The sequence below is a fragment of the Spirosoma migulaei genome (genome assembly GCF_054776855.1).
In genome coordinates, this window is sequence record NZ_BAAHBG010000033.1 from 167,860 (window position 1) to 216,762 (window position 48,903).

Genomic DNA, 48,903 nt, shown 5'->3' on the forward strand with positions numbered 1-48,903 from the left:
TTCGTTCAGTTAATAGTTTGATTTTCTGGATAGTACGATTTAGTCGATCTGCTTCGATGGGCTTCAGCAGATAGTCGATGGAGTTTTCTTCAAACGCCCGAATAGCGTACTGGTTGAACGCGGTGGCAAACACAACCATCGGCATGGCTGTCAGTCGGGAGAGCATTTCGAAACCGTTGAGTAGGGGCATTTCGATGTCCAGGAAAATCAGATCCGGCCGTTCAGCTTCGATGAGTGTCAACCCTTCGGCCCCATTAGGAGCTTCACCTATAATGTCAACCGCATCGCGGTGTTTATCTAAAAGACGGCGCAGTCGACTAATGGCTAGTGATTCGTCGTCAACGAGGATCGTTCGTAAGGGGAGTACCATAAACTATAGAGATTAAGCTTCAGGCGTTAACGAAGCGTGACTACTTTGAATTTTGGTCATCAGGATGGATAGCAGAACCTGTTTGAGGGGCCAGTTCTGTAGTTCAACCCGAGCGTCGTCGCCATAAAGTAATTTAAGTTTATCCTGAATACTGCGCAGCCCATAGCCACCATCCATATCGTCGGGGAAAGCCGGGCCATTGTCGTGGACACAAAGGTTTAATTCACCGTTTTTCTCGTAGATCCGAACATCGATCCGACCCGAGTCGGCGCGTTTGGCAATCCCGTGTTTGATGGCGTTTTCAACAATGGGTTGCAATAGAAACTGGGGTAATTTCAGGTCGTTCAACGCCGGATCAGACACTTCTACGCTAAACGTAAGTCGGTTGCCAAAGCGTACCTGTTCTACTTTTAGATAGGTCCGAACCATCTCCAGTTCGTCGGCCAGTGTAGCGAAAAGTTCACCATCCCGCCCGGTCGAATACCGGAAGAGTTTCGATAGTAATAGCGTCATTTCTTCCGCTTTATCAGGATCATCGTGCACTAAACTGGCAATGCTGTTAAGGGCATTGTACAGGAAGTGGGGATTGATTTTAGCCTGCAATGCATCCAGTTCAGCGCGGGTTTTGAGCTTTTCCATATTGAGCAACTGGAACTCCTGCTCCGAAAGTTTACGGGTGAGTTGGCGGCCCTGCTGTAAGACATAGAGGAAAATATTGGCAATCAATAAGTCGCCCAGAGCGTAAATATACCAGGGAGCCGTTTCCTCAATAATTCCTGGCCGCTTCATTAATTCGTCGACATATGGCTTGAGTAATATAAAATATAAGCCCGTATTGACGGCGAAAATACTGACCAAAACCGCAAAACTAACCACCAGATGCCGTTGCCAGATGGCCGGGAATTGACGGCTAAGCCAACCTGACAATGCCCATGTTAAGAGAAATACAACGGCCCCATTGGTCATATTCTGAACGATCAGAAACCGATAGAGGCCCGCCATTGTGGGGTCTTTGGCGTTGATAATCAGGTTGGTGAAATAGATGATTGCGTTGCATCCATACACAAGCAGGGCGCCCAGAAACATGCCGATGAGCGTTCCCCAGCCTGATTTTTGCAGAATAGTCGTCAGCGTAATTTGCTCAGGGAGGGATTCTGCCGCTGGATTCCGGTATTTACTACGTCCGGCGAAATTGAACGTAGCTCCTTCCACATTGGCCCCGTTCAGATCGACATTTTCCAGTGAGCAGAAATTCAAGTTTGCTTCGTATAAATCAGCATTGGCAAACGTAGCGCCACTTAGGTTTGAAAAACTCAGATCGGCTCCCCGGAGAATGGCTCCGCTAAAATTAGCCTTGTCGAGGTTTGAAAAACGAAAATCAGCCTGGGTCAGATCAAGGCCACTGAAATCAAAGTGAGCTAGGTCTGAGCCCATCATATTGAGTCGTCGGCCATTTTTACCAATCGTACCGATGAGTTGTTCGCGGGTCATTTCATTAGTTGATAAGTTGATAAGTTGATAAGTTGGTAAGTCAGTAAATAGATGGCGCGTTAAGCGTATTCTCGCATCAGCCATTTACTGACTAGCCGACTTATTTCTAAAAGTAGTAAATTTTTCAACGGACTATTTCAACCCTGTTATGATTGATTAGTTGCGTTTTAAGGCCATGAGCAATCGCTGAAATAAGCCCGGTTTTTGAATACGACAATTGTGAAAAGCTCTAATTTTCCACTGTCCATTGATTTTAATCAAGACCATCGTTTGAATGGAAAGTCGGTCCAACGGCGGCTTTTTCTGGAAACGAAGTTGAATGGTGCCAGTAGAATGAGAAATGGCTATTGTATTGCTCAGGAAAGCTATCGAAGCCTGTTCAGGTCCTGTATGCATGGTTGAACCTTTTAGGGCCCATGAGGTAAATAGATCATAGTGTATCTGCTGATTTTCTTCTCTACCTTTTATGTGTTGTCCGGCAAACGTAACATAGTCACAGTCATCGGTTAGCAATTCGGCAAAGGCCTTGGCGTTTCCTGTATTCCAGGCAGTTGCCAGTTGTTCAAAGACCCAACGAATAGCGATCTCTTCCGAGTTAGCTGTAGTTGCTTTTGTTAGTTCTGTCGTTGATTTCATTTGCGTTTACCTGCTTTATTAACTCAGCTATTTACGGTTCATCTACATTCGCTTTGGCCTTTTTCGATCGCTTAATTATACAATCGGCAACGAAACTCCTGTGCAACAGCCTAGTGCGTCTGGCCTGCTCTGCGATTGGGTGGATCAAAACTATAGTTCCTAATAGGTGGTCGTATACATTTTCCGACGAATGCCAGTACGTATGGGGTGAAATAGGGTAGGGGAGAGATGAAGTAATTTCGTAGTATTGGAAAACCAAACGTAATTTCTGTACAAGAAACACCTGCGTTGGGCTAACATTTGGCTATACGCTTTGTTAGTAACCTATTAACTTGAGCTTCTTTGACTACTTCGTTGATCTGCTTTCCTCTTTCTATCGGCCAACTTCGTCCCTGGCGCGAGGGTGATGAAGAGTCGTTGGTTCGGCATGCCAGCAATCGGCATATCTGGAACAATGTTCGCGACTTTTTTCCGTATCCATACACGCCCCGCGATGCACATTCATGGGTACGCTCCAACAAATCCTATCAACAGCCTAACAACCTGGCGGTAGAAATAGATGGGCAAGCGGTTGGTAATATAGGCTTTACGGTAAAGGATGATATTTACCGATACAATGCCGAAATCGGGTATTGGATCAGCGAAGATTACTGGGGGAGGGGTGTTATGACCCAGGCTGTACCGATTATGACAAATTATATCTTTCAGAATTTCCAGGTTAATCGCATCTTTGCATGCGTGTTGGAGGGAAATATTGGCTCGATGCGTGTACTTGAAACTGCCGGATATACACATGAAGCAATTCATCGGAAAGCAGCGGTTAAAAACAATCAGTATTTAGACGAACATATTTTTTCTATCCTCCGCTCTGAACATCGAGAGTTAAATTCCTCAACCACTAAGCGTTAGTTAGCCATTGTTTCCGAGTTCAGTTTATTTTCATGATGTGCTGGCTAAAACTTACTTAACTATACGCCATTTTTTGTGGTTAACTTGTTGAACCTTACCGCTTCGGCGGACCCACTATTCATGCCGAAGATAGTGATTGCAATTGACGGATATTCCAGTTGTGGAAAAAGCACAACGGCTAAGGCGGTGGCCGCCCAGATGGGCTATGGATATATTGACACTGGAGCAATGTACCGCGCTGTTAGCCTGTATTTTATGCAGGAACATGTTGCACTTTCCAGTGAGAAAGAAGTAACAGAAGCCCTCGAAAAAATCCACATTACGTTTAAGCATAATACCCGTACGGGCAGGAACGAAACTTACCTGAATGGCCTGAACGTAGAGGAGGAAATTCGGAAAATGTACATCTCCAATATTGTAAGCGAGGTGAGTGCCATTCCTGAAGTGCGTTGGGCTATGGTGGCACAACAGCAGAAAATGGGCCGCCGTCGGGGACTGGTTATGGATGGCCGGGATATTGGAACAAAGGTGTTTCCGGACGCTGAAGTGAAGGTGTTTATGACTGCCGATACCTACACCCGGGCCAAACGCCGACAGCAGGAACTATTGGCGAAAGGAGAACTGGTTAATCTTCAGGATATAATCAATAATTTAGAGAAACGGGATCGTATTGATACAACCCGCGCCGAAAGCCCACTTGTACAGGCGCCTGATGCCGTGTTGTTAGATACATCGCATATGACCATCGAAGAACAGGTTGACTGGGTCATTGAACTCGCCGACCATCGTCTGGCCGAACTTCATCGTAAGCGGGAACGAAAGTTACTGATGAAGTAGTGGAGTCGGTAACGAAGTGAAATAGGTGGAGTAGGTGTGGTAAGTCAATAGAGTACATTGTCTCCAGCACCCATTTTACTTATTCCACTCACTTCACTACTTCCACTCACTCCACCCATTTCACTTACTCCACCAACTACGAATGAACGTTGATTTTTTGATTGTGGGTCAGGGTGTGGCCGGGTCGGTGCTGGCCTGGACGCTTGATCAGCGTGGTTGCTCGGTTATACTCGCCGACGATCCTGCCCTTCCCTCGGCGTCGTCGGTAGCCGCTGGCATCGTCAATCCGCTCACGGGCCGCAAACTCGTTCATACCTGGAAGGCCAACGAGTTATTTCCCTTTCTGCATCAGTTTTATTCGGGTATTGAACAGGAACTCAACGTCCGCTTCTTTCATCCAAAAAATATTTATCGCCCATTCCGCTCACTTGCTGAACAAACGAGCTATGTGGCAATAGCAAATGACCCTGATGTGCAACAATATGTTTCTAAAGCTGTTGATAACCAGGCGTATAGTAAGTTTATTGCTAATCCGTTTGGAGGGCTTGAAGTAACCCAGGCTGGCTGGTTGGATTTAACGGAGTTCATCAGAATTATAAAGGGTTATTTTATAAAAAAAAATCAATATTTTGAAGGGTATGTCCGTGTTGAAGATCTGAAAATCAGCGAGACTACTACCGACTATCAGGGGCTTACTATCGGGAAAGTTATATTTTGTGATGGGGTTCAAGCCCGCGAGAATTCATTATTTGACTGGCTTCCGTACAATCCTGTGAAAGGGCAGCTTCTGACAGCGGTTGCGGAGAATTACTCTATTAAGAACATAGTTAATCAGGGAATTTTTATTTTGCCTGTTCGGGATGGGTTGTTGAAGATTGGTGCTACCTATAGCTGGCATGACCTGGATTGGCAAACAACGGACGATGGTCGTGCGTTTTTAGAGTCGAAAGTACGCGAGCTTTTGAAAGTTCCGTACCAGGTGGTAGCGCAGCAGGCCGGTATCCGTCCGTCGACCAAAGATCGGCGACCGTTTATTGGCTTACATCCAACCCAACCGGCGGTTGGTATTTTTGGAGGTATGGGTACAAAAGGGGTATCACTGGCTCCGTATTTGGCTGAACAGTTTTCCCGTCATTTACTAGATGGCGAAGATTTGGAGCCGGAAGCGAATATTAGCCGCTATGTTTCGTTATAGTAACACGAATCAGAATAGTAGATGTAATGCATCGAAAGTTCATCTTTTTTAGGTAGTATTCAGTCTTTAAACGCTATTCTCTGTACGAGTAGGGGATAGTGTACTGGTTGTCTTGTTATGCGAAATCAATACATTCTGTTAGTGGTTCTGTGGCTGGGCGGATTGAGCCTGGCTTCGGCACAAAACTATCCGTCGCTGGAGCGATTCGGAAAAAATCGGATTCAATATCGAAACTTCGAGTGGAAAATAATCCGTACCTCGAATTTCGAGATTTACTATTATCAGGATGGCAGCCAGCTTGCTAACCTGACGGCACAATATGCCGAATCGGAATTCGATCGAATTACCGAGCTACTTGGTTATACGCCTTACAATCGGGTTAAGGTCTTCCTCTTTAACTCACCTGCCGAACTTGCCCAGAGCAACATTGGCCTTAATTCGCAGAGTGGACTGAGTAGTCGGGAACAGAACCTGTCTAAATCGCGGGTTGAACTGGCGTTCACCGGTGATCAGATCAGCTTCCGTCGGCAAGTTGTACACGACATCGCCATGCTGTTTGTGTATGATATGCTCTACGGAGGAAGCCTGAAAGATGCCCTTCAGAGTTCACTTCTACTTACTCTTCCAGACTGGTTCATGCCTGGTATTGCCTCGTACATAGCCGAAGGGAATAGCCTGGAACTGGATGATTATATGCGGGATGTCTCGCTAACGCGTCCTGTCAAAAAGCCGTCTCTATTGGCTGGCGCTGAGGCTGAACGGGTTGGCCATTCAATCTGGAATTATATTGTGCAGCGGTATGGTCGAGACAATGTGTCAAATATCCTGAACCTGACACGTATAATCCGCAATGAGCAAAGCAGCATTTCCAGTACGCTGGGTGTGCCCTACAGTCGGTTTTTGCGTGAATGGCGAGAATACTACGCAGGTATGGCCAGTAGTATAGCCCAATCGTATCAACAAGGCACGGACGATTTTCAGCTCAAAGTAGGCTCTGCCGACGATAAGTCATCATTAGTGAGTCTGAAATTAAGCCCCGATAAAGCGTTTATCGCCTATACGATTCTACGAGACGGCAAATTCCATGTTGAGGTTGTCAATACGGCCAATTATAAAAAGTCGACGATTTTATCAGGGGGCTATCGGCTCGATGGTCAGGCAACGCATACCAGTACACCATTAGTAGCCTGGCAAAAAGACAACAACCTACTGATCATTACCGATGAACTAGGTGAAACAAACCTCTATCAGTTTAGCGGGTTTGAGAAACGAGCCAAGCGGGAATTTAAACGTAAGGTGACGGGATTATCCCAGGTTATCTGGATGGATGCTTCGGAGGATGGGGGCAGCCTGATTCTGAGCGCTGAACGGAAAGGGCAGAATGACCTGTTTCTGTATAGCATTAATCGGGGCTCCTATCAGCAGTTAACCAACGATTTGTACGACGATTTATATCCGGCATTCATTGGTCGCACAGCCCGCCAGGTAGTCTTCAGCTCGAACCGTAGAGAAGATACATTGGGTGTCGATAAAGGATCATACAGAACGGTTCGTGATTACATGTCGCTGTTCACTCATGAGGGAAGCGCCCGGGATTTATCGGTCGTTCGGCTGACGGATTCTCTTTCCCACGCAACGCAACCTATCCCCGCAGGTGAAACAACAGTTTATTTCCTCAATGATGTATACGGCATTCGAAATCTGTACCGGTTAAATACAGAAAGCAAGTCGTTGTCCCAAATAACGGCTTTTCCCCAAAGTATTCATTTATATGACCTTACGCCATCGAATGGTGGCTTCGTGTATAGCAGTTTAAAAAACGGGGATGAATACATAGGATTTCGTTCACAACTGAATATAAACCAATCGGTGCAGGTGCCTCCCACCCAGCGAAGCCTAAGCACAGTTCGCGCGAATGCAGCCCGTACGGGAGAAGTTAAAAGCGACACTGCCCGCCAAGCTGGTCGTGTGACGGCTGATACGAGTGCCGCTAGCCGCAATCAAACCAAGGCTGGCCAACCTGATCTAACTAAAAGGCTGGCTTTGGAGCCCGGCGAGGTAGATACAGATAACTATCAGTTTGATCCCGAGGTCCTAAAATCTGCCGAATATCGTCAACGTCGTACAACTGCAGGCGTTTCGCCAGGCCTGACAACAACATTGCCCCGAAATCGTCGCCGGGAAAATATCACAATCCGGGGTCCATTTGACTATAAAGGTACGTTTGGTATTAACGAAGCTCCCTCAAACTGGCGTATTGATCCTATCAAGGGCTTTGGCTATGCACAGGAAGTGACGTTGACCGATTTGTTGGAAAATCATGTGCTTCGTGCCGGTGGGTTCATTAGCCTGACCAACACATTGCGTAATAGCGATCTGTTTGCTGAATACACAAACCTGACACATCGCATTGATTATGGCGCGCGAATTGACCGCCAAACGCTGTTTGTTGATGGTGCTGGACTGCTTCAGAAATACCGATACAACCGCTTTGCCGTATCGGCTTCCTATCCGATTTCCGTCAATAGTCGGTTTACGGCTTCTCCATTTTATGCCCTTACGCGCCTGATCGATCTGTCCTCGTTTGCTGAGCCCGATCATGTATCCGATTATGCTGGTCTACGAGCGGAATTTGTTTTCGATAATACACAGGTGAACGGCATGAATATGCTGGTGGGTACAAAAGCCAAACTTCGGTTTGAAGAATATGCAGGCTTACGGTCTTCTTCGGATGGGTTCCGGCGCCTGTCGCTCGATTTAAGGCATTACCAGAAAATCCATCGCGATCTGATTCTTGCTACCCGTTTCGCGTTTAGCCAGTCTGGTGGATCTGCTCCCAAGAAGAGCACACTGGGTGGTATGGAAAACTGGATTGGACCCAATCCTAAAGAACAGATTGCGTCGAATCCGCTGCTGGTTCCAAACACGATGCGCAACGAAATTCCCTATGATTATCGTGATGTATTCTTCCTGGATTTTGCGGCTCCATTACGCGGCTTCCGGCAGGGCAAACTGACAGGTAACAGTTATATGCTCTTTAACGCTGAGCTTCGCCTGCCGTTGGTGCGATACCTGTATCGGGGTAATATAACCTCGAATTTCCTGCGAAATCTTCAATTAGTTGCCTTTACCGACATTGGCACCGCCTGGACGGGGAGTGGGCCTTTTAGTCAGCAAAATAGCCTGAATACGGAGGTTGTTGGTGGAGGAAGCATACCATTCCGGGCAATCGTAACAAACTTTAAGAATCCATTCCTGATTGGATACGGAGCAGGCGTACGGACTATGATTTTTGGTTATTTTGTTAAGTTTGATTATGCCTGGGGCCTTGAAGATAAAACAGTTGGGAAACCAATTGCGTACCTGACACTTGGCTATGATTTCTAAATAAACGCTACTATAGAACGTTCGAAGCCACTCATAAAGAGTGGCTTTTTTTATGCACTAATAGTAGCCGAAAAGTAAATTACTACTAAATGTAAGGCACCAGGACAGTATATTCGCCCGCTTAGGTAGCTATTTAAGCTATAGGTCCCTCCATAAATTGATCTACTCTCCCTCTTTTTGATCGCCTAGCTAAGCCACCATGGCTGTTGTAACTGTCTCTTTGTAATGATTGCAACACAAATAAATAAACAGAGCAAGGCTGTATACAATGTAGTTGGCATAGTTTTCGCTAACCACTTGGCGCTTCAACTACTCCCTATTGGGTTAATGCTATCAAGTGCATTCATGGCTATAATAACACAGTGGCAAAATAGTTACTTAGCGGTAAGTGTCTAGTAAACAGCATTTTAATGCGTATTGCGCAGAAGATCCGAAAAGTGGCTGTGATTTGGCATAGTTTTAGTTAATTTTTAGAAAGCAAAATAGCCCTTTTACACTCGATTAGCTTACCGTGACTTATATGCGGTCAGCTGGTCAGAATATTTATATATTCTGTAGAGTACTGTTTTGCACTGTGAGATCGTCCCAAATTAAGTTGCAGATGGAAGAAATGTCTACACTACACACAGAACGTCTTGAGCCTGTGATTTGCCGCACCGCTTCAGAGCAGGTCCGCCAATCTATTGGCATGAGTAATCAACTAGTTCGCTTTGCCGGACGGATAATAAGCCACATCTGGGGACTGATTCATGGGGGAATTCTTCCATTTCAGGCAGCTGTAGAGGCTGATGAAGCCTCTACCTCCTCGTTGTTATTGGCTCAGCCCGGACGTATGAAGAGCAGTACCCAGGATTTGGTAGGATTTGATCCGGAACCGCCCGATATACCCGATTCTGGGCCACCCGGGTACCCTGTTTATATCGAGAAAAAAGCCTATCATTTTTTTGCACAACGACCAATGAATGAGCAATTTATACTAAACAAGTCACCTCACGAAACGGCTCTGCTCGCAGATACGGGCGGAGGATTAGGCGCTGTGAGGTCGAAACCGCCAATGAGAAGCAACTTTTATCAGTTGCTATCCTCATTTGTCGATTCGGCTTCTGGCACAAAGAGACCCGTCCTGAAAGGGGCGTTGTCTGTATTCTCTCTTCTGTTGCTTTGGTTAGTTGGTTCACCCGTATACGCACAGGCGCAGGGAACCATTAACCTAAGCCTTCATAAGAGTATCAGTACACAGGCTCCAGTCATTGGTGACATTGTTACCTATACTGTTGTAGTGGCTAATGCACCAGGCTCCGTCACGGCAACGAATGTATCTGTACAAGATAAATTGCCCGTTGGTGGTGTGGCGTTCGTACCAGGATCTGCTACTGTTACACGCGGAACGGGAACCTACACGCCAACGGGTTCGGCAACAGCTACTGTTGGTAACTGGACTATTCCTTCTATTGCTCCGGGCGATTCGGCAGTTGTCGTTTTAAAAGCGACTGTTTTAGAACGGGGCGTTTGGTTTAATACGGCTGAAGTCATTGCAGCTGATCAGACAGATTCGAATTCAATTCCGAATAATCAGAGTCTGGTAGAAGATGATTACGACGCTGTTTGTTTTTCGGTACCAATTCTCTGGTACGTGGGTGACGAATATACGGTAACGATCCCATCTGGCTACGACCAGATTGTTTGGTATCGTGACAACACGCCAATTAGTACATCGGCGGTATCGACTTCACTAGCTGAGGTCAACAGCGATTTTTCCCTGACGATCAAAAGCCCAGGCACCTATCGGTTCGTAACCTACCGTGGTGGTTGTCCGGCTACGAACTGCTGTGACATTCAGGTCATTCAGGGACCTTATGGTAGTTTAGGTGATTATGTATGGAAAGACCTTAATAAGGATGGTGCACAAACAACTGGTGAGCCAGGTATAGATGGCGTTAAAGTTTATCTGTACGATCAGACCGGTACAACTAAGTTAGACTCAACCGTTACTGCTGGTGGCGGTAAATACCTGTTTGATAGCTTGACAGATGGCAAGTATGTGGTGAAATTTATTTCGCCAACAGGCTATCAATCTACATCGGTAAATGCCGCAGGTGTGACTGATGACTTGGATAGTGATGCTGGATTAAATGGTTTTACGGGCGTATATATGATAGATACGAGCCAGCCCGAATCCAGTACTGCACGAAACAATCCAACAGTAGATGCTGGGTTCTACCTGCCATCGGCTGGCTTGGGTGACTACGTTTTCGCCGATAATAATAAGAACGGTATTCAGGATGGCGGAGACACCCCAATTGCGGGCGTCTTGGTTACCTTATATACCAATGGCGTAGCCTCAGCAACGACGGTGACCAACGCCACTGGCTTCTATAGCTTCACTGGTCTGACCCCAGGCAGTAGCCTGAGCTACTCGGTGGGCTTCACGACACCAAGCGGTTACACGGCCACGTTGGCTAACCAGGATTCGGATGATGCCCTGGACAGTGATGCCGATCTGATTACAGGTCGTACCCAGTCGGTGACGCTGGCTGCGGGTGAGTTCAACCCAACCCTGGACGCTGGCTTCTACATTCCTTCGGCTGGCTTGGGTGACTATGTATTCTTCGATGCCAACAAAGACGGTATTCAGAATACAGGAGATACCCCAATTGCGGGTGTTGTTGTTACCTTATATACAAACGGTGTAGCCTCAGCAACAACGGTGACGAATGCCACTGGCTTCTACAGCTTCACAGGTCTGACCCCAGGCAGCAGCCTGAGCTACTCGGTAGGCTTCACCGCCCCAAGTGGTTACACCGCTACGTTGGCTAACCAGGGTTCGGATGATGCCCTGGACAGTGATGCGGATCCAATCACGGGCCGCACTCAGTCCGTGACGTTAGCCCCAGGTGAGTTCAACCCAACCCTGGACGCTGGCTTCTACATTCCAGGTGCTGGTTTAGGCGATTACGTCTTTGCGGACAATAATAAGAACGGTATTCAGGATGGTGGAGACACCCCAATTGCGGGTGTTGTGGTTACGCTCTATGTAAACGGAGTAGCCTCGGCAACAACGGTGACCAACGCCACTGGCTTCTACAGCTTCACGGGTCTGACTCCAGGCAGTAGCCTGAGCTACTCGGTAGGCTTCACGACGCCATCGGGTTACACGGCTACGTTATCTCATCAGGGTGGCAACGGTTCTTTAGATAGTGATGCGGATCCAATCACGGGCCGCACTCAATCGGTAACCTTAGCCCCAGGCGAGTTCAATCCAAATCTGGATGCTGGCTACTATCCATCATGCCCAACCAACTATAATTTGGTGGTATCGAATGATGCAACGATTTGTAATGGCGACTCAATTAAGCTAGTTGCTACGACTCCGGTCCCACAAGCTAAAGTTTGCTGGTACTTGACGCCATATGACGGAACCGCCTTTGCCATTGTTGGCAGCGGTGAAGAAGTTTCGGTTAAACCGACAACAACGACCGTTTACTATGTTGAGGTGACTACACCAGATGGATGTAAGAGCGCTCGTAAACCGGTTGTCGTTGAGGTTACAACGGTACCAACGCCAATTTGCCTGGGTAATACGAAAAATACCTGCCCAGCAACAACGGTTGATCTGACTAAAATTCAGGTAGAAAACCACAGCACTGGTTTGATTTACGAGTGGTACACGAGCATTGATCGTTCGAACGCTACACGGGTAACGAACCTGACGGCTGTAGGTGCTGGTAAATACTATCTGTTCGCTAAATCGGGTAATTGCTACAGCAACCCAACGGTACTAACTGTTGAAATTGTTGATTGCAGCTGCCAGAGCGTAGCTGGTGTAAATGTTGGTCCAGGTGTATTGTCCTGCTCTAACGATGCTATCCCGCTCAAAGCGGTACTGTCTGGTTCAGCAACGAGTGTAACCTGGTCGTCAAATGGTACGGGTGTATTTAGTAACCCATCCAGCCTGACATCGACGTACATCCCATCTGCTGCCGATATTACAGCAGGCAGTGTCCTGATCACAGCAACGACCAATGATCCAGACGGACAAGGTGTTTGTCAGGCAGCAACTAGCTCACTGATTGCACAGATCAGTAAGCGGCCAGATGCTCCTGTAAATGTGGCCTGCGACGATACACTGGTTTGCCAGGGTAGCAGCACGAAACTGATTGGCTTTGCTCCGGGTGCCAGAATCAACTGGTATGATGAAGATGGTAAGCTGATTGGTACAACACAAAGCGGAGGTAAACTGGTGGTAACGCCATCGAAAGCCGGTTCTGTTGTCTACTACGCTGAAGCCTTCAATGAGGCAGGTTGCGTAAGCACTCGCTCATCCCTGACGATCACCGTTGGCAAATGCCTGGCTGATCTGGGTATTGTGAAAACCGTAGTAACGCCTGGTCCATATAGTGTAGGTCAGAAAATTACGTATGCTATCACGGTTAAAAATAATGGCCCGATCACGGCTACTAGTGTGACTGTAAGTGAACTACTGCCAGCATCGCTGACATACGTAAGCTCAACACCTGTTGGTCAGTTCAGTCCGGCTACTGGAATCTGGTCAATCGGTACAATGACCGCTAATTCAGATCGTAACCTCCTGGTTGAAGCAACCATCGTTGGTTCCGGTTCGATTAAGAATACGGCAATTGTTAAAAGCCCGGACAATGATCCGAATCACACAGAGAACGATACCTCATCGGTTACAATCCCGGTTAATCCGTGCGCTGTTAACCCACCATCTATCGTGTGTGCAATCACCGAGATTTGCAAGGGTGGAACAACTACGCTAAGTGCGAAAGGTTGTGCTGATGGTACCGTGATCTGGTCTGATGGTCATCGTGGTTCGACAATTTTTGCGAGCCCAACGGTAACAACGATCTATACGGCTAGTTGCGTAGTTGGTCAGTGCACAAGTGCTGCATCGAACCCAATCACAGTAACGATCGTAGAACCACAAGCACCAACGATTACGGCTAGTGCCGATAATGTTTGCCCAGGTACTTCTGTAACGCTCACGGCGTCGGGTTGTGCGGGTGGCATCATCGAATGGTCTGATAAGGCGCAAACGGGTACATCAATTGTGGTAACGCCTTATGGCAAAACGACCTACACGGCGCAGTGCCGGATGGCAAGCTGCCTAAGCAACCCAGCGGTGAAAACGATCAATGTGAATACGGATAGTCCAACACCAACGATCGTTTGTAGCTCAACCGTTGTCTGCCCAGGTGAAGCCTTGACGCTGACAGTTGAAAACTGTGTGGGTACGCCCGTATGGAATAGCACCACGGCTACAACAACCAGCATCGTTGTTACGCCAACACTTGGTAACAATAGCTACTCGGTGTACTGCAAGAGCGGGGCTTGTGTAAGCAAGTCGTCTGCGGTGTACACGATCAAGGTTGTGGCTCCGGTTATTCCGACTGTAACAGCCAGCGCCGATACAATCTGTGCCGGTGGTTCAATTACCCTGACGGCTGCTGATTGTAACGGAACTGTCTACTGGAACGTAGGAGGTAAAACTGGATCGACCATCACGGTGTCTCCAACGGCTAACATTAGCTACTTCGCGCAATGTAAGTTCCGGAACTGCCTGAGCGATCCATCGAATACGGTGAATGTCGCAGTGGTAACCCCACAATCACCGATTGTTAAGGTTAGTAAGACGCTCGTTTGCAGCGGAGACCTGCTCTCTCTAACAGCTACAGGTTGTAACGGTACAATTCAATGGCATGGTGTTGATAAAGTTGGTGCCAGCATCAACATTTACCCAACCGAGACCAAAGAATACTACGCTACCTGCAAACAGGGTTCTTGTGAAAGCGAACCATCAAACAAGGTTCGTGTAACGGTCAATACCTCTACGGCTCCGGCCCCAACGATCACTGCATCGACACAGGCTATCTGTGATGGTGGTATCGTCTCGCTGACAGCCACGGGTTGCGAGGGTACGGTGAAATGGTCGGATGGTCAGACCGGTTCCATTGTTTCTGTAACAGCAACAACTGGCAACCACGAGTTCTATGCGCTCTGCAAACCAACTAGTGGTACGCTGTGCGGCACCGGGAAGTCGAATGTGATCAATATCAACGTAACTCCAACGCCAACGCCGACTATTGTTCGCTGCCTATGCAGTGCCGATACGATCTGCCCAGGTGAGCAAGTGAAGTTCTCGGTGAAAAACTGCCAGGGTACTCCTCACTGGAGCACGGGCGAAACGACAACGAGCATCGTTGTATCGCCAACTGTAACGACCGCCTACACAGTGTACTGTCAGGATGGTGTTTGCAAAAGTGCAACAACAGAAGGGCATACCATCACGGTAATCCTAATGGCGGTTCCAACGATTACTGCATCGGCTACAGCTGTTGAGCCAGGTGGTACGGTTACGTTGACAGCTACAGGTTGTGCTGGTACCGTAATCTGGTCAGCTAATGACATCAATGGAAATAACAAAGGTGCGTCTATCGTCGTGCGACCAGAAGGTACGCAGACTTACTATGCACAGTGTCAGTTCCGCGAGTGTCTGAGCGATCCGTCGATTACGATCATCATCAACCCAGGTGATTGCATAGCGAAAGCTGGCTCACTGGTAGCGGTGAACGGAACGGTTTGTGGTGGTACAAGTGGCACAGTAACGATCGGAGCAACGCTTAATGGTGGACTCGTTCAGCCAAGTGGTTATTCGCTCGTGTATCTGCTGTCGAAAGGCGGTGTAATTCGGCAAACCAGCATCACGCCAAGCTTCACTATCAATACCATACCGTACTTAGACGGCAGGAGTGATGGTGGATTATATACCATCCAAACGCTGGTCTATAACGCTAACGCAGGTGATAAGAACTACTTTGATCTGTCTGCAGTACACACCGGCATCACGACAACGGCCGATGTACTGGCACTAATTGGTACGAAGTGTGCTGATCTGGATAAAACAGGCGCGAAAGTGAACGTAACTGTGGTGGCACCACCAACGCTGTCGGTTGGCTCATCGCTCACGGTTTGCTGGGGTGGCCCTGTGTCGATCACCGCTACCGGTTGTGAAAATGGTACGGTAATCTGGTCAGATGGCCCTTATGGTTCAGTCTATTCAACGTCGGTTTATACCGAACGGGTATTGACTGCAATCTGTCAGATTGATGGTTGCCCAAGCAAGCCATCGGCATCTGTACACATTGTCATCGCTGCACCAACTATCCCGATTATCGTAAGCAACAAGTCAGCTATCTGTGTGAGCGAAGTACTTTCACTGACGGCTACAGGCTGCGAAAGTGGTAATTATGTCTGGTCGGATGGAACAACAGGCAGCACGCTGACTGTAACCCCGACCTCAGATGTAAGCTACCGCGTGAAGTGTAAAGTAGGTACATGCGAAGGTGACTGGTCTGCTTATACGACCATCAAGGTAGGTGCACCGTCTGCTCCAACGGTTTCGATCATTGGCGCTACGGCCAGCACGACAACCTGCTTCGGCGCCCCAGTAACCCTGGTTGCTGAAGGATGTTCGCCAAACAGTTACGTAACCTGGTCGAACAATGAAGTGGGTAACTCGATCACGGTATCGCTGGCTAGCTCAGCAACCTTCACGGCTCGCTGCTGCAACTCGAACGCTTGTAAGAGCGTACCATCGCAACCCGTTACAGTAACGGTTCTGCCGAAAGTGCCTCAGCCAACGGTAGCGGATATAACCAATGTATGTCCGATTACAACTGCTGATCTGTCTAAGGCAATCACGGGTAGCCCAGCAACAACGGGTGGTGTGTTCGAATACTACACAGACGCATCGTTAAGTGGTGCGTCGAAAGTAGCTGATCCAGCACACGTTGGTACCGGAACGTACTACGTTGTTGAACGGACTGTTAATGGTTGTGTAGGTCTGCCGGTTGCCATTCATGTGCAGATTACGACATGCACGGAGCCAACGCCTTGCGATGGACAGAATCCGGCAACAGCCAGTGCTGGCCCTGACGCCAGTGTGTGTGCCGCGAAGAGTTATCAACTGAGTGGTGTCATGGGTGGTGCGGGTAAAACCGCCCACTGGACCACCAGTGGTAGTGGTACCTTCGATAATTCGTATGCATTGAATGCGATCTATACAGCAAGTGCCGAAGACGTACTGTCGGGTAAAGTAACCCTGACCTTATCGGTAAGCACAAACAACGCAGCCTGCCCAGTGGCAACGGATGCTATGCTGCTGACCATCGACGGTATCAAGTCGATACCTGTTGTGACAGTAGTTGGTGCCCTGAACCTCTGCTACGGTGATTCGGTAACCCTGAAAGCACCAGCTGGTGCTTCGGGTTACAAATGGAGCGATAACGAAACAACTCAGAGCATCGTCGTGAAGAAAAGCGGAGTCTACAGCGTTCAACTTTACGATGGTAAAGGCTGTAGCTCGGTTAAATCGGATGCTGTGGTTGTGAAGGTTAGTGAGCCTGTTCTACCTCCGCTGGTACACAATCTGCGCAATACCTGCCCGTCGAAAATAGTTGACCTGACAACGGCTCTTTCTTCGACAAACCCAGGTAGCACGTATACCTATCGGATTTGTGAGTGTAGCACGTCAAACATCGTGATTCGTCCAGATTCAGTTTGCGAAGGCAATTACTGGATTGTTGAGAAAAACGCGCTGGGCTGTGTGAGCAAGCCATCTAAAGTGGTCGTTAAGGTGTTCAACTGTGCTACAGATACACTCAATACCGATGTTAGTATCGCTAAAACGGTCAGCACAGCCTTCGTGAAAAACGGTGAGCCTGTTACCTACACCATTACGGTGAGTAACGCAGGACCCCACACCGCGAAGAACATCGATGTTCGTGACGTACTACCTAAAGGACTGGAGCTGGTGCCTGCATCATCACCATCCTATAAGGTATCGAACGGCGTGATTACCCAAACGATCGATAGCCTGAAAGCAGGTGCTTCTACACAGATTGTGTTTGCTGCTAAGCTGCTGGTAAAAGGTCAGGACGTTGTCAACAAGGCCGAGATTACTTATCTCGACAACCAAGACACCAACCTGGCTAACAACAGCTCGAGTGTAACGGTGAAAGACACATCGGCTCAAAAGCACAGTCTGATTGGTTTAGCTAAAGCCGTACTCGGAACACCGAAAGCAATAGGTGATTCGCTCATCAAAGTCTCGTACCAATTTGTAGTAACGAACTTTGGTGATGACACGCTGAAGCATGTGCAGGTGGCAGATGACCTGGCCTATGCATTCTCGCCAAACACGGTGATCGATGCGAAAGTGACGTTGCCAGGTGTTAGCTCCTCGTTGAAACTGAATCCGGCCTTTACCGGAACGGGTAGCAACAGTATCATGCTTGACTCTACTAGCTATATCACGCCAGGTCATTCAGAACGGATCGTATTGGATGTGACGGTGAAACGGACTGCGGGTGATTCGACTAAGTCGTTCAATAACTACGGTATTGTAACGGCCTTCAATAGCCTGACAACCGTATCCGACATCTCGACGAGCGGTGGTGATGCTGACCCGGATAACGATGGCGATCCGACAAACAACACCAGTGCTGCCAGCTTCACACTGAACGCTGCACAGCCACAAGGACCAAGTATTGGCCTGGCGCTGGCGGTTGTTAAAGTAGAGCAGCTACCAGATAGTTCGTACAACGTCACCTACAAAGCGACGATCAAGAACTTCGGTGATGTGGATCTGAAGAATGTAAGTGTGACGGATAGCCTGAGTAAGGTATTTGCCTCGCCTGCTTCGTACAGTGTAGTAGGAGCGCCGGTAGTAGGCGCTGGTAGTACCTTAGTTGCTAATGCAGGCTTCGATGGTAATACACAACCCAATATTCTCGGTACCGCCAGCACATTAGCGGCCGGTGCACAGGATACAGTGGTGTTCGTTGTGAATGTGAAGACCAATGGAAACAACGGTCCGTTCTATTCCACAGCAACCGCTACGGGTACTACCCTCGATGGAAGTCAGTCGGTTCTGGATATATCCAACAATGGAATCGATCCAAACCCCGCAGGCTCTGTATCGACAACGGTTCGCTTCGATCTGCCGAAAGGCTTGCTTGGGGTAGCTAAATCGGTTGGTACGCCAACGCTGGTTTCAGAAGGTGTCTACGACATTCCGTACACAATTATTCTGAGCAACCTGGGTAAAGTAGCCCTCAAGAAGGTTCAGGTAGTGGATAACCTCTCCCAAGCCTTTGGACATGGCGCGCTGATTGTCAGCAATCAGATTTCAGTTAGCGGTACAGGTACGATTAGTGTTGATCCAACTTACTCGGGTCAGGGTCTGATCACCAACATGCTGGTTGATTCGGCGAGTACGCTGGCGGTAGGTGCAAAAGCAACCCTGAACTTCACCGTTCGTGTGGATGTGAAGAGTGCTGATTCGCTTACCTTCTACAACACGGCGCTGGCATCGGCCTTAACGCCGACAGATGAGGTGGTAGAAGATGTATCAACTGCTGGTACCAATGATGACCCAGATAATGACCTGGATCCACGCAACAACAGTCAGTCGACTCCGATTGTGTTGAACAGTCTCTCGTCTACGTCGTATATTGGTGTCGCTATGTCGGTTCGTGATACGGTTCGTCAGGCAGATGGTAGCTTTAACGTAACGTATCAGATTGTAGTGAAAGCCTACGGTCCAGATCCGCTGAAAAATGTGAGCGTGAGCGATACGCTGTCGAAGGTCTTCAACAACCAGACAGGATCGACCTACCGAGTGGTTAGTGCACCGATTATTACCTCAACAGGTAGTGCGCTGAAACTGAACCCGAACTTCGACGGTGGCAATGACCCCGTAATCGTTCTGGGCGACAGCACCAGCAAGCTGGCAGCGGGTAAAGTCGATACGATTCAGGTAGTGGTGAATATCGCTTCGAACGGTAGCACAACAACGTTCCTGAACTCAGCGTATGCGCAGGCAATCGCTAAAACAGGTACGGTTAGTGATGTGTCGACGAGTGGTTTGAATCCTGACCTGAATGGAAATGAAAACCCAACCGATTCGAACGAACGCGAAGCAACGGCGCTGAATCTGCCACCAACGTATTTGGCTATCTTCATCCCAGAAGGTTTCTCGCCAAACGGTGATGGTATCAACGATCTGTTCGTGATTCGTGGAACCGCTGGCCTGACTGTTAGTCTGGATGTTTACAACCGCTGGGGTCATCTGGTGTACGCCAACGCCGATTACCACAACGATTGGGATGGTAAGCCTAATTCGGGTATTGCAGTCAGTTCGGATTCGAACGGCCTACCCGACGGAACGTACTACTACGTGATTAATTTGAGCGATGGACGCAAGTTTGTACGATACATGACGATTAACCGCTAATACCGATGTCAAACCAGTTTTCAAATAAACGTTGGGCAGTCGTGCTGCTACTGATCCTTGGGATCGGTAGCAGCCAGGTCCGGGCACAGCAGGACAAAATGTTCTCGCAGTACATGTTCAACATGATGGCCCTTAACCCGGCCTACGCCGGTAGTCGAGATGTGCTGAGCATGTCGGCCCTCTACCGGAACCAGTGGACTGGCTTACCGGGCGCGCCCCAGACAGCCACCTTCACGATGGATATGCCCCTGAATAATGAGCGGGTGGGCGTCGGATTACAGCTTTACGGCGATAAGATTGGTGTGATTCAGGAAGCCGGTGCATTTGCTTCCTATGCCTTTCGGATCAAAGTAGGAGCTAAATCAACACTTGCATTGGGTTTACAGGCGGGTGCCTCGAGCTATCAGGCTAATCTGACGGAGGTGAAAACCTCGCCCGATAACCAGCTTGATCCGGCTTTTGCCAGTAACATCTCGAAGATCCTGCCGAACTTCGGAACGGGTATCTACCTGAGCAACGACCGGTCATACCTAAGTTTATCCGTGCCTCGCCTGATCAAGAACAAGCTAAGCGAGTATAACGTAGGGGATTATCGGTCGGTGCAGGCTCGTCAGGCCTACTTAGCAGCTGGTTTTGTCGTTGGCCTAAGCCCAGGTATCAAAATGAAGCCGTCGATGTTGGTGAAGTATGCCGAAGGCGCTCCACTGGGTTTTGATGGCAACATTAACTTCTGGTTTGCCGACCGTATTTCAATTGGTGCCTCGATTCGCCGGAACCAGTTTTCTACCTGGACTAAGTTTACGACCGATGCTGTTGTTGGCATGCTGGAGGTTCAGTTAACGGATCAGTTCCGTTTCGGGTATGCCTATGATCACACGATGAACGGGTTACAGACTGTTGCTCCAAGTTCGCATGAGATTATGATTCGGTATGAATTCGGTTTCGGTAAGAACCGTATCCTGACACCGCGTTATTTCTAAGAGAAAGCGAAAGAGTGAAAAAGTGAAAGAGCGAAAAGCCAATTACAAGGTTTTTCGCTCTTTCACTTTTTCACTCTTTCGCTTTTATTTTCGGCTCAGTATTTGCTTGTTCATACGATATATCCTCTTAACTTGTATAGGAGAGTATATCGTATCTTTTTCTGTTCTGCCGATTACCAACTTGCATAGTGTATGACACGAATTATCCCTATCATCGCTCTCCTCTGGCTACTTGTGAGTCCGTTGATGGCTCAGTCGCTTATTAAACAGGCGGACCACCAATTCGACCAGTTAGCCTACACCAAGGCCATTGAGTTATATGAGCAGGCTCTTACCAAACAGACATCCATGTCGGAGGCCGATCGTATGGATGTGAAGGCTAAATTAGGGTATAGCTATCAGCAAACGCGTGACATGCCCAATGCAGAGCGCGTGTACCATGACTTAGTGAGTGGGAAAGAACTACCGGCTGAGTACACCAAATGCTACCTGTTTTATGCCCAGGCATTAGCCAGTAATGGAAAATATAAGGAGGCCCAGGAAGCCTACGATAAATACGGGAATATGCAGACCGGAGATAAACGGGCTCCATCTTTTTCAAAACTTTATCGGGATGTTAACGCCCTAACTAAAAATGCAGGCAGCTACAAAGTTGAGTTTTTGAGCATGAACACCCGCCGGGCTGAGTTCAGTCCAGTAATGTATAAAGAGGGATTGGTATTTGTATCGGCTGGTACGGGCGGCAACGGGATCAAACGGGTTTTCAAATGGAACAACACACCCTTTCTGGATTTGTACTACTTACCAGATACAAAAACCTTACGAGGCTCAAAAGCGTCGAGTCTGGGTGGTAGTAAAGTATCGGCCAAACGGGTACGAACCCAACTGATCCGCCCGCTCGGTAGCGACGATTTTACGGCTCCTACTGCCAACGATACAAAAACGGTTGGCTTCTACGGGGGCAATAATATCAGTTTAGGCTACGAAGATCAGCCCATTAGTGAGTCTGATCGGTTTAGCCGGACGCTGAATACAAAATACCACGAAGGCCCGGCAACGTTTACGAAAGATGGCTCACGGGTAATCTTTACCCGGAATAACTTCAACGAAGGTCAGTACCGAAAAAGCAGCGATGGGGTAAATAAATTAAAACTCTACACCGCTACGCAAACGAGTGGTATCTGGAGTAAAGCCGAAGAACTGCCCTTCAATAGTGATGAATATTCGACCGGGCACCCGGCACTTTCTAAAGATGATCAGCTCCTGTATTTCTCGTCGGATCGACCCGGTGGAATGGGTGGTACTGATATCTACGTCTCGAAATGGATGAATGGCAAATGGAGTGAACCCGTCAATCTGGGTAAAGAGGTGAACACAAAAGGGAATGAACTCTTCCCATTTGTAGACGAAAAAGGGAACATCTATTTCTCCTCCGACGGCCGTCCTGGCCTGGGAGATCTGGATATATTTTACGCACAACTTACACCCGATGGCCAGCAAGGACTACTCTCTCGTAACCTGGGCGAACCATTGAACTCACCCAAAGATGATTTTGGAATTGTAACGGATGGCAACCGGATGGCTGGCTATTTCAGCAGTAACCGCAAAAACGGCGGTGCCGATGATGATGTGTACCGATTCACGCGTGATGGGGCGTTATATCCCTGCCGCGAATTAACCGTAAGTGTTACCGATGCTGACTCAAAGCAGCCACTGGCTAACACATTAGTAGCCATGGATAATGCAGTTAACGACAAACAAAAACAGCTTAAAACCGACTCAGAGGGATTGGTTCGTATTTGCCTGGACGTTGACAGCGACTTTAAATTCTTAGCCAGCCATGAAGGGTACGTTGAGAGCAAAGTTGGTTTTTCAACAAAAGACCTGTCAGATGACCAACCGTCCCGTCTGGAAATCCCGCTCTCGAAGCCGAAAGAAGTCGCCGAAGTAACTGCTATGACTACATTGCGCGGGCGGGTAACCACCCAGACAGACAAAATGCCGATTGCAGGTGTAAAAGTTGTATTGGTGAATGAATGTGATGGTAGCTCGCAGGAGACCACTACCGGGCCTGATGGTAGCTACGAGTTTGCCGTGAAACCGGGTTGTAATTACTCCCTCGAAGCGATGAAAGATAATATGGGCACGACTGGAAGCCACATTACCAAAGAAGGTACTGGCTCAACGGATCTGACTATGTTCAAAAAAGGAGATGTAATTAAAATCGATAATATCTATTACAATCTGAACAAAGCGAATATTCGCCCTGATGCGGCTGCTGAGTTAGATAAAGTGGTGGAATTGATGAAGAAATACCCAACCATGACCATCGAAATGCGGTCACACACCGATAGTCGGGCAACGGCGAAGTATAATAATACCTTATCGACCAATCGGGCTAAGTCGGCCGTAGCCTATCTGAAATCCAAAGGGATTCCGGCTAAACGAATGGTAGCGAAAGGCTATGGTGAAAGTGAATTATTGAACAAATGCAAAGACGGTGTGAATTGTATTGAAGAGGAACATCAGCAAAATCGCCGGACGGAGATTAAAATTCTGAAACTGGATTAAGAGATTAGGACACAGACCGGGCCGCCGGAGCGGATGCACTAAGACGCACAGGGATACACAGAGAAAAATGATAAAACTCCGTTTATCTCTGTGCGTCTTAGTGCATCTCTGTGTCCCAGCCTTTTTAATGCCTTAGGTTTTTCCACCAAAACCTCGCAACTTGTTTCTTTATTTCAACGTCCTTATGCGCATTGGTTTCCGTACGTCAGTTGCTTCTTTTTTAATTGTCAGTTTTCTCCTCTTTTTGGGTTCAGGGGCCTATGCACAGAAAGAGGTTTTATATTCCCAATACCTATTAAATCCGCTCAGTATCAATCCTGCTTTTGCCGGAAGTCGCGAGTCGTTTCACCTGACGGCTTTTCTCCGGCGTAAATGGATCAGCGTCCGGTATGCACCCGTCACTCAGAGTGTTTCGGCCGATGGAGCTATTGCACACGGTAAAGTCGGGTTAGGGTTTCAGGCCTTAAACGACCAAATGGGTGTTTTTACGGCCCAGGGAGTCTATGGAAGCGTTGCCTATCGGTTCAACTTACCGGCACTGGCCAAATTGTCGATTGGTGTTCAGGGCGGGGTTAGTATTCTGCCATTGGCTAATTCAACCACAATTGGGAGCATCAATCGAACGATGGGTAGTTTTGGGGTCGGGATTTATTATCAGTCTGATCGCTTTTTTGGTGGTATTTCGGCACCTGAACTGAGCGGGCAGGTAACCGATATAACGGGGCAATACTTGTACAAAAGTGTTCGGCCTATTATGATTCAGGCGGGCATGCCAATTGAAGTAGCCGAAAATACGGTACTGATCCCATCCGTACTTATTTCTAAAATAGCTGATCGTTCACTGGGTTTCGATATTAATCTTCGGGCGTGGTTTAATGAGCAGGTGGGACTAGGTCTATCGTATCGACAAAATAGCCCTGGGCTTATTTCAACAAATTATGTGCAGGCTCTGGCTGAATATCAGTTAACCAAATCAATCCGGCTGGCATACATTTTTAACTCTCAAACGCCAGAGAGCCCCAATGCGATGCAATACGATCAAAAGAGCGTTCATGAAATCATGCTTCGCTTTGCGCCGAATGTCCTAACGTTTAAATACTGATAGGTTGGCCTGATCGCTTGTCACCTTTTCAACGAAAAAAATGGTAAATTGGCCCACTGGAAACGTAACAAGACGCCCGATTGAAACCTTCTAATGAGATTTTTAGGGCCGACATGTTGCGGTATCTGTCTGCCAATAGTCGTATGCCTAATCAATCAGTTATTCAGAATCTCTACATTCCCAGCGATCTAGATCGGGAGTTTCCGCTTGCTCCGCATTTTGTGCAGGCGTTTGGGAGTTATCCGAACTATCTTCATTTCAATGACGATTTTAAGCTCTCTGCGCAACAATTGTTAGATACGCGGGGATTTGTGTTAATCAATCACTCAATCCGCGTTACGGACCAGGGCTGGCATGCTATCGAGCGAATTTACCAACATGAAGAAGGTATCGTTCTGAAAGCGGAATTTGTTGGCGAGCGGTTTTTTCGGCTGTATGGCTATTACCGCGATGAAGTATCAGCAAAAAACCTGCTGGATGGATTTCAGGACCATAAGTACGTACACGAAGATAATCAGACGCACATTTATCTGATTCAAAGTGGTTTGGGCGGTCTGCATACTGAACGGGTTGAGATTCTTCCTCCCGATATTGACCTCGATCTTCACTATAACGACGACTTCCCGGCGGTTCATGAACGTCTGGTTGGCCTATTGGCTCAGCCCAAGAGCAAGGGACTGATTCTGCTCCACGGTGAACCCGGAACGGGCAAGACCACCTACATAAAACACCTCAGTTCGCTGGTTAAAAAGGACATGCTCATTCTTCCTCCCTACATGACCAACTACCTGACATCGCCCGAAATCATTCCGTTTCTACTGGATAACAAGGAGTCGGTATTGATCATTGAAGATGCCGAACGGATTCTGCAATCACGCGAAGCTGGTGGCGACACGAACAGCGTTTCAAATATCCTGAACCTCACGGATGGGCTATTGGCAGACTGCATGCACATACAGGTCATTGCCACCTTCAACGCCAGCAAGCATCTGTTAGATAAGGCACTACTCCGAAAAGGGCGTCTGATGGTCGACTATGCGTTTGGTAAATTAGCTCCTGCCAAAGCCAACAACCTGCTCACGCACCTGGGTATGGAACATCGCACCAAGGAACCTATGACGTTAGCCGACATTTTCAATTTAGATGAACAAACTGTATCGGGCGAGCGTCAGGAAGTGAAGATGGGGTTTTGATTTGAATCGCCCACTCATTCGTCAAACGGCCAATTTAGTATAAATCACTTTCATCAATACCCGCCGTTTTTAGAGGGCTTTCAGTAGGCCTGTTTTAAGCGGTTGGTTCCCATCCTTCTTGTTCTAATAAACGGCATAACTCTTTGCCAAATACTTGTTTCATATGGCAATTTCCATAATTCGGGCATCGGCATCAGCCGTTGGTTCATCCACATCGATTGAAAGGCAACCTTCTACAGCTTCATATAAGTTCTGGAGCAACTCATCAAACGTATCACCTTGTGTCATGCAACCGGGAATAGATGGTACTTCGGCCCAATAACACCTTCTTCGGCATTGTGAACAACTACTTTTAGGTTCATAGAACAGATTGCTATAGTATCTATCAAAGATACATAATTTGAAAGTCACCCCATCCGGTTCGCTTTCCACTTGCTGCCTTTAGCCGCTACCTGAACAGGTGTGCCATTCGTCTTTGGTTTCTGATTTTCCATTAGCCAGGCTGCCAGCACTGCCGCTAACTCGGCTTCAGTGGCATCTGGCTTAGGGGTTAGCTTATCAGGTGTGAAATACTTGCTTACGAAACCTGTGTCGAATTGGCCGGATCGGAAGGCGTCGTGTTCCATCACAAACCGGCAGAAAGGAAGCGTTGTTTGCACACCCGAAATCTGGTATTCGTCGATGGCCCGGATCATTTTCTGGATGGCTTCCTCACGCGAGTCGCCGTAAGTGATGAGCTTGGCAATCATGGGATCGTAATAAATCGGGATGGCCATGCCCTGCTCGAACCCGTCGTCTACCCGAACGCCGTTGCCTTGTGGCCGGATGTAGGTATCGAGCGTGCCCACGTCGGGCAGGAAATTGTTGGCTGGATCTTCGGCATATACCCGCACTTCTACCGCGTGACCTTTTATCTGTAAATCTTCCTGCTTAATCGTCAACGGTTTGCCTTCTGCGATGTAAATCATCTGTTTTACCAGGTCCACACCCGTAATCTGTTCAGTAACCGGGTGCTCAACCTGAAGGCGCGTGTTCATCTCCAGAAAATAAAAATCAAGCTTGTCGTTGACAATAAACTCAACCGTTCCAGCGCCATAGTACCCACAGGCCCGGGCAACATCAACGGCAGCACGACCCATCGCGTCGCGAATTTCGGGCGTCAGAATCGCCGATGGGGCTTCTTCGACTACTTTCTGGTGCCGTCGCTGTACGGAGCACTCGCGCTCGAACAAGTGAATAATATTGCCGTGCTGATCGCCCAACACCTGAATTTCGACGTGCCGGGGCGAGGTGACGTATTTCTCAATAAACACCGATCCATCACCAAACGCCGACTGGGCTTCACTCACGGCACGATCCATCTGCTCATCGAATTCCTCCTCATTCTCTACCACGCGCATCCCTTTTCCGCCACCGCCTGCGCTGGCTTTAATCAGTATTGGATAACCGATTTTGGCCGAAATTACTTTGGCTTCGGCACGATCGGTAATAGCCGAGGGTGTGCCCGGTACCATCGGGATATTGTAGTTGGCCACGGCCGCTTTGGCCGCTAGCTTGCTACCCATAACCTCAATACTTTCCGGGGAAGGACCAACGAATAGTAATCCTGCCTGACGAACGGCGCGGGAAAAATTGGCATTCTCCGAAAGAAATCCATAACCTGGATGAATGGCATCGACGTTCAGTCGTTTACACACCTCAATGATAACATCGGCCCGTAGATAGGATTCCGTTGAAGGAGGAGGGCCAACACAAACAGCCTCATCGGCGTACCGAACATGGAGGGCATTACGATCAGCCTCTGAGTAGATAGCTACCGTCCGAATGCCCATCTCGCGGGCGGTTCGCATAATCCGTAAGGCAATTTCACCCCGGTTAGCAATAAGGAGTTTTTTGATTGTCATTAACTGATTAGTTATCGTCATTCGTGGTCATAAGATTGTCATTTCTGGTTATAACGTTTAATGACCACGAATGACGATAACTGACCAGTTAATGGCAATCTTATGACCAATAATACAAAACGATTATCGAATTGAAAATTTGCGCTACCGAAAGTTAACCGTATTTTTGCATTTACTCCGTAAAAAACAAGGGTTTGCCCTGATAAACAATAATAAAAAGTGGATTTATTTGAGAAGCTACGTAACAACTTAGGTCCCATCGGTTCGCCGGCACGGGAGTTCAATGGCCACCATTATTTCGCGTTCCCTAAACTAGAAGGCGAACTTGGCCCCCATATGCGTTTTCGGGGCAAAGAAGTGTTGAACTGGAGCCTGAACAACTACCTTGGTTTAGCCAATCACCCCGAGGTTCGGAAAGCCGATGCCGACGCATCAGCACAGTGGGGGCTGGCTTATCCAATGGGTGCCCGCATGATGTCGGGGAATAGTGACCTCCACGAGCAGTTTGAGCGGGAACTGGCCCAGTTTGTTGGGAAAGAAGATGCATTTCTGCTAAACTATGGGTATCAGGGTGTTATGTCAGCTATCGAAGCCGTTGTTGACCATCGTGATGTAATCGTCTATGATGCCGAATGCCATGCCTGTTTGATTGATGGTATCCGGCTGCATAAGGCTAAAATGGGTGAATACTACAAATTCAACCATAATGACATGGCTAGTCTGGAGAAGAACCTCCAGCGGGCCACCAAACTAGCCGCCGAAAAGGGGGGCAGTATTCTGGTGATTACCGAAGGCGTATTTGGCATGTCGGGCAAAGTGGGCAGTCTGGATAAGATTGTTGCTTTAAAAGAAAAATACGAATTCCGCTTATTGGTTGACGATGCACACGGCTTCGGCACTATGGGCAAAACGGGTGCCGGTGTTGGCGAAATGTTGGGTTGCCAGGCGGGAATCGACCTGTATTTCTCAACCTTTGCCAAGTCGATGGCCGCTATTGGTGCGTTTATCGCTGCCGATCATGACATCATCATGTACCTCAAGTATAACATGCGCTCGCAGACCTACGCGAAAGCATTGCCTATGCCTTATGTAGTGGGTGGTCTGAAGCGGCTCGATATGATCCGTAACTCGTCGGAGTTCCGGGATAAACTCTGGACGAATGTTCGGGCTATCCAAACTGGCCTGCGCGAACGTGGCTTCGATATTGGCGATACAGAATCGCCAGTAACTCCAGTATTCCTGCACCATATTGAAGGGGGCGTTGCTGAAGTTGCCACCTTAACGAAAGACCTTCGTGAAAATATGGGTGTGTTCTGTTCAATTGTGGTGTACCCGGTTGTTCCGAAAGGAACAATCATGTTACGCATCATTCCAACAGCTGCTCATTCCCTGGAAGATGTAGAATATACCCTAAATGCCTTTGCTCAAATGGGTGATAAACTTAAACGCGGTGTTTACCGGGAAAATATAGCGCCAATAGCGCCAAAAACGCTCGAAGTATCGGCCGAAGCAGCCACTGAGTAGGGTTTTTGTGAAAAAATTGGATTTTTTGGTCATTTTTTTGTCTAAGCTATTGCGCTGTATGAGAGAATGACTAAATTTCAGCCGAAAACCGCGTTTTTAGCGGAATTTGGGCATTTTTCACACACTTAAACCCATACGTATCGCTATGGCACGCTTCGATGAAGTAAAGAATTTGGTTATGTCGCTGGAAGGTGATTTCGAGAAGTTCTACGAAAAAAATAACCAGGCTGCCGGTACTCGCGTTCGAAAAGGAATGCAGGATCTGAAAACGCTGGCGCAGGAAATCCGTTCAGAAGTTCAAAATACAAAGAACGGAGCCGCGTAAGCAACGGTTTTCCAGACCGTAAAAGACGAAAACTCCCTCGTCAGACAGTATACTGTCTGACGAGGGAGTTTTCGTCTTTGTAAAGATTGGTTCGTTAGTCCGTCAACCAGGCGTTTCTACCTTAAACGATCTTCTCTTTGTGCATTAACGTTGCAATGCCTTTGGTTGTGACTTTGCCGGTCTTCACATCCCGGATTTCGCCCAGAATTTGCGCTGTGTGTTTTGCCGGGTCAATGGACTGTACGGTGAACGTGGCTTCATAATCTGTATCGACAAACATAGGTCGCAGGAACTCTAGTGTTTGGCCTAAATAAACCGAGCCATAGCCCGGAAACTCCGTACCCAGCACTTTCGTGAATACGCTGGCCCCCAGCATACCATGAATAATAGGTCGTTTAAAAGGGGTTTGGGCAGCAAAGTCAGGATCAAGGTGAAGTGGGTTATTATCACCCGTAACGCGGGCAAAATCGGCTACTTCGGCCTGTGAGAACCGAAATGCGTAGCGATGAATAGCATTAAGTCCAAATTCCATCTGGCGTAAATGAATAATATAAAATGAGTAATGTATAATAACTATGGGGCAAAGGTCGCATAGGTAAAGGAATCATTACCCATTTTACATTATCCATTTTACATTATTCATTACCAACTCTGCATTATACATTATTCATTGGGTCTTACCTTCGTACCTAATTATGCTTACGAAACTGTTTTCGCTCAATACGGCGGCTTCTAAACGCGTATTTGGGTTGGATGTGATGCGGGCACTAGCCATCCTGATTGTGGTGGATGCACATGCTACCATTGCCTTGAAAGAATACTACAATGGGCTTTTTATTCATCATCTGCTGCCCGATGGTGTTGAATTGTTTTTTGTTTTGAGTGGCTTTTTAATCGGGGGTATTCTGATTCGGTCCTACGAAAAAAAGAAACGCTTTGATCGCGAGTTACTGCTCAATTTCTGGACGCGTCGGTGGTTTCGCACCTTACCTAACTATTACCTGGTACTGGGTGGGTTAATTCTGACGGCCTTGCTTCGTGCCTGGCGAAGTGGCCTGCACCATACGTTGCCCCCCGCCGGAACCCTGATTAAATACTTTTTCTTCGTCCAGAATTTCGCCCAGTTTGTGCCTGATTTCTTTCCGGAAACCTGGAGCCTGGCCATTGAAGAGTGGTCGTATATTACGCTCCCTTTGGTGCTCTGGATTATGCATAGCCTGTTTTCAGCTCAATGGTCGCGGCAACGGATCGTACTGGCCACCATCCTCCTGATCATTATTGGTACTAATTTGTACCGCTTTATTACGGCTATCCAGATTCCAATTGAGGAAGGAGAGTTAGGCTACCGGGGTATTGTTGTCACTCGGCTGGATGCTATTTCGTATGGCGTACTGGCTGCATATGCCAAGCATTACTTTCCGGCTCAATGGATGAATGAAGCATTACGACGCCGACTCCTGGTTATTGGCCTGCTCATGACGGTACTGGCTGCATTTTCGGCCTCCATTCTTATTATCGGCTACTATGTTCACCTGGGCGTTTTCCCCGCCTATACCTTTTTCAAGCGCACATTTTACTTCCCACTAATTGGGTTCAGTATGGCTTTGTTGGTACCCTACATGGATGGGTGGCGTACGGCTACCGGCTTGTGGGCACGCTTTGGCATTGCCCGAGCCATCACACACATAAGTCTGATTTCGTACTCAATGTACCTGCTGAATCTGACTCCAATCATGCTAAACGTTGTGGAGCGAATTCCGACAACCTCCTTGGCTACGGGTTGGCTTAAAGTAGGCTTGTTCTGGGGGCTGGTATTGATCCTCTCAACGCTTTTATACAAGTTCTTCGAGAAGCCCGTCACCGAACTCCGCGACCGATTGTCCGCTAAAGAACCTACGCAGTTAGTAAATGAGCACGGGGCAGGGGGCGAGGAGCACGGGGTACAAAGTCATTAGTCCCTGCTCTATGCTCCGTGCTCCCTGCTGTTAACTCGAATGATCGCTCACAATGACCCAGCGATTTTTAATCTTGCGCCAGAGTAGCGTGAAATGACCATCAGCATCGCCAATTTTTGGGCGTGTGAGGTGAAAGCGGCCAATGACATAGGCAACATCAGGGGTCAGAAAATCCAACTGCAGAATGTCGAATTTGAGCGAACCCATGGAGGCTCGACTCGGGTAGCGCTTTTTGTAGTTAGCCAGTGTTGCCTGATAGCCGTAGGTAACGCCCGCTTTGCCAACGAAGGTCAGTGAATCGGAAACCCAATAGCCGTTCATGAATTTATCGACACGGCCGCTGTTCCAGTCGCTGGTCTGGCGTTCTAAAATTTGCAGAATAGTCCTGCGCTCTTTGGCTACCTGCTTTGATTGCGCTTCAATGGTTTGCTGGCCAAAGGCAGACCAGCCAATGAAGGAGAGTACTAAAACGATATATAGTCGGTTCATGGTCGGTGTTTTTTGATGAAACGAAGGTAACCCTCCCAGGGTTGGTAAATAGCATATATTTTAACGTTATTTAGCGCCCATTCTGAACAGGAGTTTATACCGAATGAATCATGAGACTACAAAATAAAGTGGCCATCATTACCGGCGCTGCCCGGGGAATAGGCCAGAAAGCTGCGGACGTATTTTGTCGTGAAGGAGCCACGGTCATTATCTGGGATGTGCTCAACGAAGGGAGCACTACCGCACAAACGCTGACTGACCAGGGTTTTCGATGCGAATTCATGCATGTGAGTACAACCGATGTGCCGCGAATTGAAGCCGCAGCCCAGGATGTGTTTGACCGCTATGGGCGAATTGATATTCTGATTAACAATGCCGGTATCACCCGCGATAAAACCCTGCTGAAAATGTCTTTCTCCGAATGGCAGCAGGTCATCGACGTTAACCTGACGGGGGTATTCAATTGCACCAAAGTGATTGCGCCCTACATGGTTGAGCAGAAATACGGCCGGATCATCTGTACCTCGTCTATCAATGGCGTTCATGGAGCATTTGGGCAGACTAATTACGCGGCTGCCAAGGCGGGAATTATTGGTATGGTTCGCTCATGGGCGAAAGAGCTGGGACCAAAGGGCATTACGGCCAACGCCGTTGCGCCGGGTTTTATTCAAACAGCCATGACGGATGCTATGCCCGATGAAGTACGTAATCAGGCCGTGGCTACGATACCCGTTCGGCGTATTGGCAAACCCGAGGACATTGCCAACGCCTATTTGTTTTTAGCTTCCGATGAAGCCTCGTTTGTGAATGGCCACGTGCTGTCGGTGAATGGGGGCCAGGCGTTGTAGGTGGTTTTAGGTATTTGGGTTATGGTGGACTGGCACACAAGTGTAGCAACGTGCCGCCAAATACCATAACCCGAATACCTAAACCACAAACCGTGCTTATCTTTACAAGCGTATTTACCGTAACCGCTCCATGAACAGAATCCGAAAATTCTATAATGAGTATAAGCCGTATATTTTTTCCGACGGCTGGTACTATATCTTTATCGTGATTTTCATACTCATCTTATTCATTTTCTTTTCGTAAAGTGGCTACCCGCTCGGCCGTTCTGGCCATCATTAACCCGAACTCTGGCACAACATCTGCCGAGCAGAAAAAACTGTTTCAGGATGCATTTATGCGCCAGGCCGATGCGCTGGGTTACGTTCCCGAAGTGGCTCACACAACGCATGCTGGTCATGCTACCGAGTTAGCAGCCGCAGCTACCGAGCGGGGGGTTATGCGTATCCTCGCTATTGGGGGCGACGGTACCATCAACGAAATCGCAAAAGCACTCCGGCGGTCGGCGACGGCCTTGGGTATTGTGCCCATTGGATCAGGGAATGGACTCGCCCGTCATCTGGGTGTTCCGCTAAACCCAATGAAGGCTGTTGAGCGGGCTTTAAGTGGTCGTCCGGTTGTGATTGACAGTGGCGAAATTAACGAGTACCCATTTTTCTGCACCGCTGGGCTGGGCTTTGAAGCCTACGTGGCCCACGAGTTTGCGAAGCAACCCGTACGTGGACTACCAACCTACGTCCGCACAGCTTTTCGGGCTTTTCAGGCTTATAAGCCACAGAGGCTCCTGCTGAATGGTCAGCCTAAGGAAGTATTCTCATTAACCTTCGCCAATGCCGGGCAGTTTGGCAATAACGCCTGGATGGCCCCCACTGCCAACATTGCCGACGGGAAACTGGAACAGTGCGAAATTCGACCTTTCCCAGCGCAGTCGGCCCCAATGATCACCTGGCGGTTGTTCAACAAAACACTAAATCAATCAAGCTACTGGCGGGGGCACTCAATCACGAACGCGACCGTGGAAACCAGTGAACCTTTATTGATTCATGCCGATGGTGAACCGTTGATATTACCCACAGGCCGCGCCGAGGTACGGATATTGCCGGGAAGCTTGCTGGTCTTGTTGTAACTAAGGCGTTTCTATGATTAATAACCAAACAGGGCAAGTATTAATCCAACGGCACCTATGAGGGCTATAATTAGGCCGATAAAGGCAGCAGTACCCGTGCCAATGATTAGCAACAGTAAACCGCCAATCAACAGAACCGCGCCCCCTCCAATCAGATAACCCCGGCTAAGCATTGCTTTTTCTGGATGGGTAGGGGCCAGTTGCCGATTGATCTGCTTGTTTACCTTCTTAAGCATTAACCGCTCCACCATATTCATCTTACGAGGGGTATTCGCACCGGTTGCTGCCTTTACTCCAAAGCTTGTGGCCAACAAATTTCTCTCCCGATCCATGCGCTTGCTTAACTTTTTGTTGGCCACCAGTCTGCTATCAGTACGAGCATAGATGTCAAGTTGCTTACTGGTATCATTGGCTGGCGTGAGTGTCTCAGTTGGTACCAGAATAGCCTGAGTAGGTGTTGAAATAGCTGCTGTTTGCGTGTTGAATAGAGTTGCCGGTTCAACAGGGCTACGCTGAAAATAAGCGACGGGCCTACTGCACGAAGAAAGAATAACTGTTCCAATTAGAACAGTACATAACTGTTTAACGAATAAATTGGTCATAAATCGTCTTTGTTTTTAAGATAAACATCGAGTTGGTTTGTGTATTATTTTGTTTGTAACGGGCCTTGTTCTCCAGGGCAACCCATTTGTGGTTGAGAACTCGTTACGCGCATCAGCCTAAAAGCGGTTTAATAAAACTCATTTTCCTGGATTTGTGAATAGTAAGGAAAAGGCACTTACCCTTCAGATAAGCTAAGTGGGCATAACCTTCTGGTTATCTGACTGTAATCAGGGATTAAAATGTGATTAGGATCTTTCGAGTACCTTGTAAACCACCCTGACGCTTACGAGTGCAAAACAAATTTGTATGACAGGATTACAGGATTATCGGTAAACCGAAATCCTGTAATCCTGTCATACAAATAGACACAATCTGCGCTGATAAGCCGTAAAAATGGACTTGTCTTGCACCCTTTTACAGTCATTAGCGCAACTAAACGTCAAAAGCCCGATATTTGCCCCTCCAAAACTATACTGATGCCGGGCGTTATGGCGTTCGGTGTCTTCTGTCTGATGTCTCAAAAAGTAGTTCTTGCCTTCAGCGGAGGTCTCGATACCTCCTTCTGCGTTAAATATTTGTCCGAAGACCGGGGTATGGATGTATACTCGGTGCTGGTCGATACGGGCGGTTTCTCCGATGCCGAACTCAAAGCGATTGAGGAAAGGGCATACTCACTAGGGGTTAAGTCCCACGTGACGATCTCCAAAACGGACGATTATTACCAACAATGCCTGAAGTTTCTGGTGTTCGGTAACGTCCTGAAAAACAACACCTACCCACTTTCCGTAAGCGCCGAGCGAATTTTTCAGGCGATTGCCGCTGCCGAATACGCGCGGGAAATTGGTGCCTCGGCCATTGCACACGGTAGTACTGGTGCGGGTAACGATCAGGTTCGTTTCGATATGGCATTTCGGATCATTGCGCCCGATGCCGAAGTCATTACGCCCATCCGTGATCTTAAATTATCGCGGGAGGCCGAAATCGAATACCTAAAGGCTAAAGGCGTCGATCAGGAGTGGCACAAAGCCGCCTATTCGATCAACAAAGGACTGTGGGGAACCTCAGTAGGGGGTAAGGAAACCCTGACATCTGACCAGTTTCTGCCCGAGTCAGCCTGGCCAACTCAGGTAACGAAAACGGAGCAGGAGACCATTACGCTTACCTTCCAGCACGGCGAAATCAAGGCAATTGGAGACGAGAAATTTGCCAATCCAGTTGATGCCATTCGTAAACTCACTGAACTGGCCGGGCCGTTTGGCATTGGCCGCGACATCCACGTAGGCGATACAATCATTGGTATTAAAGGACGGGTTGGATTCGAAGCTCCTGCTCCGCTGATTCTTATTAAATCGCACCATACCCTCGAGAAACACGTACTGGGCAAATGGCAGTTGTACTGGAAAGAGCAACTGGCCAACTGGTACGGAACGATGCTACACGAAGGCCAATTTATGGACCCTGTAATGCGCAACATTGAAACGTTCCTGGCCGATACGCAGGCGCATGTTTCGGGTAAGGTGCACGTATTGCTGGCACCCTATCGGTTCCAGGTACTGGGCATCGAGTCGGACCATGATCTGATGTCGTCGAAATTTGGTTCATATGGCGAAATGAACAACGCCTGGACTGGCGATGATGTGCGGGGCTTCTCCAAAGTGGCTTCCAACCAGGTGATGATCTACGAGAAAATTAACAATCAGTGATCGGTAAACCGAGAAAATATTGCGCTCCCAGGCGTATTGGTTACCCACTTCAACTCCTTGATGTTGTGGTTGATCAGTACGCGCGGGGAAGCTACAGCCAGCGCGATTTCGGTTCACTGGATGAGGAGGCTCCCCAAATTTTGCTCATGACGTCGGGACATTTGGGCGACGCCCTGATTTTGTCGTATGCGTTCCCGCTCATCCGTCAGCGTTACCCTAACGCACAAATCGACGTGTTGGCGGGGAGTTGGTGCGATCCCATCTGGAAAGGTAACCCCTACATTCGGCGGGTTGTTCACCTCAACCACGTCAGCACAAATCGGCGTTCATTGTCGAAATGGGCCAAATGGCAGGAATTTTACCGGACAACCCGATCGGCAATAAAAGACCTACGCGATACGGTGTATGATTACTCGGTTGATGTTCGGTTCTCGGATTCGCCCATGCACTTTGTGTTGCCTTATTTGCAGGTCAAACGCAAAATTGGCTTTGGTACCCGTGGTTTTGGTGGTCTGCTCGACGATGAGTTTTTTATGCCCGATGAGGAAGTTCATAACTTCGACCTGATTTTGAAGGTACTGAAGCCAATGGGTGTTGTCGGCGATTTACGAACGGTTGAACCCTATTTTGTTCACCCAGCCCAATCGCCAGCCCAGTTGTGGGCAAAGTTAAACCGCCCTGTTCCCCTGCAGAAACCTATTCTGATTTTTCCTGAATCAGGAAGTGAGGTTCGGATGCTCTCCGTTGATTACTGGAGTCAGTTGGCAAAACGGTTGTTAATCGAAACGCCACACCCACTTGTATTTAGTGGCCAGAAAGCCTTCACAACGGAGTTATACGAACGCGTTCGGGCCGAGAACCCAGCTGCGGCTGATCGACTGACACCGGCCGTTGGTAATTTGAACCTTCAGGATATTGCCAGCCTGAGCGAACAGGCACAAGCCGCTTTTACACTCGACTCGTTACCCATGCACCTCTGTTGTTTAGGTTGTCCAACCTTTTCGTTTCAGAAAAATGGTATGGGTATTCAATTTTTTCCGATCGCCAGCCAGCCAACCATGGTGATTCATAATCATGAATTGAGTCGCTCGTTGATTCTTGATCGGCCTGGCTTTCAGAGTGAATATGTTACCGTTTTTGATGACGCTGTGCTGGAACAAGCAATGGACTGGTTTCGGAACGTGAATGAACGGAGCCGGGTTACTAGTTCGAAGTGAATCAATCAGCTAAGGCGGTCGTTAGCTAAAAAGTATGGAAAAAATAAATGTTGGTATCATTGGCGGGGCAGGCTACACGGGTGGCGAACTGCTCCGTATTCTTATAAATCATCCGTTTGTTAACGTCGCATTCGTGTACAGTAATAGCCAGGCTGGTAAACCTGTCTGGTCTACACATACTGATTTGCTGGGCGATACAGACCTAACGTTTTCGGGTGAGGTTCCGTCCTTGCGGGATGGGGAAGCAACCGTTGACGCTATTTTTCTGTGCTCAGGGCATGGTGCATCGGTCACGTTTATGGCTGAGCATGACATATCCGACGACGTTGCGGTGATTGACCTCAGTGCCGATTTTCGCGATGAGCACGATGATTTTGTTTACGGCCTCCCCGAATTACAGCGGGAGTGTATTCAGGAAGCCATGCGCATTGCGAATCCGGGCTGCTTTGCAACCAGCATTCAGTTGGCGTTGCTGCCGTTGGCTAAAGCTGGAAAGCTAACCGATGCGGTTCAGGTAAGTGCCATTACAGGAAGTACGGGTGCAGGGCAGGCGCTTGTCCCTACAACAGGCTTTACGTGGCGAAATAACAATGTGTCGATTTACAAAGCCTTCACGCACCAGCACTTAGCCGAAATTCGTCAGAGTCTAACTCAGTTGGAACCTGATTTCAACCACGCTATCAATTTCGTGCCGTATCGCGGTGATTACACACGAGGTATAATGGCTAACGTGTATACGCCCTATTTGGGCACGCTGGAAGAAGCGAAACAGCTCTACAAAAATTATTACGGAAGCCATCCGTTTACCCACGTGAGCGACGCACTCATCGATGTGAAGCAGGTTGTAAATACAAATAAATGCCTGTTGCATCTGGAAGTACACGATGGCCAATTGCTGATTACCAGTATAATCGACAACCTGACCAAAGGTGCATCGGGTCAGGCAGTTCAAAATTTGAATCTGGTTTTCGGTTTGCCGGAGGATACGGGACTCCGCCTGAAATCAGTAGCGTTTTAAGTATACTGTAGCCTGGACGTCCACGTCCGGGTAAAGGTATAAAGGATAATGCAATACCCGGACGTGGACGTCCAGGCTACGTGTGATGCTTGAAACTGACCGCTTACTAATCGATAAGTTCACGATAGAGGATGCTCCATTCATACTTGAGCTTCTGAATACACCCTCGTGGCTTACGTTCATTGGTGATCGGGGTGTTAGAAACCTGGACGATGCACGTCAGTACATTCTAAATGGGTCGATCAAAAGTTATGAAGAACACGGTTTTGGACCTTATCGTGTAGCACTAAAAAGCAATGGAGTCTCCATTGGCATGTGCGGCCTGTTTAAGCGCGATACCCTGGAGGATATTGACATCGGTTTTGCCTTGCTGCCCGGTTATGTGGGTAAAGGGTACGGCTATGAAGTTGCTAACGCCGTCATGACTTATGCCCGCGACGTATTGGGTGCCACCCGAATTGTCGGTATTACCAATCCCGATAACCAAAACTCCATTCATCTTCTCGAAAAGCTGGGCTTACGTTTTGAGCGGCCTGTACGTCTTACAACTGGTGACGAGGTTTTATTATTTGGAACGCCAGTTGTTAATTCATAGCCGCGTCAGAGCATCCTGCCACTTTCTAAACTCATCGCGATACGTTTTATGACGAGTTAAGTCCGGTTCAAACGTTTCGCCAAAAGCAACTCGTTCGGCGGCTTCGTCCAGCGTTTTTACGATGCCAATGGCTTTCATGGTCAACAAGATCGCACCCATTGAACCACTTTCGTTACTGGCGTTGAGCCGCACTGGAACACCCGCCATATCGGCTAGCATCTGCACCCAGAGCGTAGATTGGGCAAAGCCTCCGTTGGCATGAATAACCCGCGCAGGGCCTGTGTACTCCTTCAGAAGCTCGTTAATGCTGAGCAGATTAAATAAGACACCTTCCAGCGCAGCACGTATAAAATGCGCTCGCGTATGCTGCCAATCAACGTGCAGGTAGGCACCACGTACGGAGGCATCCCATAAAGGTGCCCGTTCGCCTTGCAGGTAGGGGAGGAATAAGAGACCATCCGAGCCGGGCACAATGGTGGCGGCTTCCTCCAGAACGGTTTTAGTATCCTGTTGGGTTAATTTTTCGGAAACCCACTCCAATACATTACCCCCATTATTGGTAGGGCCTCCAACTGCATAATACCCTTCATCCAGATAATAACAGAATAAGCGCCCCTGCGGATCTCGTAGCGGTTTACGAACCGTTTGCCGAATGGCTCCGCTTGTGCCGATGGTCAGCGTAGCGGTGCCCCGTTTGATGGCCCCGGCGCCCAGATTAGCCAGACAGCCATCGGAGGCACCAATCAGGAGGGAAACTCCCGTTGGCAATCCGGTTCCGGCTGTTTCGGGTCTGGGCTGGTAGGTGCGCTGGTAGGTTGTGGGAACGGGCGTCGATAGCTGGTCGACCCGTACACCCGCGTAATCCATAGCGCGCTTGCTCCAGTGACGCTTGCTTTCGTTGAACAAACCCGTAGCGGTTGCAATTGAAAAATCAATCTCAAACTCACCCGTTAGTTTCTGCCATAAAAACTCTTTGATTGAACCGAAATGAGCTGTACGGCGCAAAAGACGTGGATCATGTTCACGTAGCCAGGCCAGCTTGCAAAGCGGAATCATGGGGTGGATGGGTGTGCCCGTTTCTTCATGAATGGTTTTTCCCAGATCGGCCTGCGTGGTTCGGAGTTCGTTTGCCTGCGCTTCGGCTCGGTTGTCGGACCAGAGAATGGCATTGCCAAGCGGGTTGCCATTCCCATCCATTGGCAAGAGGCTGTGCATGGCCGTACAAAAGGCAACGTGCGTGATCACATTGCCGCTTTGGGCTACTTCGCGACTTACTTCCGAAATGACCTGAACAAAAGCCGACCAGATTTCGGCGGGGTCCTGTTCAGCATAACCCGCTTCGGGGTTGAGTGTGGTAAGCGGAGCGGATGCATGGGCCAGAATCTGACTCAAATCCGACGGCATCGCCAGGGCTTTTACGTTGGTTGTGCCGACGTCAACGCCAACAAAGCAATTCATAAGTAGGAGATAAAAAAATGAAACACAGAGACGCACGGAGAGTGATAGAGATACACCGAGTTTTTCTTTGTTCTCCATGTATCTCTATCACTCTCTGTGTAATAACTGTTCATGAGTCAGTCAGCTTATAAAACGCCACCGCATTTTCGCCGAAGACTTTTGCGCGGGCTTCTGCTCCCCAAGGATCAACGTAGTCTTCCACCAGTGTTTTAACCTGCGTATAGTTGGCGGCAACTAAGCAAACCGGCCAATCGGAGCCAAACAGGAGCCGGTCGGGGCTAAAGTGCTCGAACGTTACATCCAGGTAAGGAAAGAAGTCGCGTTTGCTCCAATTGTGCCAATCGGCTTCGGTTACCATGCCGGATAGTTTACACGAAACGTTCTTGTTTTTTGCTAGCTCGGTCATGAAATTCGACCACCGACTGATCTCCTGTTTCTTGATATATGGTTTTGCCAGGTGGTCAATTACAAAGTTGACTTCAGGGACAGCCCGTACCAGATGCAGGGCAGCTTTCAGTTGGCTGGGGTAAATCAGGATGTCGTACGTCAGACCAAAATGGGCCAGTTGCCGAATGCCGTCTATAACCGCCGGTCGAGCCAGAAAGTCGTCGGGTTCAGCCTGTGCTACGTGCCGATAGCCTTTAATTTCTTTGTATTTTGAAAACAACTCCAGCCGATCTGTCAACTGCTTGGACTGCAAATCTACCCAGCCAACCACCCCTTTCACGATGTCATAATTCTGGGCCATTTTGACCAGAAACAGCGTTTCTTCCTCCGATTGCGACGCCTGAACGGCCACGCACCCATCGATGCCATTCTGCGTCAGAACCGGCTCTAAATCGGCGGGTAAGAAATCGCGCTGGATGATGGCCATATCATCCGTAATCCAGCTATCCCGAACGGGATCGAAATACCAGAAATGTTGGTGTGAGTCGATGGTCATAACGTTAATGTAGAATGGATAATGAATAATGTAAAATGCATAATGAATTATGGATATAGCCTCATTATGCATTTTACATTATTCATTATCCATTAAGTAAATGCGACCGCTGTCTGTTTCTGCTCACCTAATCCTTCAATGCCTAATTCGACTACATCGCCGGGTTTGAGGAAGCGCTGGGGTTTCAGCCCCATTCCTACGCCAGCTGGGGTGCCGGTGGAAATTACATCGCCAGGTAACAGCGTCATAAACTGACTGATGTAGCTAACCAGCGTCGGGACGTTGAAAATCATGTCGTCGGTATTGGAATTTTGCAATTGCTCACCGTTGATGTTTAGCCACAGATTGAGGGCGTTAGGGTTGGCTACTTCGTCTTTCGTGACCAGATAAGGGCCCAGGGGCGCATACGTATCAGCGCTTTTGCCTTTCACCCATTGACCACCGCGCTCTAATTGCCACGCCCGCTCACTATAATCGTTGTGCAGTGCGTAACCGGCTATGTAATCAAAAGCATCGTCCAGCTCAACATAACTGGCCTTCTTGCCAATAACGATAGCTAACTCTACCTCCCAGTCAGTTTTTTCAGAGCGCTTGGGGATCACGACGTTGTCATTCGGGCCAACAATCGCGCTGGTCGATTTGAAGAACAGAATCGGCTCGGCTGGAACGGGAGCGTTGGTTTCTGCCGCATGTTTGGCATAGTTCAGGCCAACACATACAATTTTAGATGGCCGCTTGACACAGGGTCCGAAGCGCTCATCAGCCGAAACTTCGGGACACGTGTGTGCGTGAGCCGTAAGCCAATGCGTCAGGCGTTCGGGACCATTGCTGGCAAAAAAAGATTCGTCGTAATCTTCACCAAAGTGGGTTACGTCAATATGTTGGCCGGTGGGCAGTACTACGCCGGGGTGTTCGTGGTCGGGCAAGCCGAAGCGGAAAAGTTTCATGCGGTAAAATTCAGATTTTTTTTGATAAAAGGGCCACTCTGGCTGTTTTTAACTATGCGATCATGAGGCTGGGGTGATCTACTTGCGGGCGATGCTAAACCAGATTCTCTGGATTCTAGTGGATTCTTTAGAGTCTCAGGATGGCATCGGTCGTCAGAGGCCCACCTATTGTACAGATAAATTGTCGGGTAAAGTGAAATTTACCCGTGGATGCGGTAGAGTTCGCCGAGTTATGTGTATCAATTAGGGGGTATGACGAACTATCCATTGGCGTCGACTATCGGCTGAGCAAATCAATTGGTTTACGTATTTGGGGCGACAATCTGCTCAATAGTCGGGGGGTAACGGAAGGCAACGTGCGTGGCGATCAGTTCCTGCAAAACGGCAATTTCGAGAGAGGTTCCCGGCAAATTGGCTGTATCATTCTGCCAGGAAGCTTCTGGGCATCGGTCACGTATTCGTTTTAAAAATAGAAAGTGGGCCGTCGCTACGGCCCGAAGAATGCAGAATTTTTCCAGAATTGACTAGTTCCTTTGTGTTCTCTATTCAATTTCCTATTCTCCCAATTTATCTAGACTATGTTCCGTCTTTCGCTTTTTTTGCTGCTGGTCACATCCTCCCTTTTCGCTCAGACGAACAAAACAACGACTGTCCAACCGTTAGCCCGGCCAAAACTAGTGGTTGGTGTGGTCGTGGATCAGATGCGTTATGATTACTGGTATCGCTATTACAATAAATATTCAGAAGGAGGATTTAAGCGTTTATTGCGCGAAGGATTTAACTGTCGAAACCATCATTACCACTACGCACTGACAGTTACGGCTGCGGGTCATGCCTCCGTTTATACCGGTTCAATGCCGGCTATTCACGGCATTGTTGGTAATGAATGGTATGATAAACGGCAGGGCACAGGTGTGTATTGCGTGGGCGATAGTTCCGTTCAGGCCGTGGGGACAACGAATGCCGCAGCGGGAAAAATGTCGCCGAGAAACCTGATGGTCAGTACGGTTACCGACCAGTTGCGGATTGGCACTAACTATCAATCGAAAACGATTGGCGTGGCGTTCAAAGATCGCGGTGCCATTTTGCCCGCTGGGCATACGGCCAATGGGGCGTATTGGTTTGATGGTAAAACGGGTAACTGGATCACCAGTACATTTTACCGACCTGAGCTACCTCAGTGGGTAAAGGAGTATAACGACAGAAAACGGCCCTCTGAACTCATGAAGTTAGGCTGGCAGACGCTGCTGCCCATTGACCAATACACAGAAAGTACCGCCGATGATAAAGCCTATGAATTCAAGCTGGCAGGTTCGAAAAAATCGGTTTTCCCGTATGATCTGGCCGGTCGGTCGGGGGATGCATTCGGGATTATAGCCAGTACGCCACATGGCAATACCTTGACGAAGGAAATAGCACTGGAAGCACTCAAAAACGAAAATCTGGGGAAAGGAACCGCTACCGATTTCCTGGCGGTCAGTTTTTCAACGCCCGATTATGTAGGCCACGCCTTTGGCCCAAATTCAGTTGAGGAAGAGGATATTTACCTGCGCCTTGACCGTGATCTGGCCGATATGCTGACAACATTAGATACCTGGGTTGGCAAAGGCAACTACCTGTTTTTTATCACTGCCGATCACGGTGTAATGGATGTAGTGGAGTTATTGAAGGAACACCACCTGCCCGCCGGTCGACTCAATATGGGTGGAATTAATGCTGCGGTGAAAACTGCGCTTAGGGAGAAATTTGGCGAAGGTGATTATATCCGGGCTTCGGAGAATTACCAGTTTTACCTCAATCATGAGCTGTTACAAACGAAAAAGATTTCTGTAAACGACATCTATCTGGCTATTCGTGGTGTCATTCTCAATACGGACGGTGTGGCAGATGTTCTTAACCTGCATGAGTTAGGAACGGCTAATTTGAACGATTACCAACTGACGTTATATAAAAACGGTACGCACGCTAAACGGAGTGGTGATATTCAACTTGTTATTGAACCGGGCTGGATGGCGGGCTCTATTGCAGCCAGTCACGGTGGGCCTTATGCGTATGATACCCATATTCCCTTGCTATTTTATGGCTGGGGTGTCAAAGCGGGCGAGACCTTTAACCGTACTGTTGTTGCCGATACCGCGCCAACTGTATCGGCACTGCTTAAGATTCTGGAACCCAGTGGTAGCGTGGGAAACGTAATTGAGCCGCTGATTAAATAGAATAGTATGACAAGCTGATACTAGCTGTTCTTCTGGGCTAGCTTTATTTCAAGTTCTACTTTAGTTCAAGACTCAAACGTGCATTGCGTAATACAAGATTCTGTAATAATGCTTCCGCTTGTATAGGTGTCACATCAAACACTTTATATTACCCTTTTACGACGGATGAATATTGGCTCAGAATGGCTTCAGCACGTTGGGAAATCGGATCAATAACTTCTAGCTGAAAGGCAATATCACTACGCAGTTCCTGCATCGCTTGTTCATAATTAGATCGTTGTACTTTGTCGAATGTATCAGCCAACAGATGAAGTTCTGCTGCGATAGCTTTCTTCTCGTCAAGGTTAGTAGCCTTGCGAATTCGGTTCCGATATTCGTCTACTATGTTCATGCTCATGTCAATCTGTTAGATTCGTTCAGTAATTCAATTACTTTATCTAAGTTATTACGATACATTCTGGCTTTCTTAATCAAAAAATCATAGTCGTTTTTTGACAACCTTGGGTCAGTAAGTATCAGATCATCTTCTACTGAGATCAACGCTTTTTCCAGAAATGCTTTTAATCTTAGCAGGTCTGTATGTTCATCTTCGGTCATTAGGTACGGATGGGACTAATCAAATATAACAAAAAAGCCTCTGTGTTTTCACAGAGGCTCCAATGTAAACAAAATTAATAAACTAGTTACCCAACACTTCCTTCCAGACTAATTGCGAGCAGTTTCTGAGCTTCTACCGCGAATTCCATAGGAAGTTGATTCAGTACTTCTTTAGCGTAGCCATTGATAATCAGTGCTACAGCCTGTTCAGTTGGGATACCGCGCTGGTTACAATAGAACAACTGGTCTTCCCCGATTTTAGAGGTCGTAGCCTCGTGTTCGACCGTAGCCGAGGGGTTGTTTACTTCCAGATAGGGGAATGTGTGGGCTCCGCATTTATCGCCTAGTAAGAGCGAGTCACATTGAGAGTAATTGCGGGCATTTTCGGCACGTTTCATCACCTGCACCAAACCCCGGTAGGAGTTCTGGCTTTTTCCAGCCGAAATTCCTTTCGATACGATCCGGCTTTTGGTGTTTTTGCCAATGTGAATCATTTTGGTACCTGTATCGGCTTGCTGCATGTTGTTCGTCACCGCAACCGAATAGAACTCGCCAATAGAATTGTCGCCTTTTAGGATGACCGAAGGGTATTTCCAGGTAATGGCCGACCCGGTTTCCACCTGAGTCCAGGATATTTTGGCGTTCGGACCATCACAGATACCGCGTTTGGTCACGAAGTTATAAATACCTCCCTTGCCTTCTTTATCGCCTGGATACCAGTTTTGTACGGTCGAATATTTGATTTCGGCGTTGCCCATCGCAATCAGTTCAACAACCGCAGCGTGAAGTTGATTTTCGTCGCGCATGGGGGCGGTACAGCCTTCGAGGTAGCTTACATACGAACCTTCATCAGCAATGATCAGCGTCCGCTCAAATTGACCAGTTCCGGCTGCGTTGATGCGGAAATAGGTCGACAGTTCCATGGGGCAACGAACTCCCTTTGGAATGTAACAGAACGAACCATCGGTAAAGACGGCCGCATTCAGGGCTGCAAAATAATTGTCTTTAGCCGGAACAACCGACCCAAGATATTTCTTGATCAGTTCGGGGTGTTCATGAACGGCCTCAGTGATGGAACAGAAAATGATACCGCGTTCGGCAAGGTCTTTTTTGAACGTAGTTGCTACCGATACCGAATCCATGACCGCATCAACCGCTACTCGTGGTCGATTCGATTGGGCTGAATCCTCATCGGGTCCGTCAACTACACCTGCCAACCGCTTCTGTTCGTTCAGCGAAATGCCTAACCGCTTGAACGTATCGAGCAGTTCGGGATCAATTTCGTCGAGGGAGTTAAGCGTCTTTTTTTGTTTCGGGGCCGAGTAATACTTAATGGCCTGATAATCAATTTTGGGATAGAAAACATTAGGCCATTTCGGCTCCGTCATTTCCTGCCACATCCGAAAGGCTTTCAGGCGGTTTTCGAGCAACCAGTCGGGTTCATTCTTTTTTGCAGAAATGAAGCGAATCGTACTCTCATCAAGGCCTACAGGGGCCTCATCGGCCTCAATTAGCGTCTCAAATCCGTATTTATATTCGGCGTTGGTAATACTCTCTAAAATTTCAACGTCCTTGCTCATAGTCTCGGTTAGTTGCATGGTAGTGAACCAATGCACTGCTTTTTTAACAAATTGCCCTATAGGTACGTTCCGGGCAGGCTGGACAAATATCGGAAACTTTCCGTTATTTCGGGTATTTCAATACGTATAGTCTATCTGGTTATGGCATCTCCTCAACGACGTATCAATATTGAACTTCTTCTCGGTATTTCAGCAACCTTTCTGAGTTTAGCTAACTAACCTGATTGGTAAAACATAAATGCCATCACTTTCTGGTGATGGCATTGGTTAGATGGATGAAAGTAGGGCTACTTACTTCTTTGTCACTTTTATGTTGCTGTAATACAGCGTTGTAAGGCCTTCGTAGCCTGAATCGGTACCAACAACAAGCCAGAGTTCACCTGCTGCGTTTGAGCGAACCGTAAGCGGATTTTCGGCGTTGGTGCGAGTAATTAGCTTATAATCAGTTACATCTTCACCCGCGCCGATGTTGCCCAGTAGAGCGGCATCTTTTCCGCCCGTCGACTGATTCCCTTTGTCGAGGTTGATGGTGTAGAAATCATCGTCCAGCACTTTTGCTGGTTCCGTAGCCGTGGCCCCCGCTTTCAGATAGACACTGCCACCCGGCGAGCCGCCAACACCTATTGAATTTGTAGCATAGGCCGATGCCAGTTCGATGTCGAAAACAAGTCTATAATCCGTATTAGGTTGAAGACCTGTGAGCTTTTTCTTCAGAAACATAAAAAGATCGTCGCTCCGATTCATGCTCGATACCCGGATCGACTTGCGAGTAGTATCCAGAGGGCTTGGTAAGCCAGCCCATCCCGATTCAAAGCGAATGTCCTGTTGCTGCGTACTGTAATCGGCAATGTCGGCAGTCCAGCCGTCCTGGTTTTGTTGAAAGTTTGATTGATAGAGAATGTTGGATTGTACTGGCGTCATATCCTCTTTACAGGAGGAAACGATCAATGAAAAGCTGATTGTAACGAAGGGCAGAATTGATTTTACTGTCATGATTATATGAATTGGTTTGCTTTTGTTGACCCAAGCGACCAACAAACCGTTGCAAAATCAATCATCAAATCGTTAGCGCCGACGCCCTGACTCATCTAACCCTCTCAATGCGAGATAAAAAGCAATCACATAAATTAATTGATTTCCGGCACCAGACCAGTCTTCTTTGAGCGTTGTGCCAAATAATAAGGCACCAATCGTTAAGCCGCCCAGCAAATAGCCCCACTTACTGAACTGACCACCCAGCAGAATGAGAATACCCACAGTCAATTCTACAAATGGCAAGGTATAGAGAAAGGCTTTAGTCAAAATAGGGGGTAGGATGGTACTGGCAAACCCGGCTCCCGTTTTGGCGACAAAGGCGTTCAGTTTAGGAATACGTACCAAACCGTGCATAAGCATGTTGATGCCCAGTCCAATACGTATCACAAGTTGCGCTAACTGGCTATTGGTCATCTTCAGTTTCATCAATGACCCCGTTCTCTACCTCTTCTTCTTCCAGCAAATCGTTGTTGACCCCATTTGCATCCACATCAGAATCATTGACTTCTGCTTTTTCGGGTTCGGGGCCTGATGCGTGAACAGGGTTCATTTGCTGATCCTGCGCAACACTGGCATTTGCTTCTTCGCTTTGCGCCATCAACTGGACAACGCCCTGATTGCCATCGTCGGCAGGATTATAATTTTCGTTGGTCGTGTTCATAGTAAGTTTTAATCTATGTATGGATTAGCTACCTGAGCGAGTCACATGGCCGCCTAGGGCATAATTATCATCCTGATGATGGTCGTGTTCACCCGTTGGGTCACCATCTTCGTCAAGTGGCTCATCGGCCAGCACAAGCTCAATAGCACGAACGGATAAGATTAGCGGCCCGT

At 48.1% G+C, this 48,903-nt stretch carries 36 protein-coding genes (1 of these 36 only partly in view); 20 read left to right on the forward strand and 16 right to left on the reverse strand.

Translation table 11 applies throughout. The annotated features are described in order from the left end of the window. From ACYVGO_RS30505 to ACYVGO_RS30515, 3 genes are all read right to left on the reverse strand, one after another. A protein-coding gene (locus ACYVGO_RS30505; protein WP_460972554.1) for a LytR/AlgR family response regulator transcription factor crosses the window boundary here: on the reverse strand, positions 1–370 show its start. The gene continues 413 nt to the left of window position 1, outside the view; the window shows 370 of its 783 coding nt (coding positions 1–370); its start codon is at positions 368–370; its stop codon lies beyond the left edge, outside the window. Positions 371–382: 12 nt separating this feature from the next. Then, positions 383–1,861 (reverse strand): histidine kinase, encoded by a 1,479-nt coding sequence (locus ACYVGO_RS30510; RefSeq protein ID WP_460972555.1) that lies wholly within the window; start codon positions 1,859–1,861, stop codon positions 383–385. 156 nt (positions 1,862–2,017) lie between these two features. After that, positions 2,018–2,497 (reverse strand): SgcJ/EcaC family oxidoreductase, encoded by a 480-nt coding sequence (locus ACYVGO_RS30515; RefSeq protein ID WP_460972556.1) that lies wholly within the window; start codon positions 2,495–2,497, stop codon positions 2,018–2,020. A 342-nt stretch (positions 2,498–2,839) separates the two neighbouring features. Between ACYVGO_RS30515 and ACYVGO_RS30520 the strand changes: the two genes are divergently transcribed. The 9 genes from ACYVGO_RS30520 to ACYVGO_RS30560 all read left to right on the forward strand — a co-directional run bounded on the left by ACYVGO_RS30520 (position 2,840) and on the right by ACYVGO_RS30560 (position 25,988). After that, on the forward strand, positions 2,840–3,406 hold the full coding sequence (locus ACYVGO_RS30520; protein ID WP_460972557.1) for a GNAT family N-acetyltransferase: 567 nt from the start codon (positions 2,840–2,842) through the stop codon (positions 3,404–3,406). Positions 3,407–3,526: 120 nt separating this feature from the next. Next, a complete protein-coding gene (gene cmk / locus ACYVGO_RS30525) occupies positions 3,527–4,243 on the forward strand; it encodes a (d)CMP kinase (protein ID WP_142774701.1) in 717 nt (238 codons plus the stop codon). Positions 4,244–4,385: 142 nt separating this feature from the next. Next, positions 4,386–5,438, forward strand: coding sequence for an NAD(P)/FAD-dependent oxidoreductase (locus ACYVGO_RS30530; RefSeq protein ID WP_460972558.1), 1,053 nt, complete (start codon positions 4,386–4,388; stop codon positions 5,436–5,438). A gap of 117 nt (positions 5,439–5,555) precedes the next feature. Then, on the forward strand, positions 5,556–8,825 hold the full coding sequence (locus tag ACYVGO_RS30535; RefSeq protein ID WP_460972559.1) for a hypothetical protein: 3,270 nt from the start codon (positions 5,556–5,558) through the stop codon (positions 8,823–8,825). Positions 8,826–9,513: 688 nt separating this feature from the next. Continuing rightward, positions 9,514–20,142 carry an SdrD B-like domain-containing protein gene (locus ACYVGO_RS30540; RefSeq protein WP_460972560.1) on the forward strand — a complete coding sequence of 3,543 codons (10,629 nt, stop codon included), beginning with the start codon at positions 9,514–9,516 and terminating at the stop codon, positions 20,140–20,142. A gap of 5 nt (positions 20,143–20,147) precedes the next feature. Next, the gene (locus ACYVGO_RS30545) at positions 20,148–21,122 is read left to right on the forward strand and encodes a PorP/SprF family type IX secretion system membrane protein (protein ID WP_142774698.1); all 975 of its coding nucleotides are present in this window, start codon (positions 20,148–20,150) and stop codon (positions 21,120–21,122) included. 192 nt (positions 21,123–21,314) lie between these two features. After that, on the forward strand, positions 21,315–23,693 hold the full coding sequence (locus ACYVGO_RS30550) for an OmpA family protein (protein ID WP_460972561.1): 2,379 nt from the start codon (positions 21,315–21,317) through the stop codon (positions 23,691–23,693). Positions 23,694–23,877: 184 nt separating this feature from the next. Further along, positions 23,878–24,795 (forward strand): PorP/SprF family type IX secretion system membrane protein, encoded by a 918-nt coding sequence (locus tag ACYVGO_RS30555; protein ID WP_460972562.1) that lies wholly within the window; start codon positions 23,878–23,880, stop codon positions 24,793–24,795. Positions 24,796–24,908: 113 nt separating this feature from the next. Next, positions 24,909–25,988, forward strand: a complete 1,080-nt coding sequence (locus ACYVGO_RS30560; RefSeq protein ID WP_168207940.1) for an AAA family ATPase — start codon at positions 24,909–24,911, stop codon at positions 25,986–25,988. Positions 25,989–26,147: 159 nt separating this feature from the next. On the opposite strand, the gene ACYVGO_RS30565 is transcribed toward ACYVGO_RS30560, so the two are convergent. Both ACYVGO_RS30565 and accC read right to left on the reverse strand, forming a co-directional pair. Next, positions 26,148–26,276, reverse strand: coding sequence for a hypothetical protein (locus ACYVGO_RS30565; RefSeq protein WP_256366005.1), 129 nt, complete (start codon positions 26,274–26,276; stop codon positions 26,148–26,150). 119 nt (positions 26,277–26,395) lie between these two features. Then, positions 26,396–27,892 (reverse strand): acetyl-CoA carboxylase biotin carboxylase subunit, encoded by a 1,497-nt coding sequence (accC, locus tag ACYVGO_RS30570; RefSeq protein WP_460972563.1) that lies wholly within the window; start codon positions 27,890–27,892, stop codon positions 26,396–26,398. A gap of 219 nt (positions 27,893–28,111) precedes the next feature. Between accC and ACYVGO_RS30575 the strand changes: the two genes are divergently transcribed. Together ACYVGO_RS30575 and ACYVGO_RS30580 are read left to right on the forward strand one after the other, a co-directional pair. Continuing rightward, entirely contained in the window at positions 28,112–29,416 is a 1,305-nt protein-coding gene (locus ACYVGO_RS30575) for an aminotransferase class I/II-fold pyridoxal phosphate-dependent enzyme (RefSeq protein WP_142774692.1), read from the forward strand. Between the two features lie 145 nt (positions 29,417–29,561). Further along, positions 29,562–29,741, forward strand: a complete 180-nt coding sequence (locus tag ACYVGO_RS30580) for a histone H1 (protein WP_142774691.1) — start codon at positions 29,562–29,564, stop codon at positions 29,739–29,741. 121 nt (positions 29,742–29,862) lie between these two features. Here the strand turns inward: ACYVGO_RS30580 and ACYVGO_RS30585 are convergent, their stop codons facing one another. Next, on the reverse strand, positions 29,863–30,273 hold the full coding sequence (locus ACYVGO_RS30585; RefSeq protein WP_460972564.1) for a MaoC family dehydratase: 411 nt from the start codon (positions 30,271–30,273) through the stop codon (positions 29,863–29,865). 163 nt (positions 30,274–30,436) lie between these two features. Between ACYVGO_RS30585 and ACYVGO_RS30590 the strand changes: the two genes are divergently transcribed. Further along, complete coding sequence (locus ACYVGO_RS30590; protein WP_460972565.1) at positions 30,437–31,696, forward strand: acyltransferase family protein; 1,260 nt, start codon at positions 30,437–30,439, stop codon at positions 31,694–31,696. 30 nt (positions 31,697–31,726) lie between these two features. Here ACYVGO_RS30590 and ACYVGO_RS30595 read toward each other — a convergent pair whose 3' ends face one another. Then, positions 31,727–32,185, reverse strand: a complete 459-nt coding sequence (locus ACYVGO_RS30595) for a YybH family protein (protein WP_142774688.1) — start codon at positions 32,183–32,185, stop codon at positions 31,727–31,729. A 110-nt stretch (positions 32,186–32,295) separates the two neighbouring features. Here ACYVGO_RS30595 and fabG point away from each other — a divergent pair, with 110 nt between their 5' ends. After that, on the forward strand, positions 32,296–33,033 hold the full coding sequence (gene fabG, locus ACYVGO_RS30600) for a 3-oxoacyl-ACP reductase FabG (protein WP_142774687.1): 738 nt from the start codon (positions 32,296–32,298) through the stop codon (positions 33,031–33,033). Between the two features lie 245 nt (positions 33,034–33,278). Continuing rightward, positions 33,279–34,157 carry a diacylglycerol/lipid kinase family protein gene (locus ACYVGO_RS30605; protein WP_142774686.1) on the forward strand — a complete coding sequence of 293 codons (879 nt, stop codon included), beginning with the start codon at positions 33,279–33,281 and terminating at the stop codon, positions 34,155–34,157. A gap of 17 nt (positions 34,158–34,174) precedes the next feature. Here ACYVGO_RS30605 and ACYVGO_RS30610 read toward each other — a convergent pair whose 3' ends face one another. Further along, complete coding sequence (locus ACYVGO_RS30610; protein WP_460972566.1) at positions 34,175–34,759, reverse strand: hypothetical protein; 585 nt, start codon at positions 34,757–34,759, stop codon at positions 34,175–34,177. Positions 34,760–35,272: 513 nt separating this feature from the next. Here ACYVGO_RS30610 and ACYVGO_RS30615 point away from each other — a divergent pair. From ACYVGO_RS30615 to ACYVGO_RS30630, 4 genes are all read left to right on the forward strand, one after another. Next, positions 35,273–36,463, forward strand: a complete 1,191-nt coding sequence (locus tag ACYVGO_RS30615) for an argininosuccinate synthase (protein WP_142774685.1) — start codon at positions 35,273–35,275, stop codon at positions 36,461–36,463. Between the two features lie 65 nt (positions 36,464–36,528). Further along, the gene (locus ACYVGO_RS30620; protein ID WP_460972567.1) at positions 36,529–37,680 is read left to right on the forward strand and encodes a glycosyltransferase family 9 protein; all 1,152 of its coding nucleotides are present in this window, start codon (positions 36,529–36,531) and stop codon (positions 37,678–37,680) included. Between the two features lie 34 nt (positions 37,681–37,714). Continuing rightward, on the forward strand, positions 37,715–38,698 hold the full coding sequence (argC, locus tag ACYVGO_RS30625) for an N-acetyl-gamma-glutamyl-phosphate reductase (protein ID WP_460972568.1): 984 nt from the start codon (positions 37,715–37,717) through the stop codon (positions 38,696–38,698). Between the two features lie 85 nt (positions 38,699–38,783). Then, positions 38,784–39,293 (forward strand): GNAT family N-acetyltransferase, encoded by a 510-nt coding sequence (locus tag ACYVGO_RS30630; RefSeq protein ID WP_460972815.1) that lies wholly within the window; start codon positions 38,784–38,786, stop codon positions 39,291–39,293. Here ACYVGO_RS30630 and ACYVGO_RS30635 read toward each other — a convergent pair. The 3 genes from ACYVGO_RS30635 to ACYVGO_RS30645 form a co-directional block, all read right to left on the reverse strand. Continuing rightward, complete coding sequence (locus ACYVGO_RS30635; RefSeq protein ID WP_460972569.1) at positions 39,288–40,751, reverse strand: gluconokinase; 1,464 nt, start codon at positions 40,749–40,751, stop codon at positions 39,288–39,290. The genes ACYVGO_RS30630 and ACYVGO_RS30635 overlap by 6 nt on opposite strands. Before the next feature lie 109 nt (positions 40,752–40,860). Beyond that, complete coding sequence (locus tag ACYVGO_RS30640; RefSeq protein WP_460972570.1) at positions 40,861–41,694, reverse strand: amidohydrolase family protein; 834 nt, start codon at positions 41,692–41,694, stop codon at positions 40,861–40,863. Positions 41,695–41,786: 92 nt separating this feature from the next. Beyond that, on the reverse strand, positions 41,787–42,641 hold the full coding sequence (locus tag ACYVGO_RS30645) for a fumarylacetoacetate hydrolase family protein (protein ID WP_142774679.1): 855 nt from the start codon (positions 42,639–42,641) through the stop codon (positions 41,787–41,789). Between the two features lie 206 nt (positions 42,642–42,847). Here ACYVGO_RS30645 and ACYVGO_RS30650 point away from each other — a divergent pair, with 206 nt between their 5' ends. Together ACYVGO_RS30650 and pafA are read left to right on the forward strand one after the other, a co-directional pair. After that, positions 42,848–43,108 (forward strand): hypothetical protein, encoded by a 261-nt coding sequence (locus ACYVGO_RS30650; protein ID WP_460972571.1) that lies wholly within the window; start codon positions 42,848–42,850, stop codon positions 43,106–43,108. A 111-nt stretch (positions 43,109–43,219) separates the two neighbouring features. Further along, positions 43,220–44,857, forward strand: coding sequence for an alkaline phosphatase PafA (gene pafA, locus ACYVGO_RS30655; RefSeq protein WP_460972572.1), 1,638 nt, complete (start codon positions 43,220–43,222; stop codon positions 44,855–44,857). Between the two features lie 148 nt (positions 44,858–45,005). On the opposite strand, the gene ACYVGO_RS30660 is transcribed toward pafA, so the two are convergent. The 5 genes from ACYVGO_RS30660 to ACYVGO_RS30680 all read right to left on the reverse strand — a co-directional run bounded on the left by ACYVGO_RS30660 (position 45,006) and on the right by ACYVGO_RS30680 (position 48,730). Further along, positions 45,006–45,248 carry a hypothetical protein gene (locus tag ACYVGO_RS30660; protein WP_168207867.1) on the reverse strand — a complete coding sequence of 81 codons (243 nt, stop codon included), beginning with the start codon at positions 45,246–45,248 and terminating at the stop codon, positions 45,006–45,008. 292 nt (positions 45,249–45,540) lie between these two features. Next, positions 45,541–47,034 carry a Fe-S cluster assembly protein SufB gene (sufB, locus tag ACYVGO_RS30665; protein ID WP_142774675.1) on the reverse strand — a complete coding sequence of 498 codons (1,494 nt, stop codon included), beginning with the start codon at positions 47,032–47,034 and terminating at the stop codon, positions 45,541–45,543. Between the two features lie 291 nt (positions 47,035–47,325). After that, entirely contained in the window at positions 47,326–48,027 is a 702-nt protein-coding gene (locus tag ACYVGO_RS30670; protein ID WP_460972573.1) for a hypothetical protein, read from the reverse strand. A 72-nt stretch (positions 48,028–48,099) separates the two neighbouring features. Beyond that, positions 48,100–48,495 (reverse strand): DoxX family membrane protein, encoded by a 396-nt coding sequence (locus tag ACYVGO_RS30675; protein WP_460972574.1) that lies wholly within the window; start codon positions 48,493–48,495, stop codon positions 48,100–48,102. After that, on the reverse strand, positions 48,473–48,730 hold the full coding sequence (locus ACYVGO_RS30680) for a hypothetical protein (RefSeq protein ID WP_460972575.1): 258 nt from the start codon (positions 48,728–48,730) through the stop codon (positions 48,473–48,475). Before ACYVGO_RS30680 ends, ACYVGO_RS30675 begins: the two co-directional genes overlap by 23 nt. Positions 48,731–48,903 lie beyond the last annotated feature (173 nt).

Coding starts and splice junctions, on each gene's coding strand:
- ACYVGO_RS30635 (WP_460972569.1), bottom strand. CDS start 40,751: ATGAATTGCTTTGTTGGCGTTGACGTCGGCACAACCAACGTAAAAGCC.
- ACYVGO_RS30675 (WP_460972574.1), bottom strand. CDS start 48,495: ATGAAACTGAAGATGACCAATAGCCAGTTAGCGCAACTTGTGATACGT.
- ACYVGO_RS30585 (WP_460972564.1), bottom strand. CDS start 30,273: ATGGAATTTGGACTTAATGCTATTCATCGCTACGCATTTCGGTTCTCA.
- ACYVGO_RS30680 (WP_460972575.1), bottom strand. CDS start 48,730: ATGAACACGACCAACGAAAATTATAATCCTGCCGACGATGGCAATCAG.
- argC (WP_460972568.1), top strand. CDS start 37,715: ATGGAAAAAATAAATGTTGGTATCATTGGCGGGGCAGGCTACACGGGT.
- ACYVGO_RS30590 (WP_460972565.1), top strand. CDS start 30,437: ATGCTTACGAAACTGTTTTCGCTCAATACGGCGGCTTCTAAACGCGTA.
- ACYVGO_RS30560 (WP_168207940.1), top strand. CDS start 24,909: ATGTTGCGGTATCTGTCTGCCAATAGTCGTATGCCTAATCAATCAGTT.
- ACYVGO_RS30595 (WP_142774688.1), bottom strand. CDS start 32,185: ATGAACCGACTATATATCGTTTTAGTACTCTCCTTCATTGGCTGGTCT.
- ACYVGO_RS30510 (WP_460972555.1), bottom strand. CDS start 1,861: ATGACCCGCGAACAACTCATCGGTACGATTGGTAAAAATGGCCGACGA.
- ACYVGO_RS30615 (WP_142774685.1), top strand. CDS start 35,273: ATGTCTCAAAAAGTAGTTCTTGCCTTCAGCGGAGGTCTCGATACCTCC.
- ACYVGO_RS30610 (WP_460972566.1), bottom strand. CDS start 34,759: ATGACCAATTTATTCGTTAAACAGTTATGTACTGTTCTAATTGGAACA.
- pafA (WP_460972572.1), top strand. CDS start 43,220: ATGTTCCGTCTTTCGCTTTTTTTGCTGCTGGTCACATCCTCCCTTTTC.
- ACYVGO_RS30660 (WP_168207867.1), bottom strand. CDS start 45,248: ATGAACATAGTAGACGAATATCGGAACCGAATTCGCAAGGCTACTAAC.
- ACYVGO_RS30670 (WP_460972573.1), bottom strand. CDS start 48,027: ATGACAGTAAAATCAATTCTGCCCTTCGTTACAATCAGCTTTTCATTG.
- ACYVGO_RS30555 (WP_460972562.1), top strand. CDS start 23,878: ATGCGCATTGGTTTCCGTACGTCAGTTGCTTCTTTTTTAATTGTCAGT.
- accC (WP_460972563.1), bottom strand. CDS start 27,892: ATGACAATCAAAAAACTCCTTATTGCTAACCGGGGTGAAATTGCCTTA.
- ACYVGO_RS30515 (WP_460972556.1), bottom strand. CDS start 2,497: ATGAAATCAACGACAGAACTAACAAAAGCAACTACAGCTAACTCGGAA.
- fabG (WP_142774687.1), top strand. CDS start 32,296: ATGAGACTACAAAATAAAGTGGCCATCATTACCGGCGCTGCCCGGGGA.
- ACYVGO_RS30630 (WP_460972815.1), top strand. CDS start 38,784: ATGCTTGAAACTGACCGCTTACTAATCGATAAGTTCACGATAGAGGAT.
- ACYVGO_RS30540 (WP_460972560.1), top strand. CDS start 9,514: ATGAGTAATCAACTAGTTCGCTTTGCCGGACGGATAATAAGCCACATC.
- ACYVGO_RS30545 (WP_142774698.1), top strand. CDS start 20,148: ATGTCAAACCAGTTTTCAAATAAACGTTGGGCAGTCGTGCTGCTACTG.
- ACYVGO_RS30640 (WP_460972570.1), bottom strand. CDS start 41,694: ATGACCATCGACTCACACCAACATTTCTGGTATTTCGATCCCGTTCGG.
- cmk (WP_142774701.1), top strand. CDS start 3,527: ATGCCGAAGATAGTGATTGCAATTGACGGATATTCCAGTTGTGGAAAA.
- ACYVGO_RS30645 (WP_142774679.1), bottom strand. CDS start 42,641: ATGAAACTTTTCCGCTTCGGCTTGCCCGACCACGAACACCCCGGCGTA.
- ACYVGO_RS30580 (WP_142774691.1), top strand. CDS start 29,562: ATGGCACGCTTCGATGAAGTAAAGAATTTGGTTATGTCGCTGGAAGGT.
- sufB (WP_142774675.1), bottom strand. CDS start 47,034: ATGAGCAAGGACGTTGAAATTTTAGAGAGTATTACCAACGCCGAATAT.
- ACYVGO_RS30535 (WP_460972559.1), top strand. CDS start 5,556: ATGCGAAATCAATACATTCTGTTAGTGGTTCTGTGGCTGGGCGGATTG.
- ACYVGO_RS30565 (WP_256366005.1), bottom strand. CDS start 26,276: ATGACACAAGGTGATACGTTTGATGAGTTGCTCCAGAACTTATATGAA.
- ACYVGO_RS30530 (WP_460972558.1), top strand. CDS start 4,386: ATGAACGTTGATTTTTTGATTGTGGGTCAGGGTGTGGCCGGGTCGGTG.
- ACYVGO_RS30550 (WP_460972561.1), top strand. CDS start 21,315: ATGACACGAATTATCCCTATCATCGCTCTCCTCTGGCTACTTGTGAGT.